The sequence below is a fragment of the Streptomyces sp. NPDC005492 genome (assembly GCF_040605995.1).
Taxonomy (GTDB): domain Bacteria; phylum Actinomycetota; class Actinomycetes; order Streptomycetales; family Streptomycetaceae; genus Streptomyces.
Genome location: NZ_JBEXDX010000025.1, coordinates 57,672 through 115,342 on the forward strand (window position 1 = coordinate 57,672; position 57,671 = coordinate 115,342).

Annotated in this window: 45 protein-coding genes, 1 other RNA gene and 1 pseudogene (2 of these 47 cut by a window edge); 33 read left to right on the forward strand and 14 right to left on the reverse strand. The window is 68.7% G+C overall.

Features of this window, described 5'->3' with window-relative positions:
* On the forward strand, nt 1–923 hold the 3' portion of the coding sequence (gene prfB, locus ABZT04_RS28850) for a peptide chain release factor 2 (RefSeq protein WP_356059901.1). The gene continues 184 nt to the left of window position 1, outside the view; 923 of the gene's 1,107 nt are visible here — the last part of the coding sequence; its start codon lies off the left edge, out of view; it ends in the stop codon at nt 921–923.
* Nucleotides 924–1,246: 323 nt separating this feature from the next.
* Nucleotides 1,247–1,840: a hypothetical protein gene (locus ABZT04_RS28855; protein ID WP_356059902.1), complete on the forward strand. Its 594-nt coding sequence runs from the start codon at nt 1,247–1,249 to the stop codon at nt 1,838–1,840.
* A gap of 95 nt (nt 1,841–1,935) precedes the next feature.
* On the opposite strand, the gene ABZT04_RS28860 is transcribed toward ABZT04_RS28855, so the two are convergent.
* Nucleotides 1,936–2,127, reverse strand: a complete 192-nt coding sequence (locus ABZT04_RS28860; RefSeq protein WP_043679302.1) for a hypothetical protein — start codon at nt 2,125–2,127, stop codon at nt 1,936–1,938.
* A gap of 260 nt (nt 2,128–2,387) precedes the next feature.
* Between ABZT04_RS28860 and ftsE the strand changes: the two genes are divergently transcribed.
* The gene (gene ftsE / locus ABZT04_RS28865; RefSeq protein ID WP_019065989.1) at nt 2,388–3,077 is read left to right on the forward strand and encodes a cell division ATP-binding protein FtsE; all 690 of its coding nucleotides are present in this window, start codon (nt 2,388–2,390) and stop codon (nt 3,075–3,077) included.
* 55 nt (nt 3,078–3,132) lie between these two features.
* The gene (ftsX, locus tag ABZT04_RS28870) at nt 3,133–4,050 is read left to right on the forward strand and encodes a permease-like cell division protein FtsX (RefSeq protein WP_355920329.1); all 918 of its coding nucleotides are present in this window, start codon (nt 3,133–3,135) and stop codon (nt 4,048–4,050) included.
* On the opposite strand, the pseudogene ABZT04_RS28875 reads toward ftsX, so the two are convergent.
* A pseudogene (locus ABZT04_RS28875) lies at nt 3,977–5,288 on the reverse strand (transposase). The gene ftsX and the pseudogene ABZT04_RS28875 sit on opposite strands and share 74 nt — an antisense overlap.
* Before the next feature lie 215 nt (nt 5,289–5,503).
* Between ABZT04_RS28875 and ABZT04_RS28880 the strand changes: the two are divergent.
* The 3 genes from ABZT04_RS28880 to ssrA all read left to right on the forward strand — a co-directional run bounded on the left by ABZT04_RS28880 (nt 5,504) and on the right by ssrA (nt 7,779).
* Nucleotides 5,504–6,685 carry a S41 family peptidase gene (locus ABZT04_RS28880; protein WP_356059903.1) on the forward strand — a complete coding sequence of 394 codons (1,182 nt, stop codon included), beginning with the start codon at nt 5,504–5,506 and terminating at the stop codon, nt 6,683–6,685.
* Between the two features lie 58 nt (nt 6,686–6,743).
* Complete coding sequence (gene smpB / locus ABZT04_RS28885; protein WP_355920440.1) at nt 6,744–7,274, forward strand: SsrA-binding protein SmpB; 531 nt, start codon at nt 6,744–6,746, stop codon at nt 7,272–7,274.
* Nucleotides 7,275–7,391: 117 nt separating this feature from the next.
* Nucleotides 7,392–7,779, forward strand: a transfer-messenger RNA (tmRNA) gene (gene ssrA / locus ABZT04_RS28890).
* A 57-nt stretch (nt 7,780–7,836) separates the two neighbouring features.
* Here ssrA and ABZT04_RS28895 read toward each other — a convergent pair.
* The 7 genes from ABZT04_RS28895 to ABZT04_RS28925 form a co-directional block, all read right to left on the reverse strand.
* Complete coding sequence (locus tag ABZT04_RS28895) at nt 7,837–10,743, reverse strand: glycoside hydrolase family 3 C-terminal domain-containing protein (protein ID WP_356059904.1); 2,907 nt, start codon at nt 10,741–10,743, stop codon at nt 7,837–7,839.
* A gap of 44 nt (nt 10,744–10,787) precedes the next feature.
* On the reverse strand, nt 10,788–11,798 hold the full coding sequence (locus ABZT04_RS28900; protein ID WP_356059905.1) for a LacI family DNA-binding transcriptional regulator: 1,011 nt from the start codon (nt 11,796–11,798) through the stop codon (nt 10,788–10,790).
* Complete coding sequence (gene yicI, locus ABZT04_RS28905; protein ID WP_356059906.1) at nt 11,798–14,038, reverse strand: alpha-xylosidase; 2,241 nt, start codon at nt 14,036–14,038, stop codon at nt 11,798–11,800. Before yicI ends, ABZT04_RS28900 begins: the two co-directional genes overlap by 1 nt.
* A gap of 16 nt (nt 14,039–14,054) precedes the next feature.
* On the reverse strand, nt 14,055–14,879 hold the full coding sequence (locus ABZT04_RS28910) for a carbohydrate ABC transporter permease (protein WP_356059907.1): 825 nt from the start codon (nt 14,877–14,879) through the stop codon (nt 14,055–14,057).
* Nucleotides 14,876–15,844 carry a sugar ABC transporter permease gene (locus ABZT04_RS28915; protein WP_356059908.1) on the reverse strand — a complete coding sequence of 323 codons (969 nt, stop codon included), beginning with the start codon at nt 15,842–15,844 and terminating at the stop codon, nt 14,876–14,878. Before ABZT04_RS28915 ends, ABZT04_RS28910 begins: the two co-directional genes overlap by 4 nt.
* Nucleotides 15,841–17,136 carry an extracellular solute-binding protein gene (locus ABZT04_RS28920; RefSeq protein ID WP_356059909.1) on the reverse strand — a complete coding sequence of 432 codons (1,296 nt, stop codon included), beginning with the start codon at nt 17,134–17,136 and terminating at the stop codon, nt 15,841–15,843. The genes ABZT04_RS28915 and ABZT04_RS28920 overlap by 4 nt, the downstream gene beginning before the upstream one ends.
* 243 nt (nt 17,137–17,379) lie before the next feature.
* A complete protein-coding gene (locus ABZT04_RS28925) occupies nt 17,380–17,757 on the reverse strand; it encodes a helix-turn-helix domain-containing protein (protein WP_356059910.1) in 378 nt (125 codons plus the stop codon).
* 130 nt (nt 17,758–17,887) lie between these two features.
* Here ABZT04_RS28925 and ABZT04_RS28930 point away from each other — a divergent pair, with 130 nt between their 5' ends.
* Nucleotides 17,888–18,733, forward strand: coding sequence for an NAD(P)H-binding protein (locus tag ABZT04_RS28930; protein ID WP_356059911.1), 846 nt, complete (start codon nt 17,888–17,890; stop codon nt 18,731–18,733).
* 90 nt (nt 18,734–18,823) lie between these two features.
* Here ABZT04_RS28930 and ABZT04_RS28935 read toward each other — a convergent pair whose 3' ends face one another.
* Complete coding sequence (locus tag ABZT04_RS28935; protein ID WP_356059912.1) at nt 18,824–20,005, reverse strand: MFS transporter; 1,182 nt, start codon at nt 20,003–20,005, stop codon at nt 18,824–18,826.
* Between the two features lie 83 nt (nt 20,006–20,088).
* On the opposite strand from ABZT04_RS28935, the gene ABZT04_RS28940 reads away from it, so the two are divergent.
* The 6 genes from ABZT04_RS28940 (at nt 20,089) to acs (ending at nt 28,388) form a co-directional block, all read left to right on the forward strand.
* Complete coding sequence (locus ABZT04_RS28940; RefSeq protein WP_356059913.1) at nt 20,089–21,060, forward strand: LysR family transcriptional regulator; 972 nt, start codon at nt 20,089–20,091, stop codon at nt 21,058–21,060.
* 301 nt (nt 21,061–21,361) lie between these two features.
* Nucleotides 21,362–22,162 carry a hypothetical protein gene (locus tag ABZT04_RS28945; RefSeq protein ID WP_356059914.1) on the forward strand — a complete coding sequence of 267 codons (801 nt, stop codon included), beginning with the start codon at nt 21,362–21,364 and terminating at the stop codon, nt 22,160–22,162.
* Nucleotides 22,163–22,266: 104 nt separating this feature from the next.
* A complete protein-coding gene (locus ABZT04_RS28950) occupies nt 22,267–24,387 on the forward strand; it encodes a bifunctional polysaccharide deacetylase/glycosyltransferase family 2 protein (RefSeq protein ID WP_356059957.1) in 2,121 nt (706 codons plus the stop codon).
* Nucleotides 24,384–25,598 carry an acyltransferase gene (locus tag ABZT04_RS28955; protein WP_356059915.1) on the forward strand — a complete coding sequence of 405 codons (1,215 nt, stop codon included), beginning with the start codon at nt 24,384–24,386 and terminating at the stop codon, nt 25,596–25,598. The genes ABZT04_RS28950 and ABZT04_RS28955 overlap by 4 nt, the downstream gene beginning before the upstream one ends.
* A gap of 166 nt (nt 25,599–25,764) precedes the next feature.
* The gene (locus ABZT04_RS28960; protein WP_356059916.1) at nt 25,765–26,415 is read left to right on the forward strand and encodes an acetate uptake transporter; all 651 of its coding nucleotides are present in this window, start codon (nt 25,765–25,767) and stop codon (nt 26,413–26,415) included.
* Nucleotides 26,412–28,388, forward strand: a complete 1,977-nt coding sequence (gene acs, locus ABZT04_RS28965; protein WP_356059917.1) for an acetate--CoA ligase — start codon at nt 26,412–26,414, stop codon at nt 28,386–28,388. The genes ABZT04_RS28960 and acs overlap by 4 nt, the downstream gene beginning before the upstream one ends.
* Before the next feature lie 61 nt (nt 28,389–28,449).
* Here the strand turns inward: acs and ABZT04_RS28970 are convergent, their stop codons facing one another.
* On the reverse strand, nt 28,450–29,610 hold the full coding sequence (locus ABZT04_RS28970; protein WP_356059918.1) for a uroporphyrinogen-III synthase: 1,161 nt from the start codon (nt 29,608–29,610) through the stop codon (nt 28,450–28,452).
* Nucleotides 29,611–29,735: 125 nt separating this feature from the next.
* The gene (locus ABZT04_RS28975; RefSeq protein ID WP_356059919.1) at nt 29,736–31,097 is read right to left on the reverse strand and encodes a nitrate/nitrite transporter; all 1,362 of its coding nucleotides are present in this window, start codon (nt 31,095–31,097) and stop codon (nt 29,736–29,738) included.
* Between the two features lie 289 nt (nt 31,098–31,386).
* On the opposite strand from ABZT04_RS28975, the gene ABZT04_RS28980 reads away from it, so the two are divergent.
* From ABZT04_RS28980 to ABZT04_RS29005, 6 genes are all read left to right on the forward strand, one after another.
* Nucleotides 31,387–31,980, forward strand: coding sequence for an ABATE domain-containing protein (locus tag ABZT04_RS28980; RefSeq protein WP_356059920.1), 594 nt, complete (start codon nt 31,387–31,389; stop codon nt 31,978–31,980).
* A 329-nt stretch (nt 31,981–32,309) separates the two neighbouring features.
* A complete protein-coding gene (locus tag ABZT04_RS28985) occupies nt 32,310–32,831 on the forward strand; it encodes a sigma-70 family RNA polymerase sigma factor (protein WP_019056398.1) in 522 nt (173 codons plus the stop codon).
* Between the two features lie 38 nt (nt 32,832–32,869).
* The gene (locus ABZT04_RS28990) at nt 32,870–33,625 is read left to right on the forward strand and encodes a zf-HC2 domain-containing protein (RefSeq protein ID WP_356059921.1); all 756 of its coding nucleotides are present in this window, start codon (nt 32,870–32,872) and stop codon (nt 33,623–33,625) included.
* A 154-nt stretch (nt 33,626–33,779) separates the two neighbouring features.
* The gene (locus tag ABZT04_RS28995) at nt 33,780–36,092 is read left to right on the forward strand and encodes a UvrD-helicase domain-containing protein (RefSeq protein WP_356059922.1); all 2,313 of its coding nucleotides are present in this window, start codon (nt 33,780–33,782) and stop codon (nt 36,090–36,092) included.
* Between the two features lie 306 nt (nt 36,093–36,398).
* Complete coding sequence (locus ABZT04_RS29000; RefSeq protein ID WP_356059923.1) at nt 36,399–37,826, forward strand: NAD-dependent malic enzyme; 1,428 nt, start codon at nt 36,399–36,401, stop codon at nt 37,824–37,826.
* A 416-nt stretch (nt 37,827–38,242) separates the two neighbouring features.
* On the forward strand, nt 38,243–38,524 hold the full coding sequence (locus tag ABZT04_RS29005; RefSeq protein ID WP_105974351.1) for an HU family DNA-binding protein: 282 nt from the start codon (nt 38,243–38,245) through the stop codon (nt 38,522–38,524).
* Nucleotides 38,525–38,619: 95 nt separating this feature from the next.
* Here ABZT04_RS29005 and murA read toward each other — a convergent pair whose 3' ends face one another.
* Nucleotides 38,620–39,966, reverse strand: coding sequence for a UDP-N-acetylglucosamine 1-carboxyvinyltransferase (gene murA, locus ABZT04_RS29010; RefSeq protein ID WP_356059924.1), 1,347 nt, complete (start codon nt 39,964–39,966; stop codon nt 38,620–38,622).
* 252 nt (nt 39,967–40,218) lie between these two features.
* Here murA and ABZT04_RS29015 point away from each other — a divergent pair, with 252 nt between their 5' ends.
* The 11 genes from ABZT04_RS29015 to ABZT04_RS29065 all read left to right on the forward strand — a co-directional run bounded on the left by ABZT04_RS29015 (nt 40,219) and on the right by ABZT04_RS29065 (nt 53,609).
* A complete protein-coding gene (locus tag ABZT04_RS29015; protein ID WP_356059925.1) occupies nt 40,219–40,791 on the forward strand; it encodes a YqgE/AlgH family protein in 573 nt (190 codons plus the stop codon).
* 29 nt (nt 40,792–40,820) lie between these two features.
* Nucleotides 40,821–41,108 (forward strand): DUF3039 domain-containing protein, encoded by a 288-nt coding sequence (locus tag ABZT04_RS29020; protein ID WP_078632165.1) that lies wholly within the window; start codon nt 40,821–40,823, stop codon nt 41,106–41,108.
* 196 nt (nt 41,109–41,304) lie between these two features.
* Complete coding sequence (locus ABZT04_RS29025) at nt 41,305–42,600, forward strand: extracellular solute-binding protein (protein ID WP_356059926.1); 1,296 nt, start codon at nt 41,305–41,307, stop codon at nt 42,598–42,600.
* A 4-nt stretch (nt 42,601–42,604) separates the two neighbouring features.
* Complete coding sequence (locus tag ABZT04_RS29030) at nt 42,605–43,486, forward strand: sugar ABC transporter permease (RefSeq protein ID WP_356059927.1); 882 nt, start codon at nt 42,605–42,607, stop codon at nt 43,484–43,486.
* Complete coding sequence (locus ABZT04_RS29035) at nt 43,483–44,328, forward strand: carbohydrate ABC transporter permease (protein ID WP_356059928.1); 846 nt, start codon at nt 43,483–43,485, stop codon at nt 44,326–44,328. The genes ABZT04_RS29030 and ABZT04_RS29035 overlap by 4 nt, the downstream gene beginning before the upstream one ends.
* A gap of 1 nt (nt 44,329) precedes the next feature.
* A complete protein-coding gene (locus ABZT04_RS29040; RefSeq protein ID WP_356059929.1) occupies nt 44,330–45,961 on the forward strand; it encodes a beta-N-acetylhexosaminidase in 1,632 nt (543 codons plus the stop codon).
* A 255-nt stretch (nt 45,962–46,216) separates the two neighbouring features.
* On the forward strand, nt 46,217–47,110 hold the full coding sequence (locus ABZT04_RS29045; protein WP_327403651.1) for an FAD binding domain-containing protein: 894 nt from the start codon (nt 46,217–46,219) through the stop codon (nt 47,108–47,110).
* Entirely contained in the window at nt 47,107–48,723 is a 1,617-nt protein-coding gene (locus ABZT04_RS29050; RefSeq protein ID WP_356059930.1) for a 2Fe-2S iron-sulfur cluster-binding protein, read from the forward strand. Before ABZT04_RS29045 ends, ABZT04_RS29050 begins: the two co-directional genes overlap by 4 nt.
* Nucleotides 48,720–51,035 (forward strand): molybdopterin cofactor-binding domain-containing protein, encoded by a 2,316-nt coding sequence (locus ABZT04_RS29055; protein ID WP_356059931.1) that lies wholly within the window; start codon nt 48,720–48,722, stop codon nt 51,033–51,035. Before ABZT04_RS29050 ends, ABZT04_RS29055 begins: the two co-directional genes overlap by 4 nt.
* Before the next feature lie 553 nt (nt 51,036–51,588).
* A complete protein-coding gene (locus ABZT04_RS29060; protein WP_356059932.1) occupies nt 51,589–52,755 on the forward strand; it encodes an SUKH-4 family immunity protein in 1,167 nt (388 codons plus the stop codon).
* 134 nt (nt 52,756–52,889) lie between these two features.
* On the forward strand, nt 52,890–53,609 hold the full coding sequence (locus ABZT04_RS29065; protein WP_356059933.1) for a DinB family protein: 720 nt from the start codon (nt 52,890–52,892) through the stop codon (nt 53,607–53,609).
* Between the two features lie 390 nt (nt 53,610–53,999).
* On the opposite strand, the gene ABZT04_RS29070 is transcribed toward ABZT04_RS29065, so the two are convergent.
* On the reverse strand, nt 54,000–55,160 hold the full coding sequence (locus tag ABZT04_RS29070) for a pentapeptide repeat-containing protein (protein WP_356059934.1): 1,161 nt from the start codon (nt 55,158–55,160) through the stop codon (nt 54,000–54,002).
* A gap of 484 nt (nt 55,161–55,644) precedes the next feature.
* Between ABZT04_RS29070 and ABZT04_RS29075 the strand changes: the two genes are divergently transcribed.
* Entirely contained in the window at nt 55,645–57,114 is a 1,470-nt protein-coding gene (locus ABZT04_RS29075; RefSeq protein WP_356059935.1) for a hypothetical protein, read from the forward strand.
* Between the two features lie 247 nt (nt 57,115–57,361).
* On the forward strand, nt 57,362–57,671 hold the 5' portion of the coding sequence (locus ABZT04_RS29080; RefSeq protein ID WP_356059958.1) for a GntR family transcriptional regulator. It continues 71 nt past the right edge of the window; 310 of the gene's 381 nt are visible here — the first part of the coding sequence; it begins with the start codon at nt 57,362–57,364; its stop codon lies off the right edge, out of view.

Sequence of the window (57,671 nt, forward strand, 5' to 3'; positions counted from 1 at the left end):
TCCAGGCCGAGATCCGCAAGACCGAGGCTCTGCGCGGCCGGATCGACGACCTTTCGGTCCTCTTCGAGATGGCCGAGGAGGAGGACGACCCGGACACCCGCGCCGAGGCCGAGAACGAACTCACGGCCGTCAAGAAGGCGCTGGACGAGATGGAGGTCCGCACCCTCCTCTCCGGCGAGTACGACTCCCGCGAGGCCGTCGTCACCATCCGCGCCGAGGCCGGCGGCGTCGACGCCTCCGACTTCGCCGAGAAGCTCCAGCGTATGTACCTGCGCTGGGCCGAGCGCCACGGCTACAAGACGGAGCTGTACGAGACGTCGTACGCCGAAGAGGCCGGCATCAAGTCGACCACCTTCGCCGTGCACGTGCCGTACGCCTACGGCACGCTCTCCGTCGAGCAGGGCACCCACCGGCTGGTGCGGATCTCGCCCTTCGACAACCAGGGCCGCCGCCAGACCTCCTTCGCCGGTGTCGAGATCCTGCCGGTCGTCGAGCAGACCGACCACATCGAGATCGACGAGTCCGAGCTGCGCGTCGACGTGTACCGCTCCTCGGGCCCCGGCGGCCAGGGCGTCAACACCACCGACTCCGCGGTCCGCCTCACCCACCTCCCCACCGGCATCGTCGTCTCCTGCCAGAACGAGCGCTCGCAGATCCAGAACAAGGCCAGCGCGATGAACGTGCTCCAGGCCAAGCTGCTTGAGCGCCGCCGCCAGGAGGAGCAGGCCGCGATGGACGCCCTCAAGGGCGACGGCGGCAACTCCTGGGGCAACCAGATGCGTTCGTACGTCCTGCACCCGTACCAGATGGTCAAGGACCTGCGCACGGAATACGAAGTGGGCAACCCCGAGGCCGTGTTCAACGGTGAGATCGACGGCTTCCTGGAGGCCGGAATTCGCTGGCGCAAGCAGCAGGAGAAGTAACTCCGCGCATTGCTTTGTCGACAAGGCAACTGCCGTCCACCGGACGGCAGTTGCCTTTTGTGTTCCCCGCGTACACCGTGATGTCTGGGTTTTACATCACACTCACAGGTTCCAACCCGCAGTAAAGAACGCTTACTTGGACATTGCGCTCGCAACGCCCTTGACGTTGCTTTGAAAAATGGGAAGGGTGAAGCGTGGCATGCGTGTCTCTGGGGCGCATGTGAACCGGGGGAGTTGAGCTTTCGCCAGCCGTTGCCCCTGTCGATCACGGCCCCTGACACCGACGCACCACTGACGACGAGCTACATGGGGGTAGCAACCTGATGACCAAGAAGACGCGGATCCGTGTCGCGCGCATAGCGGCCTGTGCCGTCATTGCCGCCGGCGCCTCGCTGACCGCCGCGGGTGCCGCTTCGGCCCTCGACATCACCGCGAACGTAGGCGGCGACAACGGGATCTCGGTGAACGTCAACACCGATGACACGACGCCTCCGGCCACGCCGACGTCGGAGCCGCCCACCTCGGGCATCCCGACCGTCCCGGACTCGCCGTCGGCCACGCCGACCTCCGAGCCGCCCACCCCGAGCGACCCGGCCGAGCCCACCGGCGACCCCACCGAGCCCACGGACGGGCCGACCACGGCCAGCCCCACGGACACCAGCACCACCGGGTCCGGCTCCACCGGCGGCAACAACAACGACCCCGACGGCGGCTCCTCCGCCCAGGAGGCGGGCACCTCCGCCCTCACCGACACCGGCTCCGACACGGCGGCCCAGGGCAGCGGTGACCAGCTCGCCGAGACCGGTGCCGGCCAGACCGCGTTCCTGCTGATCGGCGCCGCGACGATGATCGCCGGCGGCATCGGCTTCCGCGTGCTCCCGCGCCTCGCGGGCGGTCGCGGCGGAGCGGCTGCCTGACGGTAGCCGTACCCGTACGGAACGTACGCACCTCGTACGGCGAAGGGCCCGGAGCTGCTCGCTCCGGGCCCTTCGTGCGTGGTCCTGTCGGCCGCCTACGCGGTCTGGTGCGCCACCAGCGCCAGCGCCGCGATCAGTACCGCGAGCAGGGCGATCAGCGCCATGGGGTTGAGATTGCCCCAGGGGTTCTCCTGCTGCAGCCGCTCGCGGTTCGCGCGACAGACGGGGCAGCGGCCCTCGTTCACGGGCGCCGCGCAGTTCGCGCACACCAACCGGTCGTACGTCATGCGCTCGCCCTCCTTGCACCGGCTATCACAGACACAACGCCGCGGGACACGAGAACGTTCCCGAACGTTCCCCTCCACTGTGCCAGGTTCCGCGGGATTCGGCGCGGCTCGCCTTATCCTGCCCCGACCCTGTGCGTTCCAGCCCTTCAAATCCGCGACAAAACGTGCAAGCCTCGCACAACCCCGGAGGCCGACTGCGCGGGCACACCCGGGTCGCGTATGGTCACGCTCACCTACCCCCGGCTACCCGTGGTGCACCCGTGATCCGATTCGACAGTGTCTCCAAGGTCTACCCCAAGCAGACCCGCCCCGCTCTCAGGGACGTCTCCCTGGAAGTGGAGAAGGGCGAGTTCGTGTTCCTCGTGGGGTCCTCCGGCTCCGGAAAGTCCACCTTCCTGAGGCTGGTCCTCCGCGAGGAGCGGTGCAGTCAGGGCCAGGTGCACGTGCTGGGCAAGGACCTCGCCCGCATCTCCAACTGGAAGGTGCCGCAGATGCGCCGCCAGTTGGGGACCGTCTTCCAGGACTTCCGCCTGCTGCCCAACAAGACGGTCGCCGAGAACGTGGCCTTCGCGCAGGAGGTCATCGGCAAGTCCAAGGGCGAGATCCGCAAGTCCGTGCCCCAGGTGCTCGACCTCGTCGGGCTCGGCGGCAAGGAGGACCGCAGGCCCGGTGAACTCTCCGGCGGTGAGCAGCAGCGCGTGGCCATCGCGAGAGCCTTCGTGAACCGGCCCAAGCTCCTCATCGCGGACGAGCCCACCGGCAACCTCGACCCGCAGACCTCCGTCGGCATCATGAAGCTGCTCGACCGGATCAACCGGACGGGCACCACCGTGGTGATGGCGACGCACGACCAGAACATCGTGGACCAGATGCGCAAGCGCGTCATCGAGCTGGAGGGCGGCCGCCTCGTCCGTGACCAGGCGCGTGGCGTCTACGGCTACCAGCACTGACCGCCGTCCGACCGCCGTCTGATGTCCGTCCACGGAAAGGCCTGAAGAAGCCGCCATGCGCGCCCAGTTCGTACTGTCCGAGATCGGTGTCGGTCTCCGCCGCAACCTGACGATGACCTTCGCGGTCGTCGTCTCCGTAGCCCTGTCCCTGGCCCTCTTCGGCGGCTCGCTCCTGATGAGCGACCAGGTCACCACGATGAAGGGCTACTGGTACGACAAGGTCAACGTCTCGATCTTCCTCTGCAACAAGAGCGACGCCGAGTCCGACCCCAACTGCGCCAAGGGCGCGGTGACCGACGACCAGAAGACGCAGATCAAGTCCGACCTCGACAAGATGTCGGTCGTCCAGAAGGTCACGTACGAGTCGCAGGACGAGGCGTACAAGCACTACAAGGAGCAGTTCGGCGACTCCCCGCTGGCCAGCTCCCTCACGCCGGACCAGATGCAGGAGTCGTACCGCATCAAGCTCAAGGACCCGGAGAAGTACCAGGTCATCGCGACCGCCTTCGACGGCCGCGACGGCGTCCAGTCGGTGCAGGACCAGAAGGGCATCCTGGACAACCTCTTCGGGCTGCTGAACGGCATGAACTGGGCCGCCCGCGCGGTCATGGCGCTGATGCTGGTCGTCGCCCTGATGCTGATCGTCAACACCGTGCGCGTCTCGGCGTTCAGCCGCCGCCGTGAGACCGGCATCATGCGCCTGGTCGGCGCGTCCGGCTTCTACATCCAGGCGCCGTTCATCATGGAGGCCGCGGTCGCCGGACTGATCGGCGGCACCGTCGCCTGCGGATTCCTGGTCATCGCCCGGTACTTCATCATCGACCACGGCCTGGACCTGGCCCACAAGCTGAACCTGATCAACTTCATCGGCTGGGACGCCGTCCTCACCAAGCTCCCCCTCATCCTCGCGACGAGCCTCCTGATGCCGGCGCTTGCGGCGTTCTTCGCGCTGCGCAAGTACCTGAAGGTTTGACGGCTCCCTCTCCCCTGGCAAGGAGGGGATTCCTGGCTCGGGCTGCCTCCCGGAGCGGCGCTCCGGGAGGTCTTGTGCCCTCGGCACCAGCCGGGTCCAGACCTGCCCGGACGAGCATCACGCGGGCGGAGTTCTTGTCCCTCGGGGACACGAGTCCGCAAGCGGTGCACGTGTAGGTACGTTCGGACAGCGGGAGGGCGTGCTTGGTTCTCGCTCCGCACCGGCCGCAGTCCATGGTGGTGTGTGCTGGACGCACCAGACGTACGTCCCGCCCGTGTTTGTGGCCCATCTCGATCAGGGCCTGTTTCGTGGCCCCGATCGCGGCGTCCGCGGCCTTGCGTGCCATGGACGTCTTCGCGAGGAACTTCGGTCGGAAGTCCTCCACCGCGATCGCGTCATGGTCGCGCACGACCATCTTGGCCCACTTGCGTGCGGCGTCCTGTCGTTGCCTGGCGATCTTCCGGTAGGTCTTCGCCCGCCATCGTTTCGCCTCCCGGTAGCCCTTCGAGGCCGGCCGACCCTTCTTCGGCCTGCGGCGGGCCACCATCCGGTCGTATCGCGACAGTTCGGCCTGAGCTTTCCTGCCGTGCTCGGCGTGGGGAAGGTCGTGTGCGTCGCTGGTGGTGGTGGCCGTCTCCCGCACTCCCCAGTCCACGCCGAGTACCTGGCCCACCGCGGGCAGCGGCGAGATCTCGGCGGGGACGACGAAGGAGGCGTACCAGTCGCCGCAGCCGTCCTGGTGCACGCGTACCGACGAGGGCTCGGCGGGCAGTTCGCGTGACCACACCACGGTCGGCGAGGTGCCGCCCGCCAAGTGCAACCGCCCGTCCTTCAACCGAAAGCCGCGCCGTGTAGTTCAGACTCGGACGGCTCTCGTGCTTTTTCTTGTGGCCGGGCATTCCCGCCCGTCGCATCACCGGCAGGCGTTCCTTGATGTCCCTCAGAGCCTTCGCGCGTGCCGTGCCGAAGTCGCGGATCACTTGCTGCTGCGGGACGGACGCGCCCCGGGCCAGCCACGGTGTGACCGCCCGGGTCTCGGTCAACATCTTGTCCAGGAGTGCCGGACCGCACATCTCCCCATCCCGATAGGCCCTCTTGGAACGGGCCACGCACTCGTTCCACACCCACCGACAGCGCCCCCACTCGGCCAGTAGCGCCTCGCGGGCCGTGGACGAGACCCGCAACCGGTAGGTGAAGCGGGCATGCCCGATACGGGCAGCCACCTGCGTCCCGACCATGTCCTCACCCCCACTCGCCGCAGACCGTATGCACGACACTCGAACGCCTGGGGGCGTATCCCGCCTGCTTCACGCCGACGAGTGAGCGCTCGTACGTCTGATCACTTCCGCGCGATTTCACCGTGTCCCGCCCCGGGTGCCTCGGTGACGCATGCCACGACGGCCGTACGGGCAACCGCCCGTGCGGTCCTTCGTGTTGTCCTAGACTCACCGCCATGTCAGGTCGTGACCTGTTCTGTCAGCCCCGCCGCATCCGCCGCGGGGCCGCCCTGACATTGGTGTTCGCGAGTGTGCTGGTGGCCGGGGCGGCGACCGGGTCGTTCGACGAACCCGACCGGTCGGACCGGAAAACGGCGGCCGGTGCGGCCCGTTCGACGCCCGTCGCGCACGAGGACGTCGCGAAGGCCGCCGCCGAGGCGAAGGCCGACGGCAAGTCGCCCATGGAGGCCGCCGAGCGCGCCGTCAGCCGTAGTGGGGACCGCTGGGGTGCCGTGTACTCCCAAGGGGAGTACGAGGAGTTCGAGGAGGCCCTCGACGGTCAGTACACCGGCGTCGGTCTCTGGGCCCGCCGGGAGCGCGACGGCCGGATCGAGGTGACCAAGGTGCAGTCCGGGTCGCCCGCGGCCACCGCCGGCATCCTCAAGGGCGACCGGCTGCGCAGCGTCGACGGCGAGAGCGTGGACGGACAGCCCGTCACCGAGGTCGTCTCCTTACTGCGGGGCGATGCCCAGGACGCCGCTGCCGGCACCGCCGTCACCCTCGGCCTGGAGCGCGGCACGCACGCGTGGAGCGAGACCGTACGCCGCGCCCGCCTCTCCACCGACTCCGTGACGGTCACCAGACTGGCCGACGGGGTCACCGTCATCAGGATCGCCGCGTTCACCAAGGGCGTCGGCGACATCGTCCGCACCGCCGTCCGGCAGGCCCCCGCCGACTCCGCCTTCATCCTCGACCTGCGCGGCAACTCCGGCGGCCTGGTCACCGAGGCCGTGACCACCGCCTCCGCCTTCCTCGACGGCGGCCTCGTCGCCACCTACGACGTCGACGGCCGGCAGCGCGCCCTGCACGCGGCCACCGGCGGCGACACCACCAGACCCCTGGTCGCGCTCGTCGACGGCGGCACCATGAGCGCGGCCGAGATGCTCACCGGCGCCCTCCAGGACCGCGGCCGCGCGGTCGTCGTGGGCTCCAGGACCTTCGGCAAGGGCTCCGTCCAGATGCCGAGCCAACTGCCCGACGGCGCCGTCGCCGAACTCACCGTCGGCCATTACCGCACCCCCTCCGGCCACACCGTCGACGGCCGGGGCATCACCCCCGACCTCGATGTCACCGCACAGGGGCAGGCCGCCGTGCAGCGGGCCGAGACGGTACTCAGCGGTCTCGGGGACGCTTCGTAATCGCCTTTCCCTCGGACCCCCTCGTAGTGCGAAAATGGGCAGCACTATGAGCAAGGGAATGTACGTACCCAAGGAGTCCCAGCCCAAGCAGGGCGGCGGGGCCGCGAAGGCCAAGGACGGCAAGCGCAAGATCGTCGCGCAGAACAAGAAGGCCCGGCACGACTACGCGATCGTCGACACCTACGAGGCCGGGCTCGTCCTGACCGGCACCGAGGTCAAGTCGCTGCGCCAGGGGCGCGCCTCGCTGACGGACGGCTTCGTCCAGATCGACGGGGGTGAGGCGTGGCTGCACAACGCCCACATCCCCGAGTACAGCCAGGGCACCTGGACGAACCACACGGTCCGCCGCAAGCGCAAGCTGCTGCTGCACCGCGAGGAGATCGACAAGCTGGGGTCCAAGGCGGAGGAGACGGGTCACACGATCGTGCCCCTCGCCCTGTACTTCAAGGACGGCCGGGCCAAGGCCGAGATCGCCCTCGCCCGAGGCAAGAAGGAGTACGACAAGCGCCAGACCCTGCGCGAGAAGCAGGACCGGCGGGAGTCGGACCGCGCGATCGCTGCGGCGAAGCGGCGCCAGCGGGGCCAGTAGCCGCGAGGAATAAGGTGGCATCGGCGTGCGTTGTTCACGTACGATGGACACCGCACCTCACAGCAGGTGTGCGCCTCTTCTCTTGGAGATGTACGGAGAGGCTTGAAAAATAAACATGGGGATGATCGGTTTCGACAGCGGCTGTTGAAGCAGGTGAAGCGTGTCGAGGAAGCGGCAATGATCTCGTAAACCATATGTCGCAACCAATAATCGCCAATTCCAAGAGCGATTCCCAGTCCTTCGCCCTCGCTGCCTAATAACAGCGACTGAAGGACCCTAAAAGGGTGTCAGCCCGGGGGTGTTCCCGACCCGGATCCTGGCATAATCTAGGGAACTAAACCATCGAGCCCGGTCACGGGGTTCGATGGGAAATCAAACAGTGACTGGGCCCGTCGGCGACTTGTTCGCGTGATCGCCGGGGCCGAGAAAATCACAGCGAACTGCACACGGAGAAGCCCTGATTCTGCACCGGTGGACGCGGGTTCGATTCCCGCCATCTCCACTCATCCCATGTTTGTAAAGGCCCCGCCACTTTCGAGTGGCGGGGCCTTTGTCATGCGGTTCAGTGAATGCTGAACGTCGACAGTCGCAAGCCGTCGCTCAGCACCAGATACACGTCGCTACGGCCTTTCGCCGCGCCCGACAGGTCGGCGGTCACCGTCTCGTAGTCGTACGACGACGCCGTCCCGTCCGTGTGTGCCGTACCCACGAGTCTGCCCGTCGGGGAGCCCAGCCGGACCTCGATCGTGCCGGCGGCCGTCCCCGCCACCTGGGCCGTGAACTTCGTCGCCTTCGTGCCCAGTTGGCTGTCCGTGAACTTCAGCCACGCGCCGTCCGCCGCCGCGCCCACCGCCGTACCGCTGGCCTTGGACTCGTCGACGAGGTGGATGCCGGAGTAGTCGTCGAAGTTCTCCGCGCGGGTCGTTCGCGACAGGTCGCGGGGCGGGATGGTCTCTCCGTGGACCTGCCAGGTCGTACGGGCGCGGATGTCCGTGGAGGACGCCCCGGCCATCACGTCGTACGTACCGCTCTCCACCACCCATTTCGAGCGGGTGACGTCCCAGTGGGCGAGGTCCTTCCGCTGGATCTTCAGGTGGACCGTCTTTGTCTCCCCGGGTTTGAGCGAGACCCGTTGAAAGGCCTTGAGCTGTTTCAGGGGCTCCTTGTCGCGGGATGTGCGCTGGTGGGTGTAGAGCTGGACGACCTCGTCGCCCGCCCGTTTGCCCGTGTTCGTGACCGCGACCTCATAGCCGCCCGCCACGGGCTTCAGGGTGCCGTAGCGGAAGGTCGTGTACGAGAGGCCGTAGCCGAACGGGTAGAGCGGGGTGCCCCGGAAGTACTGGTAGGTGCGGTCGGACTTGATGATGTCGTAGTCGAGGATCGACGGGAGGTCGGCGTCCGAGCGGTACCAGGTCTGGGTGAGGCGGCCGGACGGGTTGACGTCGCCGTAGAGGACGTCGGCGAGGGCGTTGCCCGTCTCCTGGCCGGCGTGGGAGGTCCAGAGGACGGCCGGGACCTCCTTTTGCACAGCCCCCAGTGTGGTGGGGTAGCTGTTCTCGACCACGACCACCGTCTTCGGGTTGGCCTGGTGGACCGCTTTGACCAGGGCCTCCTGCGAGGGGGCCAGGGCCATGTCGGTGCGGTCGTGGGCCTCGCGGCCGTTGATCGACGGCATGGAGCCGATGACGACGACCGCCGTGTCCTTGCCCTTCACCGCCGCCACCGCGTCCGCCACCCCGCTGCGGACCACGTCCTTCGTGTAGTGCGCGGCCTTGTCCTTGGTGACCAGGCCGAGGGTGCCGTTCGCATCGGTCGGGCCGAGGTAGACCGGGCTGGACCACCAGGACTCGGACGTCTCGTAGCCCGCGTACTTCAGCAAGTACGTGCCGTCGTCCTGCTGTTCCAGCTTGAACTGCTGCTGGACGTACCAACCATTGGGCTGCGTCTGGTCGTTGACGAAGTTCGACCAGTTGTAGCCGACGTATCTGCCGTTGGCGGCCGAGCGCAGGGTGACGATGCCCGAGCCCCAGTCGAAGGTGTCGAACTGGGCGGTGGTGTCCGTGTTCGTGGTCTCCGTGAGGGGCGCGCCCGCGTCGCCGGTGCCGGCCGTGACGTACTTGCCGGTGGCCGTGTCGCGCAGCGCGATGCGGTCCACTCCCTCGCTGGTGGCCACGCCGGTGCCCAGTTTGGAGGTGATGCCCTGCGCGGGGGTCACGGCGTAGGGGAGGGTGCCCGAGTACCAGTCGGTGTAGAGGGTGTCGGCGAGGGGGCCGACCACGGCGACGTTCTTCGCCGAACTGCCCAGCGGGAGCGTGCCGTTGTTCTTCAGGAGTACGGCGCCCTCGGCCGCCGCCTTGCGTGCCAGCCGCTGGTGGGCCGGGCTGTTGATGACCGACGCGTCGATCGAGCCGAACTTCCCGCCGCCCGGGTCGAATTCGCCGAGCCGGACGCGGACGGAGAGGATGTCCGATACCGCCTTGTCGATGTCCGACACCTTCAACAAGCCCTGTTGCAACGCCGAGTTGACCGCCGTCGTCGTCGGGCCGGGGTCCGCGCTGTTGTCCGTGAAGCTGTCGACGCCCGCCTTGAGTGCCGCCGCGTCGCCCTCGGTGATCGTGGGGTAGTACTGCTGGGGTGTGACGAGGTTGCCGGGGGCGAAGGCGTCGGTGACGTTCAGCAGGCGTTGGTCGGTCCACTTCCGTACGACGTCGTCCAGGTCCGGATTCACCGTGGCGGGGCGGCCGTTGACCAGGTTGTACGAGGTCATCACGCCCGTGGCCGCGTCCGCCTCGATCGCAGGCTTGAAGGCTGCCTCGTCGTACTCCTTCTCGACCCGTGGGCGCAGGTCGGAGGAGGTGGTGGCGCGGTCGACCTCGTTGTTGTAGGCGAGGTAGTGCTTCAGCGTGGGGGCCGTCTTGAGGTGGTTCGGGTCGCCGCCGGTGAGGCCCTCGCCGTAGGCCGTGGACAGGACGCCGGTCAGTTCGGGGTCCTCGCTGTAGCCCTCCTCGTTGCGGCCCCAGCGCGGGTCACGGAGGAGGTTCACCACCGGTGCCCAGAGGTTCAACCCCCAGCCGTCCGGACGTTGTTGTTGGAAGCCCCGAGCTTCGTCGCCGACCGCCGAGCCGACCTGCCGCATCAGGGCCGGGTCCCAGGTCGAGGCGAGTCCGATGGCCTGTGGGAAGACGGTGGTCCTGCCGAGCCAGGCGACGCCGTGCAGGGCCTCGGTGCCGGTGCGGAAGGACTGGATGCCGAGGCGCGGGATCGCGGGCTCGTACTGGTGGAGGAGGGAGATCTTCTCGTCGAGGGTCAGTCGGCCCAGGAGGTCGTCGACGCGCTGACTCACGGGGAGAGTTGGGTCGCGGAAGGGGTACGGGGTCTCGGCCGTGGCCGGGACCGTCGCTCCCAGAGCGGCGATCAGGGCGAACGCCACGACCAGCGTGGTTCTGTGTCTTCTTCTCTTGCCTTTCATGTCACGGCTCCTTCGGTTAGGGCCTTGCGTCAACGGTGGTGGGATCAGGGCGCGTTGCGTGGTGCCGTGCTCGCGCGTTCCGTCAGCCGGGGGGCGAGCAGCGTCGCGGCGGGCACGGTCTTGCCGTCGAGTTGTTTCATCAGCAACTCGACGGCTCTGGAGCCGAGTTCGTCGGCGGGCAGCGCGACCGAGGTGACCGGGACCCGTACGGACTCGGCGAGTTCGTCGGGGCAGATCGCGGTGACCGACAGGTCGCCGGGGACGCGCAGGCCGAGCTGTTCGAAGGCGTCGATGAGAGGTTCCAGGAGCGGCTCGTTGTGGACGACGACTCCAGTCAACGCGGGCTGTTCGCGCAGCAGTTGCTCTGCCACGGCCGTCGCCGCGCCGGGTTCCGCCTCGCACGGGTGGACGGAGGAGGCGAGCCCGTTGCGGTCGGCGGCGGCCGTGAAGCCCTGGACGACCCGCTGGGCGAAGGCTGTTCCCCGGACGTACACCTCGGGCGGTGACCCGACGAGGGCGACGACGCGGTGCCCGAGCCCCGCGAGCCGTTCCACGCACAGTTCACCGGCCGCCTTGAAGTCGAGGTCGATGCAGGTCAGTCCCTCCGCCTCGGCCGGGAAGCCGATCATCACGGACGGTCGGTCCAGGGAGCGGAGCAACGGCAGCCGGGGATCGTTCAGTTGGACGTCCATCACGATCATCGCGTCCACCAGTGCCGTGTCCGCGACCCGCCGCAGGCCCTCCTCGCCCTCCTCCTGGGTGAGCAGCAGCACATCGTGGTCGTGGCGGCGGGCGGTGGTGACCACGGACACCGCGAACCGCATGACCACCGGGACATGGATGCCGGTCCGTAAGGGGATCACCAGCGCCAGTACGTTGGACCGGCTGCTGGCCAGGGCGCGGGCACCGGCGTGCGGCCGGTAGCCCAGCTCGCGGATGGAGGCCTCGACGCGCTGCCGGGTCTCCTCGGAGATCGGGCGCTTGCCGCTCAGCGCGTACGACACGGTGCTGGGGGAGACCCCGGCGTGCCGGGCCACATCGGTGATCTTCACCATCAGCCCAGCTCCAGGGTGAGGAACCCGCTGCCCGACTTCGACCGTTCCCCGGCGGCCAGCCCCCAGGTGAGGGAGGCGTCGCTGCAGGATGCCCGGAGCGTGTCCCCTTCCCGTACGACGGTGAAGGTCACGTCGCCGATCGGCACCGTCACCTGGGCGCCCCGCTCCAGGCCGTACGCGCGCAGGGTGACCCCGTCGGCGAAGTCGTAGTCGGGCCGGTCGGCCACCGCGCCGACCGGGATCACCGCGCCGGGGCGGACGAGCAGGGGCACGCTGTCGAAGCCGTGCTTCTCGCGGATCCAGCGCGGGCCGGTGACCGTGCGGCCGGTGAGGTAGTGGGTCCAGGTGCCCTCGGGGACGTAGTACGAGACGTCTCCGTCGTCGCTGAACACGGGCGCGACCAGCAGATCGCTCCCGAGCATGTACTGCCGTTCCAGATGCGCGCACCCGGGGTCGTCCGGGAATTCGAGGACCATCGCCCGCATCATCGGCACGCCTTCGGCGGAGGCGGTGCGCGCGGTTTCGTAGAGGTACGGCATGAGGCTCAGCTTGAGGCGGGTGAACTGCCGTAGCACGTCCACGGATTCCTCGTCGAAGAGCCACGGGACCCGATAGGACGAACTGCCGTGCAGTCGGCTGTGGGACGACAACAGGCCGAAGGCCAGCCAGCGTTTGAAGAGGGCGGGGGTCGGGGTTCCCTCGAAGCCACCGATGTCGTGGCTCCAGTAACCGAAGCCGGACAGGCCTAGGGAGAGCCCGCCGCGCAGCGACTCGGCCATCGACTCGTAGGTCGCCTCGCAGTCGCCGCCCCAGTGAACGGGGTACTTCTGGCTGCCAGTTGTCGCCGAGCGGGCGAAGACGACCGCCTCGCCCTCGCCCCGGTGTTTGCGCAGCACGTCGAAGACCGTGCGGTTGTAGAGGTAGGTGTAGTAGTTGTGCATCCGCTCGGGGTCGGAGCCGTCCGCGTAGGCGACGTCGACGGGGACCCGCTCGCCGAAGTCGGTCTTGAAGCAGTCGACGCCCTGTGCGAGCAGCGCCTCCAGCTTGGCGGCGTACCAGTCGCGGGCGGCCGGGCTGGTGAAGTCGACCAGGGCCATGCCGGGTTGCCACAGATCCCACTGCCAGACACTGCCGTCCGGCCGGCGCAGCAGATGGCCGAGTGCCTTGCCCTCGGCGAAGAGCGGTGAGCGCTGGGCGATGTACGGGTTGATCCAGACGCAGATGTGCAGGCCCCGGTCCTTCAGCCGGGCGAGCATGCCCTCCGGGTCGGGGAAGACCCGCGGGTCCCACTGGAAGTCGCACCAGTTGAACTCGCGCATCCAGAAGCAGTCGAAGTGGAAGACCGACAGCGGGAGTTCACGCTCCCGCATCCCCTCGATGAAGGACGTCACCGTCTCCTCGTCGTAGGAGGTGGTGAAGGACGTCGACAGCCACAGCCCGAACGACCAGGCGGGCGGGAGGGCCGGGCGGCCGGTGAGGGCGGAGTACTTGCGGAGGATGTCCTTGGGGGTCGGGCCGTAGATGACGTAGTACGTCAACTGCTGGCTCTCCACGCTGAATTGGACGCGTGATACCGCCTCCGAGCCGACCTCGAAGGAGACCCGCCCGGGGTGGTCGACGAAGACGCCGTAGCCCGCGTCGGTCAGATAGAACGGGACGTTCTTGTAGGCCTGTTCGGTGGCGGTGCCGCCGTCGGCGTTCCACATGTCGACGACCTGGCCGTTCTTGACGAGCGGGCCGAAGCGTTCGCCCAGTCCGTAGACGGAGGTGCCCACTTGGAGCCCCAACTGCTCGCGCAGATAGTGGGCGCCGGTCGCGTCCCGCATGATGCCCATGCCCTTGGGGCCGCTGCCGGTGAGGACCCGGCCATGGGCGAGGAAGTCGACGTGCCAGGGGCCGGTGCGGGCGACCTGGACCGACAGGGCGCCGGAGGTGAGGGTGGCGTGTTCGTCGTCGTAGGACGTGTGAACCGCGAACTCCTCTTTCGGGACCTCGAATTGGGGGCCGCGCGGCTGTTCGCCCTCGAAGTGGGTGAAGGTGACGCCGATGACGTCGGGCATCGGGGCGTGGGCGCTGATCGTCACGACCGGTCCCTTCAGCAGGTCGCCGCGGTGGCGGATGGGCACGGTCGGCGCGTGGATCTCCAACGCGCCGTCCGGGGCGGTGACATCGAGGACTTCGACCGGGTGGGCGGCGGTGACGCCCTCGCGCAGCAGCCAGTAGCCGTCGGTGAACTTCACGTGGGGGGTCCCCTTACTACTTGACGGCACCCACGGCGATGCCGCGCGTGAGGGTCCGCTGGAAGACGAGGAAGAAGACGATGGCGGGCAACACACCCAGCAGGGCGGCCGCGTTGGTCATCGTGGCGTCCATCAGGCGCTGGCCCTGGAGGACGCCGAGGGCCACCGACACGGTCTGGTTGTCGTTGGAGATCAGCATGACCAGGGGGAGCAGGAACTCGTTCCAGGTCCAGATGAAGAAGAAGACCAGCAGGACGCCGATGGTGGGGCGGCTGACCGGGACCACGATCCGCCACAGCACCTGCCACTTGTTCGCGCCGTCGATCCGGGCCGCCTCGATGATCTCGCGGGGGAACTGGCCGAGCACGGACGAGAGGAGATACGTGCCGAACGCCGCCTGGATCACCGTGAAGACGATGATGACGCTCAACCTCGTGTCGTACAGGCCGACTTGCTTGCTCAGGTAGTAGATCGGGTAGACCAGCGCCTCCTGCGGCAGCATGTTGGCCAGGACGAAGAAGGCCAGGACCCAGGTGCGGCCCCGGATACGGCCGATGCCGATCGCGTACGCGTTGAGAACCGATAGGGCGGCGGCGAGGACGGCCACCGAGCCGCTGATCAGCACCGAGTTGAAGAGTTTCTGGCCGTAGTCGACCCGCTGCCAGAAGTCCTTGAGGCCGTCCAGGTAGAGGCCTTGGGGGAGGCTGAGCGGGCCGTGTTCGGAGTACTCGGCCGGTGACTTCACGGCGTTGACCAGGACGATCAGGAACGGGATCACCATGAACAGCGCGGCGAGGCACAGGGCGATCAGTACCGGGTAGCGGCGCAGAGCGGTCGTCATGCGCGGGCCCCTTCCTCGATGTCCTCCGCGCGGGTCTGGAGTCTCAGGAAGGCCAGGGACAGCACCAGGATGATCACGGTCAGCACCGTGGAGATCGCGGCGCCGTAGCCGACCTGGGTCTTCTCGAAGAAGGTGGAGAAGGAGAAGTAGGAGGGGACGTCGGTCGCGCCGCCCGGTCCGCCCTTCGTCAGCACGTACACCGCGCCGAACACCTTGAGCGCGGCGATCGTGCACCAGGTGAGGACGACGTAGATCTCGGGGCGTATCTGCGGCAGCGTGATGTGCCAGAAGCGGCGCCACCAGCCGGCGCCGTCCAGCTCGGCGGCCTCGTAGAGCTGCGGGTCGACGCGTTGCAGGCCGGCCATGAACACCACGAGTGGGAAGCCGAGTTGGACCCAGACCATGACGCCCATGACGCTGTACAGCGCGATGTCGGGGTCGCCCAGCCAGTCCTGCTGCCAGGAGCCCAACCCGACCGCTTTCAGCAGGGCGTTGAGGGAGCCGTTGTCCGGGGCGAGGATCCAGCTCCAGACGATGCCGGCGACCGCGATGGGGAGGACCTGCGGGAGGTAGAAGCAGGCGCGGAGGATCGCGGCGATACGGCTGCCGAAGTGCTTGCCGATGTAGTCGAACAGGGCGGCGGCCAGGACGAGTCCGACGATCGTCGGTATCGCCGCCATCGCCACGACCATGAACAGGCTGTGCCGGAAGGACGCCCAGAACTCCGCATCGTCCAGCAGATCACGGTAGTTGGCGAGCCCGGACCACTTGGGGTCGCCGACGCCCTGCCAGTCGGTGAAGCTCACGGCCGTGTTCATCAGGAAGGGGACGACGATCACGGCCAGCGCGGCGAGGGCGCCGGGCAGCAGGAAGAGGGCGTAGGAGTTGCGGGGGCGAGGGTGGCGCGGGCCGGGTGGCTGGTGCTTGCCCGCGGCCCGCGCGCCCTTCTCGACGGTGACCGTCATGTCGACGGAACACCCTTGTCGTACGCCTTCTGCAGGTTGCTGAGATAGGCGTCCGGTTTCTCGCTGTTCGTGATCAGCTTCTGGGTCTCGGAGACGAGGACGTCGTAGAAGCCGGGGACCGGCCAGTCCGGGTAGAAGGCGAGGCCGTCACGGCCGGAGACCGTGTTGAAGTTGGCGATGAGTTCCTTGGACTTGGGGTCGGTGATCGCGGAGGTGTCGGCCGCGACCGGGATGCCGCCCTTGTTGCCCATCAGGTTCTGGATCTTCTTCGACAGGGTGATGTCGATGAAGTCGTAGGCGAGTTCCTTGTTCTTGGCGCCCTTGGGGACGACCCAGATGTTGCCGCCGGAGCCGAGGGTGAGGTTCGAGCCGGGCCACAGCGTCGTGTCCCAGTCGAACTTGGCCTCCGTCTGGAAGCGGCCGTACCACCAACTGCCGGAGAACAGGATCGGCGCCTTGCCCTGGATCCAGGAGACACCGGCGTCCTCGGCCTTGGTGGAGCTGGAGGTCTTCGCGATGTAGCCCTTCTTCACCCAGTCGGCGAAGGTGGTCGCCGCGTAGGTCCAGGCCGGGTCGTGGAAGTCCGTCTTGCCCTTGTACAGCTCGTACTTGTCGACCCAGGCGCGGTCGGCCTTAGACAACGCGAGTTGGTAGAGGTACTGCTGGGCCGGGTACTCCGCGCCCGCGTTCGCCAGCGGGGTGACGCCCTTCGCCGCGAACTGGTCCATGGCGGCGGTGAGTTCGTCGAACGTCTTCGGCTCTGCGATCTTGTACTTCTTGAAGAGGTCCTTGTTGTAGTAGACCATCGTGTACTCGCCGTAGTCGGTGACGCCGTACCACTTGCCGGAGCCCATCACGCCGTTGGCGTCGTACATGTCGGTGGTGCCGACGCTCCCGGGGATCTTCTTGTCCCAGCCTCGCTTGGTCGCCTCGGCGGTGAGATCGGTGAGCAGGCCCTGTTTGGAGAGCAGGCCCGCTGTCGCGTTGCCCTTGTTGTACTCCATGACGTCCGGCGCGTCCGAGGAGTTGAGGACCATCGGGGCCGTCTTCTGGATCTGCTCGAAGCCCTTCTCCTCGAACTTCACCTTCACGCCCGGGTGTTGGGCCTCGAACTCCTTGATCGCCTCGTTCCAGGCCACTCCCATCGCGCTGTCGGGGCCCTCGTAGTGCCAGAGCTTGAGCGTCTTGCCGTCGGAGGAGCCGCCGCCGTCCGAGCCACCGCAGGCGGACAGGAGCAGGGATCCGCTCAGGATCAGCGCGGCGGCCGCCGCTCGCCTTCGTGCCGTCAACATCCAGTGCCTCCAGGGGAGTCGGATGGGATGTCGAACCGATTCGACGGGCTCCGTCGAAGCGCTTCGACGGAGGAAGGTATGCAGGGGCTGTGAGGGCGTCAATGGGTTTGGCGGAGATTGGGGCAAGCGGTTCGACGGAGGGTGCGGGGGCGCGGCCCGTGGCATCCGCTGATCCTCTTCCAGGGCTGCATGCGTGAACTCGACGACAGCGCGGCGGAGTTGACCGCCGCGCTGTCGCGTACCTCAGCGGGTGGCGGTCGTGGTCTCGACCGTGTCGAACGTCTGCCGCGCCTTCTCCACGGCGGGCAGATGGTCGCGCGCCCACACGGCGAGCGAGGCGAAGAGCGGGGCCAGGCTCCTGCCCAGGTCGCTGATCTCGTACTCCACCCGGGGCGGCACCTCCGGGTAGTACGTGCGCACCACCAGGCCGTCCCGCTCCAACTGGCGCAGCCGTTGCGTGAGCACCTTGGGCGTGATGTTGCCGATGTTGCGTTGCAGCTCGACGAAGCGCTGGACGCCGTACTCGTTCAGCGTCCACAGGATCGGTGTCGTCCAGCGGCTGAAGACGATGTCCACGACCGGGGCGATCGGACAGGCCTGCTCCGCACGGCTCTCCAGCACAGCAGTCACCTTTCGGGAAGTCACTTTCCTCTAGGTACTTACTATATCTGTGCTGGTAGCTTCCGGGAATCCGTCGGCGCCCGCGTAGGGCCGTCCGCCGACATAACTTCCTTTGAATCAGGAGCAGTTCATGATTGTTGTCACCGGAGCGACCGGCAACATCGGCCGTCCGTTGGTCGCCGCCCTCGTCGAGGCGGGGGAGGAGGTCGTGGCGGTCTCGCGCAACGCGGAGCCCGCCGGTCTTCCCGACGGTGTCCGCGTGGCCCGGGCCGACCTCGGGGACTTCGCCGGCCTCAAGCCGGTCCTCGAAGGAGCCGACGCCTTCTTCATCCTGCTGGCCGGTGAGCTCAACGGTCCCGGTGAGGCGGCGACGAACCTCCTGGACATCGCCAAGGCCGCCGGCGTCAAGCGCGTCGTCCTCGTCTCCTCGCAGCTCGCCGGCACGCGCTCGGACACCGTCTCGCACCACCGGCTGCGTGAGTTCGAGGCCGCCGTCCGCGGCTCGGGCCTCGACCACACGATCCTGCGCCCGGCCGGTTTCGCCTCCAACGCCTACGCGTGGGCCGAGTCGGTGCGCACGAACCGTACGGTCTTCTCGCCCTTCGGCGACGTGGCGCTGCCCGTCGTCGACCCGGCGGACATCGCCGAGGTCGCGGCGGTCGCGTTGCGCGAGGACGGTCACGCCGGGCAGACGTACGTGCTGACCGGCCCCGAGGCTGTCGGACCGAGGCGCCAGACCGAGATGCTCTCCGAGGTGCTGGGCGAGGACGTGACCTTCGTGGAACTGTCCCGCGAGGACGCGCACGCCGTCATGGCGCGGTTCATGCCGGAAGAGGTCGTCGGCGGCACGCTCGACGTCCTGGGTACCCCGCTCCCGGTCGAGCAGCGGGTCAGCCCGGACGTGGAGAAGGTCCTCGGACGCCCGGCCCGCCCCTTCGGCGAGTGGGTCGCCTGCAACCTGCCCGCCTTCAAGTAGAGCTGCTTCGGGGTCCGGCATGAGGCAGGGTGCGGATACGTGGAGCGCAGGACCTCGGCCGGGCGGCCGGACCCCGGACATCCATCCTGATCAACGCCCCGTGCCCGGGCCTCGCATGGCCAGAGCCGTCGCGGCCGCCGCGAGCGGTACCGTGAAGCCCGTCGTCGGGGACATGTGGTCCGCCGTCCAGCCGCCCGCCGCCGAACCGCACGCGATCCCCAGCAGCAGGCCCGTCACCGCCAGGCTCATGCCCTCGTTCAACCGGCCCTCGGGTGTGCGGTGTTGGAGCAGGGTCATCGCGGTGACCATCGTCGGGGCCGTCGCCATGCCGGCCAGCAGCAGGGCCGCCGCCAGCGCGGGCAGCGAACCGAGCGTGGTGGCCGCCAGCAGCGGCAGAGCCATCAGGGCCGTCATCGCCAACAGGCACCACCGCAGGCGGTGTTCGGGTGCGGTCGCCGGTCTCAGCCTGCCGTAGAGCAGACCCGCCGCGCACGAACCGGCCGCCTGGAGCGCCAACACCGCACCGCCCGCCGCCCGGTGGCCCGCCGCGTTCGCGTACGCGAGCGTGACGACCTCCAGTGAGCCGAACACCGCGCCGGTCGCCACGAATCCGGCGAGGAGGGGCGGGATGCCGGGCACGCGCAGAGGTGGCCCACTCTTCGGAGCCGGGCTCGGCGGCGGTTCCGTCGACCGCTGGGCCGCGAAGACCAGGATCCCGGTCAGCAGCAGCACCGCCCCGGCCAGCGTGCCCGCCTCCGGGAAGAACGTTCCGCACAGGAAGCCCGCCAGCGCCGGGCCCAGCATGAAGCACAGCTCGTCGGCCGCCTGCTCGAAGGAGTTCGCGGTATGCAGCGCCTCGGTGTCGCCGTCGAGCAGATGGGCCCAGCGGGCCCGGGACATACCGCCGGTGTTGGGGGTCGACGCGGTGGCCGCGTACGCGGCGAACAGGGTCCAGTCGGGGGCGCCGTAGCGCACGCAGAGGAGCAGGGCCAGCGAGCCCAGGACGGCAACCACCGTCGCCGGTACGGCTGTTCGGGCCTGACCGTGACGGTCGGTCAGGCGCGCCAGCCACGGGCCGGTGAGCGCGGTCGCCGCGAGGCCGGTCGCGGTGACCGCGCCGGCGAGGGCGTACGACCCCCGCGAACCGGCGATCATCACGACCGCGCTCACGCTGAACATGCCCGCGGGGAGCCGGGCGAGAAGGTTCCCGGCGGTGAAGGCGCGGGTGCCGGGGAGGGCGAAGAGGCGACGATAGCCGGTGAGTTGGGGCATGCCCCCACCGTCACCCGGGGACGATCAAGGGGTCCAACACCTGCTCAGCGCCGATTCACGCACCCTCGTTGTAAGTTCACCGGATGTCCGCACCTCTCCAGCTCCACCTTGACCCTCGTCTCCTGCGCGCTTTCGTCCTCGTCGCCGAAGAGCTCCACTTCACCCGCGCCGCCGCCCGCCTGTATGTCGCCCAGCAGGCGCTCAGCCGTGATGTGCGGCGCCTGGAGCGGGAGTTGGGGGCCGAGTTGTTCGTGCGGACCACCCGGCAGGTGACGCTGACGCCGGACGGTGAGCGGCTGGTGCCGTACGCCCGGCGGGTGCTCGCCGCGCAGGACGAGCTGCTCGCCGCGTTCCGGCAGGCCCGGCCCCTCCTCGTGGACCTCAACTCGCCGGGCCTGCGCACCGGACGCCGGGTACTGCACCGGGCGCGCGAACTCGCCCCGGAACAGGAGCTGATGGCCCGCTACGAGAGTGGACTGACCTGGGCCGCGGGGGAGTTGCTTGCGGGACGGCTCGACGTGTCGTTCGGTCGGTTCGCCGGACTCGATCCGGTGCTGCGGGCCGGGCTCGACCACCACCTCGTGCGCTACGAACCGATGGCGGTCGTGCTGCCCGAGGACCACCGGCTGGCGTCGCTCGCGGAGGTGCCGGTGGACGCGCTGGCGGGGGAGTCCGTGTACGCGGGGGCGGGGAATCCGCGTACTCCGGAGTGGACGGATCTCGCGCGTCGGCTGTTCGCGGGGCGGGGCATCGAGGTCGCGGCGCCCGCACCCATGGCCGTAGGCGAAGAGGAGTTCGAGCGGGTCATGGCGAAGACGCGGAACCCGATCCTCGCCGTGGTGGATTTTCCGGCCATGCCTCGGACGGTGTTGCGGCCCCTGGTGGATCCGGTGCCGTTGTCCCCCGTGTCGCTCGTGTGGCGAAAGGGGCTGGTGCACACCGGATTCGATGCGCTTCGACGGGCTGCGGTGGAGATCGCCACCGCCGAGGGATGGCTCCACAGGCCTGTCGATGGATGGATTCCAGCCATCGACGTGGACATGCTAAAGGAGTAAAAATGGCGCATCCCACCACATGTGAGTACCCGCTGCGCTACCTTCAGGGCCTGAGCGCAGTGTGGTAAGGGGGCGCGTGGACCGGGTGGGGGCCCGGTTCGACGGCGTGTGCTCAGGGTCGTCCGCGCGCCCGGAACAGTCCTGTGGGGGGATGTGCGTGCGCATGGAAAAGTGGCGGGAAGACGCCCAACCGGAATGGCCCCAAGCCGCATCCGCGACCAGAGAAGTACCGGTCGTAGGCGGAGAGGCGCAGGCGTTCTCGGAACCCGGAGCGAACGTCGCGACCGGTGGATCGGAGATCTTGGAGGGCGGTCGTCACGACCGCATACGAACAGAACCGTCCGGTCCGTCCGGCGCCCTGGCTGACCCCTGGGGCGCGCCCGCGGGGACGGACCCCGACGAGGTGACCGTCCAACTCGACGGTGCTGCCGAGGAGTTGGACGATCCGGGGAAGAAGGGTGACGGCTCCGACGGGCCCGTCTTCGTCGACGAGTCCGGCCGCCGGAGCCGTAGGTACCGCCGGATCGGCATGGCCGTCGGCATCGCCTGCGCGGTCTACGCCGTCGTCATCGTGATCACACTGCTGTCCGGCAGTTCCGACGCGCCCTGGCTCCTGGTGCCGGGCCAGCGGCACGAACCGCCCGCGGGCAAGGTCGACACCTCGCCGCTGCCGGCCGAGTCGGGGCGGCCGTCCGGTGCCGCTGACAGCGTGGCGCCGGGGAACATCCCGACGGCGAGCGACGGTACGACGCCGTCTCCCGGCGCGAGCGCGAGCGCGCACGGAGCGTCCAAGGGCCCCGGGAAGGCGAGCGCGTCCGCGTCCGCCAAGCCGTCCGCGAGCAAGAGCGTCGCGGCGCCGACCGGGGGAAGCGCGAGCAATCCGGTCGTACAGCCTTCGCAGCCGCAGGTCACGCCGTCGTCCGACCCGACGCCGACGAGCAGCACAAGCGCGCCGGCCGCGCCGACGCCGAGTCCGAGCGTGACCGCCGGCACCGGCACGGTGGCCGATGCGCCGAGCAGCCCGTCGCCGGTGGCGCAGGGTCCGGCCGCGTCCTCCGAACCGGCGCCGGCACCGTCCACGACCCCGGAGCACATCGTCTGATGGCATCGCACACCCGCCGCCCCAAGGCCACGCACCCGGCCCCGGGCGGCCGTCACGGCGCCTCGTCCGGCGCCCCCGCGGGGGCCCGGCGGCGCCGGCTCTCCATGCGGTTCCTGCTGCCGATGCTGCTCCTCGTCGCCATGCTGGCGATGCTGATGCTGCGCGGCTATGTGCACAGCGAGATCCTCGCCGACCACCGCATCCGCCCCGAGGCCGCTACGGACAAGGTGCCGGAGAAGATCCTCGACGGCGGCCCGGTCATCGACACCCGCGGCGGCCGTGCCACCAGCCTGGACGTGCCGGACCACCGCATCGTCCTGACCTTCGACGACGGCCCCGACCCGACCTGGACGCCCAAGGTCCTGGACGTGCTCAAGAAGCACCACGCGCACGCCGTCTTCTTCGTCACCGGCACCATGACCTCGCGCTACCCGGACCTGGTCAGACGCATCGTGGCGGAGGGCAACGAGGTCGGCCTGCACACCTTCAGCCACCCCGACCTCTCCTTCCAGTCCAAGAAGCGCATCGACTGGGAGCTGTCGCAGAACCAGTTGGCGATCAGCGGCGCGGCCGGCATCCGGACCTCGCTGTTCCGGCCGCCGTACTCGTCCTCCGCCGACGCGATGGACAACCTGTCGTGGCCGGTGACCCAGTACATCGGCACCCGCGGCTACATCACCGTCGTCAACGACACGGACAGCGAGGACTGGCAGAAGCCCGGCGTCGCGAAGATCATCAGCAACGCCACCCCGCACGGCGGCAAGGGCGCGATCGTCCTGATGCACGACTCCGGCGGCGACCGCCACCAGACCGTGCAGGCGCTCGACAGGTTCCTGCCTCGGATGCAGGCCAAGGGCTACGCCTTCGACAACCTCACCCAGGCGCTCGGCGCGCGCGGCGCGCTCACCCCGGTCACCGGCGTCGACCTGTGGAAGGGCAAGGCGTGGATCTTCCTGGTCCAGGCCTCGGACAGCATCACCGACGTGCTGGTGGTCGGCCTGGCGATCACCGGTTCCCTGGTCATCGCCCGCTTCCTGCTGATGCTCCTGCTCTCCGCGATCCACGCCCGCCGGGTGCGCCGCAGGGACTTCGCCTGGGGGCCACCGGTCACCGAACCGGTCACGGTCCTCGTGCCGGCGTACAACGAGGCCAAGTGCATTGAGAACACGGTCCGTTCACTGATGGCCAGCGAGCATCCCATCGAGGTGATCGTCGTCGACGACGGCTCGGCGGACGGTACGGCGAGGATCGTCGAGGCGATGGCCCTGCCCGGCGTCCGGGTCGTCCGCCAGCTCAACGCGGGAAAGCCGGCCGCCCTCAACAGGGGCCTGGCGAACGCCAGTTATGACCTCATCGTCATGATGGACGGCGACACGGTCTTCGAACCGGCCACCGTCCGCGAGCTGGTCCAGCCCTTCGGCGACCCGCGCGTCGGCGCCGTCGCGGGCAACGCCAAGGTGGGCAACCGAGATTCACTGATCGGCGCCTGGCAGCACATCGAGTACGTGATGGGCTTCAACCTCGACCGCAGGATGTACGACGTCCTGCGCTGCATGCCGACGATCCCGGGCGCCGTGGGGGCCTTCCGGAGAAGCGCGCTGGAGCGGGTCGGCGGCATGAGCGACGACACCCTCGCCGAGGACACCGACATCACGATGGCGATGCACCGCGACGGCTGGCGCGTCGTCTACGCCGAGAAGGCCCGCGCCTGGACCGAGGCACCGGAGACGGTCCAGCAGCTCTGGTCCCAGCGCTACCGCTGGTCCTACGGCACCATGCAGGCGATCTGGAAACACCGGGGCGCCCTGCTGGAGAGCGGACCGTCCGGCCGCTTCGGCCGGATCGGCCTCCCGCTGGTGGCCCTGTTCATGGTCGTCGCCCCGATCCTCGCCCCGCTGATCGACGTCTTCCTCCTCTACGGCCTGGTGTTCGGCCCCACCGGGAAGACGTTCCTCGCCTGGCTGGGCGTCCTCGCGATCCAGGCGTTCTGCGCGGCCTACGCCTTCCGTCTGGACCGCGAACGCATGACCCACCTCGTCTCGCTGCCCCTCCAGCAGATCCTCTACCGCCAGCTCATGTACGTCGTCCTGCTCCAGTCCTGGATCACCGCCCTCACCGGCGGCCGCCTGCGCTGGCAGAAACTGCGGCGCACCGGAGTCGTGGAGGCACCCGGCGGCCCGGTACCGACCCAGCGCAGCGGCAGTGATCGGAGGCCTGTGGCATGACGACACACGAATACCCGACCGGGACGGAAGCCCCGGCCACCGCTCCCGCTCCCGCACCGAAATCCTCGGGCTCGGGCCGGGACCGCTATCTCGACCTCCTCCGCTCGATCGCCCTCGTCCGGGTCGTCGTCTACCACCTCTTCGGCTGGGCCTGGCTGTCGGTGCTGTTCCCGTCGATGGGCGTGATGTTCGCGCTGGCGGGTTCGCTGATGGCCCGCTCGCTGAACCGTCCCGCGCTGGGTGTGATCAGGGGCCGGCTGCGCCGACTCCTGCCGCCCCTCTGGGCGTTCGGCGCGGTGGTGCTGGTGATGATGTTCGCGAGCGGCTGGCATCCCCTCAAGGACCCTGACCTGGGCGGCACTTGGTGGGGCGCGGCGAAACTGTTCGACTACGTCGTGCCGTTCGGCGCACCGCCGTATCCCGAGCATCTGGGGTCGGAGTCGGGCCTGTTGGAGAGCACCTGGGCGGACCAGGCGGCGGGCCCGCTCTGGTACCTGCGGGCGTACCTGTGGTTCGTGATCGCGTCCCCGCTCCTGCTGTGGGCGTTCCGCAGGGTCCCGTGGGCGACCCTGCTCGCCCCCTTGGCGCTGACGGCGGTCGTGGGCACAGGTCTGGTGAAGATCCCCGGCGAGACGGGCAACGCGGTCTCGGACTTCGCGGTGTACGGCGGCTGTTGGGTCCTGGGCTTCGCCCACCAGGAGGGCGTGCTGAAGAAGGTCCCGCGCTATCTCGCGGTCTCCGGCGCGACCCTGATCATGGGCTTCGGCCTCTGGTGGGCGTCGGGTCATCTGGGCCCGGACGGCTGGGACTTGAACGACATCCCGCTCGCCCAGGCGACCTGGTCCTTCGGGATCGTGGTGATCCTGCTCCAATACGCGCCGTCCTGGCAGGAGTTGCCGGGCAGACTGGCGAAGTGGGACCGGCTGGTGACGCTCTCCAACAACCGCGCGGTCACGATCTACCTCTGGCACAACCTCCTGATCATGGCCTCGGTCCCGATCATCGACCAGTTGTACAACCTCCCCTTCCTGGAGAGCGACGCGGCGACCTCGCTTCTCGACAAGGCGGACACGTTCCTGATGTTCGTCATCATCTGGCCCCTCATCGCGCTGGCGATCCTCGCCTTCGGCTGGATCGAGGACATCGCGGCGAAGCGGAAGCCGCGGCTGTGGCCGGACGGGGCGAGGCAGCGGCGGCGGAGCAGGGCCTGAGGTCCCGCGGATGGCTGAATACGGCCGCTCGGCGATGCCGGGCGGCCGTTCGTCGCGCGGGCGGGACCGTTCACGGATGCCGTCCGTGCGCAGGGCGTCGCCGGGTGTAGATGGTGCCTACAATGGATCTGCATCCATGTGATCCACATCACAGGAGGAGGCGCAGATGAGCACTCCAACCACCACCCCCGACACCATCGCGGACCCCGGCCCGCTCGGCCTCGCCGCCTTCGCCGCGACGACCTTCGTCCTCAGCACCTTCAACGCCGACCTCATCACCGACAAGACCCTGGTCGCCGTGGTCCTGCCGCTCGCCCTCTTCTACGGCGGACTGGCCCAACTCCTCGCGGGCATGTGGGAGTTCCGCAAGGGCAACACCTTCGGCGCCACCGCGTTCGCCTCCTACGGCGCCTTCTGGCTGTCGTACGCCGCCTACGCGAAGTTCGTCGCGGGCGACCTGCCGCCGGCCACCGCGCATCAGGCGACCGGACTGTTCCTGCTGGTCTGGGCGATCTTCACGGTCTACATGACCGTCGCCGCGCTCCGCACCACCGGAGCGATCCTCTCCGTGTTCGTCACCCTGTCGGCGACGTTCATCGTCCTGTGCATCGGTGACTTCGCACAGTCCCCGGACACCACCAAGGCCGGCGGCTGGATCGGCCTGGTCACCGCGGTGTGCGCCTGGTACGCGTCGTTCGCCGGGGTCACCAACTCCACCTACCACCGCGCCGTCGTGCCGGTCTTCCCGAACGTCGGCGAACGCCTGCGTCCGCACCGCGCCCACCACGGAGGCCCGATCGCCGGGGCCCACGCATGACCGACACCGGAGGCGAGACACTCTCCAACCTGCTGCGGGAGGAGCGGCGGTTCCCGCCGCCACCCGAGCTGGCCGCCACGGCGAACGCCACCGCGGCGGACTACGAACGGGCCGACGCCGACCGCCTCGCCTTCTGGACCGCGGCGGCCGACAAGCTGGACTGGGCACAGCCCTGGGACGAGACGCTGGACTGGAGCCGCGCCCCGTTCGCCCGCTGGTACACGGGAGGCCGCCTCAACGCGGCGTACAACTGTCTGGACCGGCATGTGGCCGCCGGTCACGGTGACCGGGTCGCCTTCCACTGGGAGGGCGAACCCGGCGACACCCGCACGATCACCTACGCCGACCTCACGGCCGAGGTCTGCCGGGCGGCCAACGCCCTGCTCTCCCTCGGTGTGCGGGCCGGCGACCGGGTGGCGATCTACATGCCGATGATCCCGGAGACCGTGGTGGCGATGCTGGCCTGCGCCCGCATCGGCGCCCCGCACACCGTGGTCTTCGGCGGCTTCTCCGCCGAGGCGCTGCGCGGCCGGATCCTCGACTGCGACGCGCATGTGGTGATCACCGCGGACGGCGGCTACCGCAAGGGCGCCGCCGCCGCGCTGAAACCCGCCGTGGACGAGGCGGTGCGCGAGTGCCCCGACGTCCGCACCGTGCTCGTGGTCCGCCGCACCGGCCAGGACGTCGACTGGACCGACGGCCGGGACGTGTGGTGGCACGACCTGGTCGACGGACAGCCGGCCGAGCACGAACCGGAGGCCTTCGACAGCGAACACCCGCTGTACATCATGTACACCTCCGGCACCACGGCCCGCCCGAAGGGCATCCTGCACACCACCGGCGGCTACCTCACCCAGGTGGCCTGGACCCACTGGGCGGTCTTCGACGTCAAACCGGAGCGGGACGTCTACTGGACGGCGGCGGACATCGGCTGGGTCACCGGCCACTCGTACATCGTCTACGGCCCCCTCGCCAACGGCGTGACGTCCGTCCTGTACGAGGGCACCCCGGACACCCCGCACCAGGGCCGCTGGTGGGAGATCGTCGAGAAGTACGGCGTGACGATCCTCTACTGCGCCCCGACCGCGATCCGCACCTTCATGAAGTGGGGCGGCGAGATCCCGTCCAACTTCGACTTGTCATCCCTCCGCCTCCTCGGCTCGGTCGGCGAACCGATCAACCCCGAGGCGTGGATCTGGTACCGCAAGCACATCGGCTCCGACCACTGTCCGGTCGTCGACACCTGGTGGCAGACGGAGACGGGCGCCCAGCTCATCAGCCCGCTGCCGGGCGTGAGCATCTGCAAGCCCGGCTCGGCACTGCGCCCGCTGCCCGGCATCGCGGCGGACGTCGTCGACGACACGGGCAAGCCGGTACCGAACGGCTCCGGCGGCTACCTCGTGCTCACCGAGCCGTGGCCCGCGATGCTGCGCACCATCTGGGGCGACGAGCAGCGGTACGTCGACACGTACTGGTCCCGCTTCCCCGGGGTGTACTTCGCCGGGGACGGCGCCAAGAAGGACGAGGACGGAGACATCTGGCTGCTCGGCCGGGTCGACGACGTCATGAACGTCTCCGGCCACCGCATCTCCACCACGGAGGTCGAGTCGGCCCTCGTCTCCCACCCCCTGGTCGCCGAAGCGGCCGTCGTCGGCGCCACCGACCCGACGACCGGCCAGGGCGTCGTCGCCTTCGTCATCCTGCGCGGCGACGCCGGACAGCCCCAACCGGACGAGATCTCCACGGAGTTGCGTACCCACGTCGCCAAGGAGATCGGCCCGATCGCCCGCCCCCGCCAGATCATGGTCGTGGCCGAACTCCCCAAGACCCGCTCCGGCAAGATCATGCGCCGCCTGCTGCGGGACGTGGCCGAACACCGCACCCTCGGCGATGTGACGACGCTGACGGACTCGTCGGTGATGGACGAGATCAGGGAGCGGTTGCCCGCGGCGGCGGGGGAGGAGGAGGCGTAGACACCGGCGTGCGTCGGTCCCTGCCGGAGCGAGTTCCGGCGGGGACCGCACCGGCATCGGCTCACTCGTCGGAGTACTTCGCGTCCGCCGCCGGGTCCAGCGCCAGCCGGTACCCCCGTTTCACCACTGTCTGGATCAGCTTCGGCGCTCCAAGTGCCGTGCGCAGGCGGGCCATTGCCGTCTCTACGGCGTGCTCGTCGCGGCCGGCGCCGGGAAGCGCGCGCAGGAGTTCCGCGCGGGCGACGACCCAGCCGGGGCGGCGGGACAGGGCGCGGAGCAGGGACATGCCGGCCGGCGGGACGGGACGTAGCGTGCCGTCGACGAGGACCGCGTGGCCGCGGATCTCCACCCGGTGGCCGGCGATGGGCAGGGTGCGGGCGCGGGCGGGGAGTTCCTGGCAGAGGAGCTGGACCAGCGGGCCGAGGCGGAAGCGCTCGGGCTGGACCGTGGTGATGCCGTGGTTCTGGAGCGGGAGCGCGGTGACCGGGCCGACGCAGGCCGGGAGGATGTCGTGCTCCAGGGCGGCGAGGAGTTCGGGGAGCAGGCCGCGGGTCTCGGCGCGGGAGAGCAGCGAGGCGGCGGCCGGCGCGCTGGTGAAGGTCAGCGCGTCCAGGCCGCGCGAGACGGCGGCGTCCAGGAGCCGGTCCAGCGGGGCGATGTCCTCCGGCGGCATCCACCGGTAGACGGGGACCCCGACGACCTCCGCTCCGCCCGCCCGCAGCGACTCCACGAACCCGGGCAGCGGTTCGCCGTGCAGTTGGATGGCGACCCGGCGGCCCTCGACGCCCTCTTCCAGGAGCCGGTCGAGCACCTCGGCCATGGACTCGGACGACGGCGACCACTCCTCGGTGAGCCCCGCGGCCCGTACCGCCCCTTTCACCTTGGGTCCGCGGGCGAGGATTTCGACCCCGCGCAGCCGGTCGAGGAGTGCCTCCCCGAGCCCCCACCCGTCGGCGGCCTCGACCCAGCCCCGGAAGCCGATCGCGGTGGTGGCCACCACGACGTCGGGCGCCTGGTCGATCAACTCCTTGGTGGCGGCGAGCAGTTCACTGTCGTCGGCGAGGGGCACGATGCGCAGCGCGGGCGCGTGCACGACCGCCGCGCCGCGCCGCTGGAGCAGTGCCCCCAGCTCGTCGGCGCGACGCGCGGCGGTGACACCCACGGTGAAGCCGGAGAGCGGCCCGTGCTGCCCGCTGTCCGGTGTCTGCTGTTGCTCGTACATGGCTCTCGTCCCGAACGTCGTCGTACATGCAGTGGTGCGGCCCCTACATGTGGTCCCTACATGCCGAACGAGCCTGTCAACGGTGCGTGACAGGCTCGGTTCGACTTTATGTCGACGGTGTTACGTCACACCTCGGCATAGCTGAGCTGCGGCTTCGCCTCGGATGCGGAGGCTTTGGCCTGCGCCTGGGCGGTCGGGCGGCGAAGGTATACGGCCCAGGTGACCCCGAAGCAGAGGGCGTAGTAGGCGAGGAAGGCGACGAACGCGCCGGTGCCGGAGCCGTAGGAGAGGAAGGACTGCCGGAAGGCGAGGTTGATGCCGACGCCGCCGAGGGCGCCGACCGCGCCGATGAGGCCCATGGAGGCACCGGAGAGCCGGCGCCCGTGCTTGACCGCCTCGTCGCCCTCCAGCCCCTTGGCGAGGGCCTTGGTGTGGAAGATGCCGGGGATCATCTTGAACGTGGAGCCGTTGCCGATCCCGGTGAGCGCGAACAGGACGACGAACGCGACGACGAACAGCGGCAGCGACTTCTGCATGCTGGCGAGGACCAACACGGCGGTCGCGGCGGCCATGGCGACGTAGTTGAAGAGGGTGATCTTCGCGCCGCCGTACTTGTCGGCGAGCCAGCCGCCCACGGGGCGGATCAGCGAGCCGAGCAGCGGGCCGATGAAGGTGAGATACGTGGCCTGCAGCGGCGTACGTCCGAACTGGTTGGTGAGCACCTGCCCGAAGGCGAAGCTGTAGCCGATGAACGAGCCGAACGTGCCGACGTAGAGGACCGACATGATCCAGGTGTGGGCGTCCTTCGCGGCGTCCTTGGCGGCACCTGTGTCGTTCTTGACGTTCGCGATGTTGTCCATGAACAGCGCGGCGAGGGTGGCCGCGACGACGATCAGCGGGATGTAGATCCCGAGCAGCACGCGCGGACCGCCGCTCGCGCCGATGACCGCGAGGGCCACGAGCTGGATCGCGGCGACGCCGATGTTGCCGCCGCCCGCGTTCAGCCCGAGGGCCCAGCCCTTCTTCCGCAGCGGGAAGAAGGCGTTGATGTTGGTCATGGAGGAGGCGAAGTTGCCGCCGCCGATACCGGCCAGCAGGCCGATCCACAGGAAGGTGTCGAAGGACGTCCCCGGCTTCATCACGGCGAAGGCGGCGACGGTGGGGATGAGGAGCAGGCTCGCGGAGATGATCGTCCAGTTGCGTCCGCCGAAGATCGCGACCGCGAAGGTGTACGGCACCCGGACGACCGCGCCGACGAGCGTGACCATCGACGTCAGCAGGAACTTGTCGGCCGGGGTCAGCCCGTACTCCGGGCCCATGAAGAGCACCAGCACGGACCACAGGGTCCAGATCGAGAAGCCGATGTGTTCGGAGAGGACGGAGAAGAGGAGGTTGCGCTTGGCGACCTTCTCGCCGGTCTCCCGCCAGAAGGTCTCGTCCTCCGGATCCCAGTGCTCGATCCACTTGCTAGGGGCCGGGGCTGTCATGACGCCTCCACGGTGGTCCGGGGCTCGGGGGTGCCGTTATGGGCAAACGAGCGGTGATGAGTCCCGAAGGTAGGGAGGGCGCGTTTCCACGCTGTGGCTGTGAGTGACTGCAAGGGAACGTTGCTCTCACGAACGGAGGGGGGCGGCGGTGAGGTCCGCGCACCCGGCACGAGGGGTTCCGGCCGCGTGAGCGGGCAGGCACTGTAGAGGGAACGGATCCCACGCCCCCTCCACTCGGCAACGCACCGACCCCTGACGACCGGGGTAACCCCTAGGCGGTGACAGGAACATGGCACTGGGTACGACCATGGCCCCGTACGAGCTGCGCTTCGACGCCGGGCGGATCTGCCTGGATCTCCTCGCGACCACGCATCCCGAGGAACGGCTCGACGCGCCGGAGCCCTTGTGTGCGTGGATCGTCCGCTCCGGCCTCGTCCCGGCGGCCACCCCGCTCACGCACGTCGATGCCGCCTGGCTGGTCGGCTTCCGTGAACTGCGGGGGCAGATAAGCCAGTTGGTCCGAAGCAAGTCGTCCAACGATCTCCGGGCCCACGATCTCGCGCTCGCCCGCGTCAACGATCTGGCCCGCCCGGCGCCCCCGGCTCCCCGTGCCGTACGGGCCGAAGACGGCGCGCTGGTACGGCGGTTGGACGGTCCGCCGGGGTGCGAGGCGCTGCTCGCGGTGATCGCGCGGGACGCCGTGGAGCTGCTCACCGATCCGGTCGCGCGGGCCTCGCTGCGCGAGTGCGCGGGGGACAACTGCCCGATCGTGTACCTGGACACCTCACGAGGGCGCAGGAGGCGCTGGTGCTCCAGTGAGGTCTGCGGGAACCGCGAGAGAGTGGCCCGGCACCGTCGGCGCGCGGCCCTCGCCCGAGCCTGAGAATCCCTTATGCGGCATCTGTGGGGTGAGGGGTCGTCAATTGTCGAAGTGATTTCGACAACAGTGCGTTTCACTCCACGGCCGCCCGGGCAGCCCGCGTGATCTTGATGCTGTGGTGGAAATGTAAAGATCGTACGGTGGGAATGTGCACCCATGTCCCGCTCGTCACGTCACTAAGGAGAAAACTGTCGCCTCACGTTGAACATCCGGCACCCCGCCCGCGTACCTCTCGATGAGCGACTGACTGGGGGAACCCCCGGACACCGGAGGTGGGCGTGCGCAAGGATTCCGTCGTGGCCAATGAACACGCACCGAGGGCCCGACATCGCATGTCCCAGTCCTCGGAACCTGATGAGGAGCTGATGCGTGCCCTGTACCGAGAGCACGCCGGACCCTTGCTCGCCTATGTGCTGCGGCTCGTCGCCGGCGACCGGCAACGTGCCGAGGACGTGGTGCAGGAGACGCTCATCCGGGCCTGGAAGAACGCCGGCCAGCTCAACCGGGCGACCGGATCGGTACGACCCTGGCTGGTGACGGTCGCACGGCGCATCGTCATCGACGGTCACCGCAGCCGGCAGGCCCGGCCGCAGGAGGTGGACCCGTCGCCGCTGGAGGTCATCCCCGCGGAGGACGAGATCGACAAGGCGTTGTGGCTGATGACACTGTCGGACGCGCTGGACGACCTGACCCCGGCCCACCGGGAGGTGCTCGTCGAGACGTACTTCAAGGGGCGTACCGTCAATGAGGCGGCCGAGACGCTTGGCATCCCCAGTGGCACGGTGCGCTCAAGGGTGTTCTACGCCCTTCGATCGATGAAGCTTGCTCTGGAGGAGCGGGGGGTGACGGCATGAGCATTTACGGGGGATACGGAACGGGTAGTCCTGGTTCCATGCAGGGATCTCAGGGCTCGAACGAACACGAGACCGTCGGCGCCTACGCCCTCGGGATTCTCGACGACGCCGAAGCAACCGCTTTCGAGGCCCATCTCGCCACCTGTGAATGGTGCGCCCAGCAGCTCGACGAGCTGGCCGGGATGGAACCGATGCTGGCGGCGCTCGCGGACCTGCCGGGCTCCGGCACCCCCGCGATCGGCGAGTCCCTGTCCGCGAAGCCCAGTCCACGACTGGTGGAGCGGCTGGTCGACGATGTCGGCGACCGCCGGGCCCAGAAGCGCCGGCGCAGCTTCTACATGATCGCCGCCGCTGCCGCACTGATCATCGCGGGACCGCTGGCCGTCATCGCGGCCAACGGTGGCAACAGCTCGGGTGACACGCCGGCCGTGGCCACCGCCAAGACCACCTTCGACACTTTGTCCGACAAGGTCTCGGCGACGGACAAGAGCACCAAGGTCACCGCGACCGTGGCGATGTCCAAGAAGGACTGGGGCACCCTCGGGGTCGTGGAGCTCAAGAACGTCAAGGGCCCCCTGAAGTGCTCCCTGATCGCGGTCGGCAAGAACGGCGAGCGCGAGACGATGAGCTCCTGGTCGGTCCCGGCCTGGGGTTACGGCATCGCCAACGCCACGAAGGCCGAGGCCAAGGCCCCGCTCTACGCCCAGGGCGGAGCGGCGCTGACGCCCAACGAGATCGACCACTTCGAAGTCATGACCTTCGACGGCAAACGGCTCGTGGAAGTGGACGCGTAGCAACTGGTCGACATTGGCTCCGTGGGGTCCGGTACGCGGCAGGTCGCGTACCGGACCCCACGTCTTTGTCATGATCCACCGGGCAGGCCCCTCGCTACAGAGGCTTTCTTTCGCGTACGGTTGACGGCTGCCCAGCACGTCAGAAGGGGGCCCGGTGGCCGCACAGGCTCAACAGGAAACCGCGCTCGACACGGTGACCGACAAATCCGCCCAGGATTCGCTACGGGACCGGGAGATCAGCGTCGAACAGGCACACCTGGACCGGGTGTACCGGCGGCTTGAGGAGAAGATCCACGAGGCCGAGTTCCTCATGAACGACGCGGCCAAGCGCGGCCAGGTCGGCACCCCCGGCGCGCTCGCCGAACGGGACGCGCAGGTGTTCCGCGCCGGTGTCCACCTCAACCGGCTCAACAACGAGTTCGAGGACTTCCTCTTCGGCAGGATCGACCTCCTGCTCGGCAAGGACGGCAAGAAGGGGCCCGACGGCGCCTACACCGCCGTGGAACCGGCCGAAGGCGCCGTGCGGGAGGACCGCACCGCCGACATCGCCGAGACCCTGCACATCGGCCGCATCGGAGTCCTCGACTCCGAGTACGCGCCGCTGGTCATCGACTGGAGGGCGCCCGCGGCGGCCCCCTTCTACCGCTCGACCCCGGTCGACCCCGGCCGGGTCGTACGGCGCCGGGTCATCCGCTCCAAGGGCCGCCGGGTCCTCGGTGTCGAGGACGACCTGATGCGTCCCGAGCTGACTGCCCAGCTCGACGGCGACCGACTGGCCGTCATCGGCGACGGCGCTCTGATGGCCGCGCTCGGCCAGGCCCGCAGCCACACCATGCGCGACATCGTGGCGTCCATCCAGGCCGAGCAGGACCTGGTGATCCGCGCCCCCGCCGCCTCGGTGACCTACGTCGAGGGCGGCCCGGGGACAGGGAAGACGGCCGTCGCCCTGCACCGCGCCGCCTACCTCCTCTACCAGGACCGGCGCCGGTACGCGGGCGGCATCCTCATCGTCTCGCCCACCCCGCTGCTGGTGGCGTACACCGAGGGCGTCCTGCCGTCCCTCGGCGAGGAGGGCCAGGTCGCCATCCGGGCCATCGGCTCGCTCGTCGACGGCGTCGAGGCCACCCTGTACGACTCCCCGGCCGTGGCCCGCGCCAAGGGCTCGTACCGCATGCTCCGGGTGTTGCGGAAGGCCGCGCGCGGAGCCCTGGAGCTGAACGATTCGCCGACCCGGCTGCGGGTCGTCGCATTCGGCCGCCGGCTCGAACTGGAGGCCGCCGAGCTGGAGCGCGTCCGGCAGAACGCGCTCAGCGGCACCGCCCCCGTCAACCTGCTGCGTCCGCGAGCCCGCAAGCTCCTCCTGGACGCCCTGTGGGAGCGCTCCGGCGCGGGCAGCCGGCACACCGACCCCGAACTCGCCGCCGAACTGCGCTCGTCCTTCGACGAGGACATCGCGAGCGAGGACGACTTCATCGCGTTCCTCGACGCCTGGTGGCCCGAACTCACCCCGCGCGCCGTCCTGGAGGCGATGTCCGACGAGCGGAAGCTCGGCCGCTGGGCCCGGCGCATCCTCAACCCCGGCGAGGTCCGCCGGGTCGCCCGCGCCCTGAAGCGGGACGGTCTCTCGGTCCACGACGTGGCGATCCTCGACGAACTCCAGGCGATCCTCGGCACCCCGGCCCGCCCCCGCAAGCGGCGCGACCTGGACCCGCTGGACCACCTCACCGGCCTCGACGAGCTGATGCCCGTACGCGAGGAGACGCAGCGCGAACGCGCCGAGCGGCTCGCCCAGGAGCGCACCGAGTACGCGCACGTCATCGTGGACGAGGCCCAGGACCTCACCCCCATGCAGTGGCGCATGGTCGGCCGCCGCGGCCGGCACGCCACCTGGACGGTCGTAGGAGATCCGGCCCAGTCCTCCTGGTCCGACCCCGACGAGGCCGCCGAGGCCCGCGACGAGGCCCTCGGCTCCCGCCCCCGCCGCCGCTTCACCCTCACGGTCAACTACCGCAACCCGGCCGAGATCGCGGAGCTGGCGGCGAAGGTCCTGGCCCTGGCGATGCCCGGCTCCGAGTCCCCGTCGGCGGTCCGCTCGACCGGAGTGAAACCTCACTTCGCTGTCGTACGGAACTCGCTGTCGGAGTCGGTCCGCGCGGAGGCGGCCCGGCTGCTCGACCAGGTCGACGGCACCGTCGGCGTGGTCGTCGCCATGAACCGCCGTGAGGAGGCCCGCCGTTGGCTCACCGGCCTCGGCGAACGGGTCGTCGCCCTCGGCAGCCTGGAGGCCAAGGGCCTGGAGTACGACGCGACGATCGTCGTCTCCCCGGCCGAGATCGCCGACGAGTCGCCCGCCGGACTGCGGGTGCTCTACGTCGCCCTCACCCGCGCGACCCAGCAGCTCACGGTCGTCTCCGCCGAGCGCGACGAGCCGGACGCGAACGGGGTGCCGGACCTTCTGCGGGACTGATGCTGTGAACCTGCGGGATGGGAATGGTCTTACGGGATCCGTTTGTTAGCCTGGATGTGACACCGGCCCGATCCAAGCCCCCGGGCCCAACCTTCGTCGCTACGAGCGACCACTTGCCGCGAGGCGAGCATGGCGGGTCGGTGTCACTGACCGAGGAAGAGGTCCCCGTCACGGGAAAAGTGACGGGGACCTCTTTTTTTCGCGAACAAAACGTTCGCAATCAGGGGCGGCTAACGTCTACCCGACAGTAGGTGCGAACATCGGAGCGCGTACTCAGCTCAACGGTGAAAGCAGAGGAAGTCGGCCATGGCTACGGCGCCCAGCGTCTCCTACTCGATCACGGTCCGTCTGGAGGTGCCCGCCAGCGGAACGGCGGTGTCCCAGATCACCACGGCCGTGGAGTCCCACGGAGGCTCGGTGACCGGCCTCGACGTGACCGCCTCCGGCCACGAGAAGCTCCGGATCGACGTCACCATCGCGGCGTCCTCCACCGCCCACGCCGACGAGATCGTCCAGCAGCTGCGCGGCATCGAGGGCGTCACCCTCGGCAAGGTCTCCGACCGTACGTTCCTCATGCACCTCGGCGGCAAGATCGAGATGCAGTCCAAGCACCCGATCCGCAACCGTGACGACCTCTCCATGATCTACACCCCGGGTGTCGCCCGGGTGTGCATGGCGATCGCGGAGAACCCCGAGGACGCGCGCCGCCTCACCATCAAGCGCAACTCCGTCGCGGTCGTCACCGACGGCTCGGCCGTGCTCGGCCTCGGCAACATCGGCCCCAAGGCCGCGCTGCCGGTCATGGAGGGCAAGGCGGCCCTGTTCAAGCGGTTCGCCGGCATCGACGCCTGGCCGCTGTGCCTGGACACCCAGGACACCGACGCGATCGTCGAGATCGTGAAGGCCATCGCCCCCGGCTTCGCGGGCATCAACCTGGAGGACATCTCCGCGCCCCGCTGCTTCGAGATCGAGGCCCGGCTGCGCGAGGCCCTCGACATCCCCGTCTTCCACGACGACCAGCACGGCACCGCGATCGTGGTGCTGGCCGCGTTGACGAACGCGCTGCGGGTGGCCGGCAAGGACATCGGTGACATCCGGGTCGTCATGTCCGGCGCGGGCGCGGCCGGTACGGCCATCCTCAAGCTGCTGCTCGCCGCCGGCGTCAAGAACGCGGTCGTCGCCGACATCCACGGTGTCGTGCACGCCGACCGCGAGGATCTGGTGGACGCCAAGTCCGACTCGCCGCTGCGCTGGATCGCCGACAACACCAACCCCGAGGGGCTGACGGGCACGCTGAAGGAGGCCGTGCGCGGCGCCGACGTCTTCATCGGCGTCTCCGCCCCGAACGTCCTCGACGGCGACGACGTGGCCGCGATGGCCGAGGGCGCGATCGTGTTCGCGCTCGCGAACCCCGACCCCGAGGTCGACCCGGCGATCGCCCGTCAGACGGCGGCTGTTGTGGCCACCGGCCGCTCGGACTTCCCGAACCAGATCAACAACGTGCTGGTCTTCCCAGGTGTCTTCCGCGGTCTGCTGGACGCGCAGTCCCGCACCGTCAACACCGAGATGATGCTGGCCGCGGCGACCGCACTCGCGAATGTGGTGACCGAGGACGAGCTGAACGCGAACTACATCATCCCAAGCGTCTTCAACGACAAGGTCGCCGGTGCGGTCGCGGGCGCGGTGCGCGACGCGGCGAAGGCGGCGGGAGTCACGGCGCCCACCGCGTCGTAGGCCGTCGTCAGGCCGTCGATCGGAAGGTGTGCGGCGGCTGTGAGGATCGCCACGGCCGCCTGTACATCGGCGCGTCGCGGAACCCGGGGCCTTCGGCGGCCGTTTATCGTGGCGGCCAGGCTTCGGGCTGTCCAGGCCCGGTCCTCGCTGCCGGGAGCCGACGGAGCGTCACCACACCGAGGGTGTGGCGCTCTTCGTGTGACTCCCAAGGGTGTTCTCGCGACTCCTACGGGTGCCGGATTGGCTTTCCCGCCGCAGGTAGGGGCAGGATGCGTCTTCGGGCGCGAGGGTCTGGACGACGGACCCGGGTCCGGGGACTCACCCAGGACCCTGGCAGCATCGGCTTCACCGTGCCCGATATGCGGCTCCGCCGCGTGGCACGCCTCAAACGGCAAGAAGAACACGGGAGTAACAACATGAACCGCAGTGAGCTGGTGGCCGCGCTGGCCGACCGTGCCGAGGTGACCCGCAAGGACGCCGACGCCGTTCTGGCCGCGTTCGCCGAGACCGTCGGCGAGATCGTCGCCAAGGGCGACGAGAAGGTCACCATCCCCGGCTTCCTGACCTTCGAGCGCACCCACCGTGCCGCTCGCACCGCGCGCAACCCGCAGACCGGCGACCCGATCAACATCCCCGCCGGCTACAGCGTCAAGGTGTCCGCGGGCTCGAAGCTCAAGGAAGCCGCCAAGGGCAAGTAAGCCTTCGCGTACGCGACGGGATTGCGTACGAGGCTCAGTAACGCGAATGGGGCGACCACCCGGTCAGGGTGGCCGCCCCATCGTCGTACGCGTGTCTAACCGAGCGCCTTGCCCGGGAGTTCGACCTTCGCGCCCAGCTCGACGAGCTTCTCCATGAAGTTCTCGTAGCCGCGGTTGATGAGGTCGATGCCGTGGACGCGGGACGTGCCCTGGGCCGCCAGGGCCGCGATGAGGTACGAGAAGCCGCCGCGGAGGTCGGGGATGACCAGGTCGGCGCCCTGGAGGCGGGTCGGGCCCGAGACGACCGCCGAGTGGAGGAAGTTGCGCTGGCCGAAGCGGCAGTGCGAACCGCCGAGGCACTCGCGGTAGAGCTGGATGTGCGCGCCCATCTGGTTGAGCGCGGAGGTGAAGCCGAGCCGGGACTCGTAGACCGTCTCGTGGACGATGGAGAGGCCGGTCGCCTGCGTCAGGGCGACGACCAGCGGCTGCTGCCAGTCCGTCTGGAAGCCCGGGTGGACGTCCGTTTCGAGCGCGATGGACTTCAACTGGCCGCCGGGGTGCCAGAAGCGGATGCCCTCGTCGTCGATCGCGAAGGCACCGCCCACCTTCCGGTAGGTGTTGAGGAACGTCATCATCGAGCGCTGCTGCGCGCCCCGGACGTAGATGTTGCCCTCCGTCGCCAGCGCCGCCGACGCCCAGGACGCGGCCTCCAGGCGGTCCGGGAGGGCCGCGTGGGTGTAGCCGCTGAGCGAGTCCACACCGGTGATGCGGATCGTCCGGTCGGTGTCCATGGCGATGATCGCGCCCATCTTCTGCAGTACGCAGATGAGGTCCTCGATCTCCGGTTCCACGGCCGCGTTGGCGAGTTCGGTGACGCCCTCCGCCAACACCGCGGTCAGCAGCACCTGCTCGGTCGCGCCGACGGACGGGTACGGCAGCTTGATCTTCGTGCCGCGCAGCCGCTGCGGAGCCTCCAGGTACTGCCCGTCCGCCCGCTTCTCGATCTTCGCGCCGAACTGCCGCAGCACCTCGAAGTGGAAGTCGATCGGCCGGCCGCCGATGTCACAGCCGCCGAGCCCGGGAATGAACGCGTGCCCGAGCCGGTGCAGCAGCGGACCGCAGAACAGGATCGGGATGCGCGACGAGCCCGCGTGGGCATCGATGTCGGCGACGTTGGCGCTCTCGACGTGCGACGGGTCCATGACCAGCTCGCCCGGCTCCTCACCCGGACGGACCGTCACCCCGTGCAGTTGCAGCAGTCCGCGTACGACCCGAACGTCACGGATGTCCGGTACGTTGCGCAGTCGACTTGGCTCGCTGCCCAGCAGGGCGGCGACCATGGCCTTGGGTACGAGGTTCTTCGCACCGCGGACACGGATCTCGCCCTCCAGCGGGGTTCCGCCGTGGACAAGCAGTACGTCGTCTGAGCCGTTGACGGTCATGAATCTCGCGTTCCGTGGAGTTGGGCAGGGGCCGAAGACGTAAGCGTAATGGCCGTCCACCCCCCTTCAGAAAGCCCAAGGACCACCCAGCTACGTCATAGCTGTGTCACAACACGAACCGTTCCCAATCGGGCACATGGGGTCACGGGGCGTGACGTGCGCCCTCAACGCCCCCTTCCGCCCTGAGCTGCATTCACTCCCGAACCCGCATTGCCTCCCCCTTCCACGGGAAGATGCGGGATCATGTCAGGCATGACCGAGGTGTCCTCGCTCACAGGGCGGTTGCTCGTGGCAACACCCGCCCTGGCGGACCCGAACTTCGACCGCGCGGTGGTGCTCCTTCTCGACCACGACGAGGAGGGCTCCCTCGGTGTCGTCCTCAACAGACCGACTCCCGTGGACGTCGGCGACATCCTGGAGGGCTGGGCGGATCTCACCGGCGAACCGGGAGTCGTCTTCCAGGGCGGCCCGGTCTCGCTGGACTCGGCCCTCGGTGTCGCCGTCATCCCGGGCGGCGCGGCCGGCGAGCGCGCCCCGCTCGGCTGGCGGCGCGTGCACGGCGCGATCGGACTCGTCGACCTGGAGGCCCCGCCGGAGCTGCTGGCCTCGGCGCTCGGCTCGCTGCGGATCTTCGCCGGCTACGCGGGTTGGGGCCCCGGACAACTGGAGGCCGAACTGGGCGAGGGTGCCTGGTACGTCGTCGAGTCGGAGCCCGGTGACGTCTCCTCGCCGTCCCCGGAGAGACTCTGGCGCGAGGTGCTGCGCCGCCAGCGCAGCGAGCTGGCGATGGTGGCGACCTATCCGGACGACCCTTCGCTGAACTGATGGCGGTGGGCTTCAGTACCCTTGGCCGTATGAGCACTCTTGAGCCCGAGCGCGGGACTGGTACGGGGACCCTCGTAGAGCCGACGCCCCAGGTGTCGCACGGCGACGGGGACCATGAGCGCTTCGCCCATTACGTCCAGAAGGACAAGATCATGGCGAGCGCCCTCGACGGCACTCCTGTGGTGGCGTTGTGCGGGAAGGTCTGGGTGCCGGGCCGCGACCCGAAGAAGTACCCGGTGTGTCCCATGTGCAAGGAGATCTACGAGTCCATGGGCGCCGGCGGGGACGGCGACAAGGGCAAGGGCGGCGACAAGTAGCCGGTCGGTCCGTCTGACTGTGTGAGGCCCTCGGGGCGCGCTTCGGCGCGCCCCGAGGGCCTTTTGCGTGTCACGAAGTGGTTGAGACCTCTTGTGGGCGCGTTCATCTACTCCTTAATCTCCGTGGTGTTGTGCAGAGCGAAACGCCCATTGCATATGTTGCAACGCACGTCCCGGATTCTCGGAGGAACGCTCCATGAAGCTCGCCCCCAGATTCGCCGTACTCCTGGCGGCCGCCGCTGTCGTCGCCGGCTGCGCCCCCCAGACCTCCGACAACTCGTCCTCCGACAAGGACGACCAGAGCGGCACCCTGCGGGTGTGGCTCTTCCAGGAGGTCGGCAACGACCCGAAGGCGAAGGTCGTCGACTCCGTGGTCACCGCCTTCGAGAAGGCCCACAAGGGCACCAAGGTGGACGTGGAGTACATCCCGATCGACACCCGCGCCCAGCGCGTCAAGGCCGCCTTCAACGACCCCAAGTCCGCGCCCGATGTCATGGAGTACGGCAACACCGACACGGCCGGCTACGTCCACGACGGCGGACTCCTCGACGTCACCAAGGAGTTCGGCGCCTGGAGCGAGGCCAAGGACACCGACCCCACCGCGAAGCAGTCGGTCACCGTCGACGGCAAGGTCTACGGCTCCCCGTTCTACGTCGGCGTCCGCGCCCTCTACTACCGCACCGACGTCTTCAAGAGTCTCGGCCTCCAACCTCCCAAGAGCATGGCCGAGTTGGCGGCCACCGCCCGCAAGATCCACAAGGCGAGGTCCGACCTCTACGGCCTCGTCGTGGGCGGCGCCTACACCTACGGCGCGATGCCCTTCGTCTGGGCCAACGGCGGCGAACTCGCCACCGCCAAGGGCGGTTCGTACACCTCCGGGATCGACAGTGCCGCCGCCCAGAAGGGCATCAAGGCCTACACCTCGCTGTTCACCGGCGACAACTGTCCCGCCGCCAAGTGCGCGGTGATGGGCGGCAACGACACGATCACCGCGTTCGCCGCGGGCAAGGCGGGTATGGCGATCGGCGGCGACTTCAGCCACAGCGCGGTCGAGGCCGGCAAGGTGAAGGGAAAGTACGCGGTCGTACCGCTGCCGGGTGTCGCCTCCGGTTCGGTCGCCCCCGCGTTCGCCGGCGGCAACAACATCGGTGTCCTGAAGAGCACTTCGCACCGCACGCTCGCCGTGGACCTGATGGAACAGCTCACCTCGAAGACCACACAGGCCTCGATGTTCGACGCGATGGGCTTCCTGCCGACGTTCACCGACGTCCGCGACGCCGCCGCGGCGAAGGTGCCGTTCGAGAAGCCCTTCGTGCAGACGCTGGCCGCCGGCACCAAGTTCGTTCCCGCGTCGCCCGGTTGGTCGGAGATCGACTCCTCGCTGGTGCTGCCGACGATGCTCCAGGAGGTCATCAGCGGCAAGAAGAGCGTGGCGGCGGCTTCGAAGGACGCGGCGCGGAAGATGAACGACGCGTTCAGCTCCGCGGGTTGAGCTGGTGCGCACACGAACGGCCTGGACCCCCTGGCTCTATCTCGCCCCCGCCCTCGTCGTCCTCGGCGGTCTGCTCGTCTACCCGATCTACCAACTCGGCCTGATCTCTTTCTTCCAGTACACCCAGGCCCAGGTCAGCGGCGGCGAGCCGACCACCTTCGAGGGCTTCGGCAACTACACGGAGCTGTTCTCCGACAGCCAGTTCTGGCAGGTGCTCCTGTCGACCGTGCTGTTCGCGGCGGCCTGCGTGGTCGCGACGCTCGCCGTCGGCTGCGCGCTCGCCGTGCTGCTCACCCGCGTCCGTGCCGTGCCCCGACTCGCCCTGATGCTGGCCGCGTTGGGGGCATGGGCGACACCGGCGGTGACCGGCTCGACGGTCTGGCTGCTCCTGTTCGACCCGGACTTCGGCCCGGTGAACCGGATCCTGGGCCTCGGCGACCACTCCTGGACGTACGGACGCCTCAGCGCGTTCCTCCTCGTCCTGCTCGAAGTGGTGTGGTGCTCCTTCCCGTTCGTGATGGTGACGGTCTACGCCGGCATCCGCGCCGTACCCTCCGAGGTCCTGGAGGCCGCAGCCCTGGACGGCGCCTCCCAGTGGCGCATCTGGCGCTCCGTCCTGGCGCCGATGCTCCGGCCGATCCTGACCGTCGTCACCATCCAGTCCGTCATCTGGGACTTCAAGGTCTTCACCCAGATCTACGTCATGACGGGCGGCGGCGGCATCGCGGGCCAGAACCTCGTCCTGAACGTGTACGCCTACCAACAGGCGTTCGCGTCCTCGAAGTACAGCCTCGGCTCCGCGATCGGCGTCGTCATGCTCCTGATGCTGCTCGCCGTCACGCTGGTCTATCTGCGCCTGCTGCGCAGGCAGGGGGAGGAGTTGTGAGTCTGCTCCGCCGTTCTGTACGACGGCCCTGGCGGCTCGCGGCCGAGGCCTCGGCGCTGCTGATCGCGGTCGTCGTCGCCTTCCCGCTCTACTGGATGGTGCTCAGCGCCTTCAAACCGGCCGGCGAGATCGAGTCGAGCGAGCCGCGGCCATGGACGCTCGCGCCTTCCCTGGACTCGTTCCGGCGGGTGTTCGGGCAGCAGGAATTCGGCCGTTACTTCCTCAACAGCCTTGTCGTGGCGGGCACGGTGGTTCTCGTCTCGGCACTGGTCGCCTTTCTCGCCGCGACGGCCGTGACGCGATTCCGGTTCCGCTTCCGGACCACCCTCCTGATCATGTTCCTGGTGGCCCAGATGGTGCCCGTGGAAGCGCTGACGATCCCCCTCTTCTTCACCATGCGGGGCCTCGGTCTGCTGAACACCCTGGGGTCGTTGATCCTGCCCCAGATCGCGTTCTCGCTGCCGTTCGCGATCTGGATGCTGCGGGGGTTCGTGAAAGCCGTACCGGACGCGCTGGAGGAGGCCGCGTACATCGACGGGGCGAGCCGGACGCGATTCCTGTGGCAGATCCTTTTCCCGCTCGTCTTCCCGGGTCTGGTCGCCACGAGCGTGTTCTCCTTCATCTCGGCCTGGAACGACTTCCTCTTCGCCAAGTCCTTCATCATCAGCGACACGTCCCAGTCGACCCTGCCGATGGCCCTCCTCGTCTTCTACAAACCCGACGACCCGGACTGGGGCGGCGTCATGGCGGCCTCCACGGTGATGACGATTCCGGTGCTGGTGTTCTTCGTACTCGTACAGCGACGTCTGGTCTCGGGGCTGGGCGGAGCGGTAAAGGACTGACGTGACTTCAGAGACGGAACTGATTCCGGCGCCGATCGCGGTCGAGGGCCCCACCCGCTGCGGTTTCCTCTTCGCGGCGGACACGGCCCTGTGGGGTGAGCCCGGCACCGAGGGCACACAGCGCTGGCTCCGGTCCACGCTCGGCGGGGCCCTCGGGCTGCCGCTGCCGCCGGGTGAGGAGGGCGCCCGCAACACGGTCGCGCTGCGCCTGGACGGAACCCTGGCCCCGGAGGCGTACAGCCTGCAAGTGGTCACCACATGGGGTGTCGTGATCACGGGCGGCAGCCCGGCCGGCGTGTTCTGGGGCGCGCAGACGCTACGTCAACTCGTGGGCCCCGCCGCCTTCCGCCGCGCCCCCGTCCACCCGGACGCCACCTACGGTGTGCCGCACCAGACCATCGACGACGCGCCCCGTTTCCCCTGGCGCGGCCTCATGCTGGATGTCGCCCGGCACTTCATGCCCAAGGACGGCGTCCTGCGCTACCTGGACCTCATGGCGGCGCACAAACTCAACGTCTTCCACTTCCACTTGACGGACGACCAGGGCTGGCGCGTAGAGATCGAGCGCTACCCGAAGCTGACCGAGATCGGCTCCTGGCGGGCCCGCACGAAATTCGGCCACCGTGCCTCACCCCTATGGGACGACAAGCCCCACGGCGGCTTCTACACGCGGGACGACATCCGCGAGATCGTCGCCTACGCCGCCGAGCGGCATATCACCGTCGTCCCCGAAATCGACGTACCGGGACACTCGCAGGCCGCCATCGCCGCGTATCCGGAACTGGGCAACACCGACGTCATCGACACGACCCGCCTCTCCGTCTGGGACACCTGGGGAATCAACCCCAACGTACTGGCCCCCACTGACAACACCCTGCGCTTCTACGAGGGGGTCTTCGAGGAACTCCTGGAGCTGTTCCCCTCGGAGTTCATTCACGTCGGCGGCGACGAATGCCCCAAGGACCAGTGGAAGCAGTCGGCCGCCGCACAGGCACGCATCGCGGAACTCGGGCTCGCGGACGAGGACGCGTTGCAGTCGTGGTTCATCGGACACTTCGACAAGTGGCTCTCCGCGCGCGGGAGAAGGCTCGTCGGCTGGGACGAGATCCTGGAGGGCGGTCTCGCGGACGGGGCCGTGGTGTCGTCCTGGCGCGGCTACGAGGGCGGGATCACCGCCGCCCGCGCGGGCCACGACGTCGTCATGTGCCCTGAACAGCACGTGTACTTGGACTGGCGGCAGGCCCCCGGCGAGGACGAGCCGGTGCCGATCGCCCATGTGCGCACCCTGGAGGACGTCTACCGCTTCGAGCCGGTTCCCTCGCAGCTCACCGAGGTCGAGGCCCGTCATGTGCTGGGCACTCAGGCCAACGTGTGGACCGAGGTGATGGAGGACCACGCGCGCGTGGACTACCAGACCTTCCCCCGGCTCGCGGCCTTCGCCGAGGTCGCCTGGAGCGCGCTTCCGGCCCCGGCGGAACGGGACTTCGCCGACTTCGAGCGCCGGATGACCGCCCACTACCCGCGACTCGACGCCCTGGGCGTCGCCTACCGCCCGCCCACCGGACCACTGCCGTGGCAGCGGCGCCCCGGAGTGCTCGGGCGGCCCAAGGACGGCCCGCCCCCGAACACGTGAAGCACTGTGGAGGACGCGTAGAACACGTAATGGAAAAAGACCCCAAGGGTCACCGATGAGTGGCAATTCGCGCGTACCGGTGATGCCGTACGAAAACGGACCATCTCCCTGATGAGACGGGCGAATGCCTCCTAGCGGACCCCCGCGTTCGGGTCTTGCGAAGATGTGCCAGAGTTGCCACGTCCGCCCTGTCAGCACGTACCGTACGGCAGCAACAGGTGGGACCAGGTGGGGCAGCGGGAAGGGGCAGCCGGTTTGACCACGCACGCACCGCAGGCGGGGCAGTCCGTCACGCTGCCCACAACGCTGGACGAGGCCGTGGCGGCGCTCACGGACCTGCCCACGGCCGTCCCCGTGGCCGGCGGCACCGACCTCATGGCGGCCGTCAACTCGGGGCAGCTCAGGCCCAGCGCGCTGGTCGGTCTCGGCCGGATCAGCGAGATCCGCGGCTGGCAGTACCAGGACGGCCACGCGCTGCTCGGCGCGGGGCTCACGCACGCCCGCATGGGCCGCCCCGACTTCGCCGCCCTCATCCCGGCGCTCGCCGCCTCCGCCCGAGCCGCGGGGCCGCCGCAGATCCGCAACGCGGGCACCCTGGGCGGCAACATCGCCTCGGCCGCGCCCACCGGGGACGCGCTGCCCGTACTGGCCGCCCTGGAGGCGACGCTGATCATCGCGGGCCAGGACGGCGCCCGCCGGGAGATCCCGGTGTCGCACCTCCTGGCCGGCGTGGAGATGCTGCGCGGCGGCGAACTCATCGGCTTCGTACGCGTGCCCCTGCTGCACGCCCCCCAGGTCTTCCTGAAGGCGACCGGCCGGACCGGCCCGGGACGCTCGGTCGCGTCCGTCGCGGTCGTCCTCGACCCCGCCCGGCGCGGGGTCAGGTGCGCCGTCGGCGCCATAGCGCCGATGCCACTGAGACCACTGGACGCCGAGCAGTGGGTGGCCCGGCTGATCGACTGGGACAACAGCCGCACGATCGTCCCCGAGGCCCTGAGCGCCTTCGGGGAGTACGTCGCCGCGGCCTGCATCCCCGACCCGGTCCCGGCCGAGGACGGGTCCGTGGAACAACTGCCGCCCGCCGTACTGCACCTGCGGCGCACCGTCGCCGCACTGGCCCGACGAGCACTCGGGAGGGCGCTGTCGTGACCGACGACCAGCACGGAGAGGGCACCCCCCAGGGAGGCGGACGCTGGGACCCGCTGCCCCAAGGGGACTACGACGACGGTGCCACGGCCTTCGTGAAACTCCCCGAAGGGGGCATCGACGCCCTCCTGGCCGCCCCGGGCCACGGTTATGTGCCGCCGCCCATAGAGGCCACCCCTGCCCAGGACGCCGACGGCGACCCGTCGGCCACCGGCTCCTGGGCGCGACCCGCCGAGGGCGTCCAGTGGCCCGACCCGAACGCCGGGGGGCAGCAGGGGACGGCCGGGGACGACCGGTTCTCGTACCACCCCGGGTCCACCGGCCAGTGGACCTTCCAGGACACCAACGCCCAGGACGCGGGCGCCGCTCCCGGCGGCGATGTGACCGGGGAGTGGTCGATCCCCGTGGCCGGCGGTGATCTGCCGGACGAATCGGGCGAGTTCACCACGTCGTCCCTGGTCGAGCAGTGGGGCGGCACCCCGCCGGCCACCCTGCCCGGCGGCGCCCCCGCGCCCTGGGCGACGGACGGCGCGGGCCAGAACTGGGCACAGCAGGCCACGTCCGGCGCGGACGTGGCCGAGCACACCGACGGCCGGGGCGTGGAACTCCCGCCGGACACGCACGCGACCGGCGAGGTCTCGGCGCAGGCGGCCACCCGACCGCCCCCCGAGACGATCCAACAGCCGTACGCGGAACCCCAGGGCGACCCGTACCCGTACGGCGACACCTACGCGCACGCAGGCCGTCACGACGACGGCTCCGCCGAACTCGCCGCGACCGACGCGCAGTCGGCGCAGGGGAGCGATGGAGCGGGCGACGACACCGAAGGGCCCGCGGAGGCCGCTGAGGGGCCCGCTGAGCCGTCCGCGGCGGTCGAGGCGGACGAGGGTGCCGAAGCCGCCCCGGAGGCCGCTGAGGCACCCGTGACGGCCGCCGACACCGACGCCCCGGACGAGGCCGCCGAACCGGCCCCGAAGATCTCCGGCGAGGAACACCCGCTCGCCTCCTACGTGTTGCGCGTCAACGGCGCCGACCGGCCCGTCACCGATGCCTGGATCGGCGAGTCGCTGCTGTACGTGCTGCGCGAGCGGCTCGGGCTCGCGGGTGCCAAGGACGGCTGCTCGCAGGGCGAGTGCGGGGCCTGCAACGTCCAGGTCGACGGACGGCTCGTCGCCTCCTGCCTGGTGCCCGCCGTCACCGCGGCCGGCAGCGAGGTCCGTACGGTCGAGGGCCTGGCCGTCGAGGGACAGCCCTCCGACGTGCAGCGGGCCCTCGCCAAGTGCGGGGCCGTGCAGTGCGGTTTCTGCGTGCCCGGCATGGCGATGACCGTGCACGACCTCCTGGAGGGCAACCCGGCACCCACCGAACTGGAGGCGCGCCAGGCCCTGTGCGGCAACCTGTGCCGCTGCTCCGGCTACCGGGGCGTCCTGGACGCCGTACAGGAAGTCGTCGCCGAGCGGGAGGCGCACGCCGCTGCCGCCGAACCTGAGTCGGACGGCGACGAGCCGCGTATTCCCCATCAGGCGGGCCCCGGAGCCGGTGGTGTCCACCACTCGGCGTTCGAGTCACCGCGCACGCAGGACCAGGTGTACGGCCAGGACGGAGGCCAGGCGTGAGCAACGAAACCGTCGCCGCGACCACGGACGCCGCGCCCGCCCCGGAGCATCCGGGACACGGCCTGGGCGCCTCGCTCCCGGCCGCCGACGCCCGCGCCAAGACCGAGGGCACCTTCCCGTACGCCGCCGACCTGTGGGCCGAGGGCCTCCTGTGGGCGGCCGTCCTGCGCTCACCGCACCCGCACGCGCGCATCGTGTCCGTCGACACGTCCCACGCGCGCGACATGCCCGGCGTACGGGCCGTCATCACCCACGAGGACGTGCCGGGCAGCGATCGGTACGGCCGGGGCACGGCCGACCGTCCGGTGTTCGCCTCCGACGTGGTGCGCCACCACGGGGAGCCCATTGCCGCCGTCGCCGCCGACCACCCGGACACCGCGCGGATGGCCGCCGCGGCCATCATGGTCGAGTACGAGGTACTCGACCCGGTGACCGACCCCGAGCAGGCCTTCGAGGCCGAACCGCTGCACCCCGACGGCAACCTGATCCGGCACATCCCGCTGCGCCACGGCGATCCGGACGCGGTCGGCGACATCGTCGTAGAGGGCCTGTACCGCATCGGCCGCCAGGACCCCGCCCCCATCGGCGCCGAGGCCGGTCTCGCCGTGCCCCGCCCCGACGGCGGTGTCGAGCTGTACCTCGCCTCCACGGACCCGCACTCCGACCGCGACACGGCCGCCGCCTGCTACGGCCTGGAACCCGACCGCGTGAAGGTCGTCGTCACCGGCGTCCCCGGGGCCACCGCCGACCGCGAGGACCAGGGCTTCCAACTCCCGCTCGGACTGCTCGCGTTGAAGACCGGCTGCCCGGTCAAACTCACGGCCACGCGCGAGGAGTCCTTCCTCGGCCACACCCACCGCCACCCCACGCTGCTGCGCTACCGCCACCACGCCGACGAGGACGGCCGTCTGGTCAAGGTCGAGGCCCAGGTACTGCTCGACGCGGGCGCCTACGCCGACACCTCCTCGGAGGCCCTGGCCGCCGCCGTCTCCTTCGCCTGCGGCCCCTATGTCGTCCCGAACGCCTTCATCGAGGGCTGGGCCGTCCGCACCAACAACCCGCCCTCCGGGCATGTGCGCGGCGAGGGCGCCATGCAGGTCTGCGCCGCCTACGAGGCACAGATGGACAAGCTCGCCAAGAAGCTCGCCGTCGACCCGGCCGAACTGCGCCTGCGCAACGCCCTGGCCACCGGCGACGTCCTGCCGACCGGCCAGACGGTCACCTGCCCGGCACCGGTCGCCGAACTCCTCCAGGCCGTACGGGACTTCCCGCTGCCCGCCCTCCCCAAGGACACCCCCGAGGACGAGTGGCTGCTGCCCGGCGGCCCGGAGGGCGCGGGCGAACCGGGCGCGGTGCGCCGGGGCGTCGGCTACGGCGTCGGCATGGTGCACATGCTCGGCGCGGAGGGCGCCGACGAGGTCTCCACGGCCACCGTGAAGGTCCACGACGGCATCGCGACCGTCCTGTGCGCGGCCGTCGAGACCGGCCAGGGCTTCACCACCCTCGCCCGGCAGATCGTCCAGGAGACCCTCGGCATCGACGAGGTGCACGTCGCCCCCGTGGACACCGATCAGCCCCCCGCGGGCCCCGGCTGCCGGGGCCGGCACACCTGGGTCTCGGGCGGCGCGGTCGAACGGGCCGCGAAAATGGTCCGCACCCAGCTTCTCCAGCCCCTGGCGCACAAGTTCGGCATGTCGACCGAACTCCTCCAGATCACAGACGGAAAAATCACCTCCTACGACGGAGTCCTGTCCACGACCGTCACCGAGGCCATGGACGGCAAGGAACTGTGGGCCACCGCCCAGTGCCGCCCTCACCCGACCGAGCCCCTGGACGAGGCGGGCCAGGGCGACGCCTTCGTAGGGCTCGCGTTCTGCGCGATCCGCGCGGTGGTCGACGTCGACATCGAACTCGGCTCCGTACGGGTCGTCGAACTGGCCTTGGCCCAGGACGTCGGCCGCATCCTGAACCCGACGCAGTTGGTCGCCCGCATCGAGGGCGGCGTCACCCAGGGCGTAGGCATCGCACTGACGGAAAACCTGCGCACCGCGCGCGGGTTGATCCGCCACCCCGACCTCACCGGCTACGCCCTGCCCACCGCCCTGGACACCCCCGACATCCGCATCGTGAAACTCGTCGAGGAGCGCGACGTGGTCGCCCCCTTCGGGGCGAAGCCGGTCAGCGCGGTCCCCGTGGTCACCTCCCCGGCGGCCATCGCCTCCGCGGTACGCGCGGCGACGGGCCGCCCGGTGAACCGACTCCCGATCAGACGACAGGCCGCGGTGGTGACGAACGGGCAGTACGGGCAGTAGGCGGGCGGGGGCCTCGGGGTGCTTGAGGGGGTTGCCCTCATCACCGGGGTGATGGCTGCGGGGAAGTCGACGGTGGCGCATGTCCCCGGGGGGTGTGTTCCGGTGGATGATCGTCTCCGGGTACGAGGAGGCGTCCCCGGCGCGGGCGGTGCGGGGGAGTCCCAACTCCGCTTGCACCACCGGCTGTCGGCGGCGGACGCGTACACGTCGGCTGATCCACGACGATCGTCCAGGACGTGGTGCCGGGCGCGGAGTTGACGGCGTACGTCGACCTGATCCGCGCCCACCCAATTCCGCGCTGACCGTGGGGGAGACGGTGGACGCGATCGTCGAGGGGCGGGAACGTTCGCGGGTGGTCTGAGCGTCTGGTGAGTGGGGACGTTTAAGGACGTTTCCGCGCCCGTGAGGTGTTTTAGCAGGTCAGGGTCATTGTCAGTGGTGCCGCGTAGTGTTCTGGGCAGTGGGGACGACACGACCGGATCGCTGAGGCCGCGGGTCGCACGGGACACATCACGGGGAAGAGCACGGGGGAAGATTCATGCACGGGGGAGCCATGAGCACGATGGACGCCAGGTCCACGGCGATCACGATCACGTTGAGCGAGGACGACCTCGATCCGTACGTCACGCACGCCTCGACCCGCCGGTGGCTGACCGGCCCCGGACTGCCGGGCGACAGCGGCCTGTTGACCTTCGAGGAGCTGCGCAGGGAGGGCCTGCGGACGGTCGCGGACCGGCTGGGCGACCCTGACCCGCTCGCGGCGGAGCTCCGGGACCAGTTGGTGATAGGCGCGCTCAGGGGACCCGGCGGCGGAGAGGCGGAGTCGATCCTGCTCGACGGCGAGACGGGCGAGATCGCGACGACGTACTTCCTCCACGACCGCCCGGACCTGATGGAGGCCGGCCCGCTGGCCCCGTCGGTCGAGACGCTCACCCGCTTCACCACGACGACGGACGAACTGACGGGCCTGCGCGGCCAGTTCGCCTCCTACGAGGGCCGTCACGGGACCAAGACGGCGGCGGAGGCATCACGCCAGCTGCTCGCGGTGTTCGAGTCGGAGACGGACGGCGAGGTGCCCCCGTTCTGGAAGGCGGCGGCACTGATCCGCCCGCTGGCCCTCGTCGCCGGCCCCGGCACCACGTCGGGACTGACCCTCGACATCCCGGCCCGCCTGCTGGACCAGGAGTTCGGCCAGGGCACGGTCGCCCGCTTCGAGGACGTCGACTTCCCGGCCACCCTCACCCACGAACCGACCCGCCGCTTCCTGCGCGAGACGGGCCTGCCCGAGGACGCCTTCCTCGTCCAACTGGACACGGACGTCCCGCTCCCCACCCTCACCGAGTTCTACGAGGACGAGCCCGCCGAGCAACTCCCGCCCAGGGCCGACCACTTGATCCGACTCGGCTACCTGATGGAGGACAACAGCCTGGTGGTGGACGGCACGACGGGCGCGATCCTGACCTGGAGCGAGCCCGAGGCCACACTGTCCCCGCTGAACACGGACGTCTCGACCCTCGCCTTCACCCTCTGGCTGCTGCACCGGGAGAGGTCCCTCGACGCGGACCTGGCGGGCGAGCTGACGGCGGAGGCCTACGAGCAGTTGGCCACGACGATGCTCCAGACCTTGTCGGCGGTGGACCCGACAGGGACGGGAGCGCGGACCGCCGACTGGCACTACTGGACGGAGGCGTTCCAGGACGAGGCGGGCGGAGTGCTCTGAGCGGAGTGTTCTGAGCGGTGTCTCCTGTCACGAACAACCCCTTACTGCGGAATTCGTTCGCACCGGTATGAGGCGAGCGCTACCGTCCGCCTGACCGCGGCGACGCACGAGCCGCGACGGCGAGGGGAACCGGCATGGCGACCGAGCGCACAAGGACCGACCGACTGCACATACTCCTCGACCAGTTCGACAAGGCCCGGGAGATGGCCCAGGTCCGGCTGACGGGACTCGGTGACGAGGAGTACCTCTGGGAGCCGGCGCCCGACTGCTGGTCTCTGCGGCGCCGGAGCGAGGCGGTGACACCGAGGGCGTTCGGCCCGGGCGAGTGGGTGCTGGACCTGGGAGCACCGGACATCCCGGCGAGCGAGTACGCCGAGGTCGCCCGCCAGTCCGCCGAGGGCATGACCGTGGCCAAGATCGCCGAGGACTGGAGCGTGAGCGTCGAACGGGTCGAGCAGATCCTCGCCCACACCGGCGAACCGGAACCCGACACAACCCCGATCACGACCATCGCCTGGCGCCTGGGCCACCTGCACTTCGAGTTCGCGGGCGCGTGGGAGTGGACCTTCGGCGAGCGCCGCCAGGACCCGAAGCAGATGGTCGACTTCACACCCTCGGCGACCCAGGCCCTCGACCGCTTCTGGCCGGCGATCGACCGCTGGCGCGAGGCAATCGCCACGGTCACCGAAGCCCAGCTGGACACGGTCGGCTTCTCCCAATACCCCTACGGCTCCGACCCCGACGACCCGTACATCGCCGTACTGGCAGGCTCCAACCTCGGATTCATCCACCACATGGCGGAGATCGCACTGCTACGAGACCTGTGGCAAACCCGCCTCATGGCCAACGGGTAGCGCCGCCCTTCCGTTCTGCCTGGTCAGGCAGTTGGAGGCCGTGGCGGGAATCGAACCCGCGTAACTCGCTTTGCAGGTTTGTTGGTGCTAGTCAGGGCATGATCTGGACTCGTTCACCCGCGTTCATTCCCGTACGGACGCTAGGCCGCTTGAGGCGGAGTGAACGGCTCGGGACAGCTGCGTACGGCGATGAATGAGACGGAAACTGAGACGGCCGCCTCTGTCTCGCTTTGCTCAAGCGTGGTCGGTCAGAGCCTGAGCGACGACCTCTGCTCGGGAGACTACGAGCCGGGTGGGCACGGAGTGGCAGTACGTGGACGTTACCGGCGTGCGGCCGAGGGCAGCTCGACATGGTTCGCAACCGCCGGGACTAGCTACAGTGCTGCGCTCCTAGACACCTGCGGGCCTGGTCATATTGCCCCACGCCACATGGGTCCCGGTGAAAGTTGCGCCGTCGAAGATAGGTGCGCTGCTGCTGAACGTTGCTCCACCGAAGTAGACCCTGCCGGCGGTAAACGTTGCGCCTCTGAAGCTGACCTCGTCGCTGTTGAACGTTGCGCCGCTGAAAGAGACCTCGCCGCCGCTGAACGTTGCGCCGAGAAAGCTGACCCTGTCGCTGTTGAAAATCGCGCTACCGAAAGCGACTTCGCTGCCGCTGAACGTTCCGCCTCTGAAGCTGATCCTGCCGCTGCTGAACGTTGCGCCGACGAAACTGACTCTGCCGCTGCTGAACGTTGCGCCGACGAAGTTGACCCCGCCACTGAACGTTGCGCCACCGAAGAAGACTTCGGCGGCGGTAAACGTTGCGCCTCTGAAGCTGAGCCCGCTGCTGAACGTTGCGCCACCGAAAGCTACCTCGCCGCCGCTAAACGTTGCGCCCGTGAAGTCAACGGTGCTGCAGAACGTGCTGCCTGAAAGGTCACCGCCGTCAAATGTCGCGCCGGTGAAGTCGAAGTCACACGCACACCAGGAGGTGGGTGTGTCCGGGACGCGCAGGTGGTCGCGTATAACACGGATGATTGTGTGCCGTACTTGGCGTTCGCCTGCCTTATGCCCTGGTGCCGATGGGTCAGGCTCATAGGGCATGCGGAGGTAGGCACACAGGACATCGATGCAGACCTGTCGTTGTTCTTCCCAGTCATCGGCGAGGCGGGCGAGGGCGTAGACGCCAGCGAGGCGGACGGCAGCTTGGTCGTGGCCGAGCTGTTCGGCGGCCGTGGTGTAGCGGTCAGCAAGCTGGCTTGCGTCCGCGCGGTGTGCATCGCCCTCGGAGAGGAGTTGTTTGCGGTAGGCGTAGACGCCGGCGAGGACGGCACCGGTCAGGGTCAGAACGGTGACGGTCGTCTTGATGACGTCGTTGACGTTGACTGGCTTACGAGGGTTCTGGGTTTTGGCCGCGTGGGCGAGCAGGCCATACACGTAGTGGTAGAGGCCGAAGCTGAGGGCGCCGACGACCAGGAGGGCGAGCGGTGCCACGATCCAGACGGACCAGAGCTTAGGGGTGTACCTGCCGCGTGGAGCATTGCGCGGCCGCCGGCGTATCAGTGCCACGTCAGAAGCATGCGGCTGGGTGGCAGCCTGCGACAGTACTTTGACCAGATACCCCAGATGGGACAAGGCTGGGTCGGCAACAGCCGGACGCTCTGTCCGAGTTGTGTCCTCCGTGGCCGCTCATGCTTTGCAAGTTCGTCCGGGCTGGTCAGGACATCATCCGGACGCGTTCGCGGGCGTTCAATCCCGGACGAACTCTGTGGTTGCTGGATGGAGTGAACGGCGCTGTACAGCCTCATACGGCTATGAACGAGACGGAATGAGACGGGCGCGGGGAGCTCAAGCACAGTGGCTGGACGACCTCACCTCCTGGCACACAGCATCGAGAGTCGGTTCCGGGGTGCCAGCCCGCACCCTCTGCTCTTCGTCTCCGTCCAACCGCCGCCTATGCCGGACAACGTCGGCGGGCTGAGCGATGCCGCTCTTGGGTAGCTGGCACGTGCGCTAACGTTCCCGCAGCTGACGTCAGGGGGAGGTTCAGTTCGTGGCTCATCAGGATCGATCGCAAGGTAGTCCGGACGATGAAGAGGGCGAGCGGTTTGACCTGCGGCAAGAACTAACAAAAGTGAGGAGTGCCATTCGTCGTGAAGTCATTGAATGGTGGGCTTACAACCATGCCGAGGGTGTAGAGCCTGAGACTTCCCGCGAGGTTCTCGGTTTATGGCTGGAAGAGCAAAGCGAGAAGATTAGGGAGCTACCAGAAAAGAGAGTCAAGAGCCTGGCCGAAAAAGCTGAAATGCACGGACGGCAAGTCTGGTTACTGGATGGAATCGAACCCGAAGATATTCCTATAGTTGAAGATGCGGTTCGCTCTGCCCACTGGACAGATAATGCCCGGGCTAGCTGGTCGACTGTCTTTGAGGATTTCATGGATGAGCACCCGTCCATCTTTGGGGCATTGTCATTCTTGGTGCTTATTGTTTCTATGTGGGTAATAATGCTGTTGGTCGTGAGGAAGGATGACTTCTCGAAGTTTCCGGACCGAGGGGCGATCGTTATTGGGATTCTGGCTATCACCCTCTTCGTTATTCATGGTCGGATTCTTGTGATACTAGGTTTCGTGAATCTGAGACTGCCCAACGTGTGGCGGTGGATTGCGGCGGGATCTGCTCTTTACTTTGTGGTGCAAGACGGCTGGAGAAGCCACATTGTCGATTTGGTTTCGAAACACAAGAATTATGTCCCGGGGTTTTTTCGTAGCGCCATTGGGAGCGTCGATATCTGCGTTCTCTATGCACTCAAGGGGTTCGCGACGTTAACTCTAGTTGGAATATTCTTGTCTTTCCTTGATGATGTCAGGTATAAGGTGGGCCCAAAAGAGCCTGGCGATGCGGTGACCTCCGCGCGTATCCTCTTGGACCTTATGGAATTGGCCAAACTTTCCCAGGAAGCTCTCAGGCGTGAAAGCTTCAATGAGGGATTGAGGACGTATTTAACGAGTTCGGTCAGAGTTGAAATTATTAGGCATCTTGAAAAGGTCGCACAGACGGCAGAGGGGCGCTGGAAGAGGAGTCTGCGGGTGGGTGATGAAATTCCGGATGGGGCGATATCTGAAATCTGTGATGGGATAGCGGCAGCTGCTAGGAAATGGAAGGTGGTTGCGGCGACAGGGGGTGAGAAGTTGGCGGATATGAACCAGGCATTCGTGGCCGCGCTTATCGATGCGGCGAAGGGGAACTGGGAGCTGCTCGCGGTGGAAACTTCCGAAAAGGAATTGCTGCGACGTAAGCTATTTAGAATATCTCGCCATTTACTGGCTCTTGCGGTCATGGCTGGAACTTCCTACATAGTGCTGTTCGATCCATTCTCATGGTTTCGTGCGTCCGTCAGTCCAACCGTATCGTCGTTCGTACTTATGTTTGCTGCAATTGCCAGTGTGTCGATTGATCCAACTATTATGGAGCGACTAGGCAATGCCTCCAGAATCACAGGAGCTTTCGGAGGTAAGAAATGAATCCCCCGCGCTCTCGCGGTTGTGTGGTTGAACGTTCAGTACTAAAGGGTTCGGGTTCATTCAGTCGCAGCGACGCAGGCGTTACCCGGCGAGACCTCAACGTATGAGCTGGTAAGTGCAACACTTAGGGCATTGCAATGTGATGAGCACGGGCGAAGGAGAGAGAGTGTCGCAGGCGGCGAGTCCGCGCGGGACCTTCCAACAGATCGCGGCCGCGTTGAAGGCTCAGATTGACGATGACCAGGAGATGGCAGAACTACCCCCGGTCGCAGACCTCATAGACACGTATGCCGTCTCCCGTGGAGTGGTCCTCCGGGCGTTCCAGGCGCTGCGGAGGAGCGGTGACGCGGAGCCGGTACCTGGTGGGCGCTGGCGCGTAATCAGGCCAGGCGACGGGGCGGACCGTCGACCGCTTGAGGAGCGGATCGCGGCCGTCATCACGGATGATCGCCTGGAAGTCGGGGCACCGTTCCCTAGTGCGTCTACTCTCGCCACCAGGTTCGGAGCCTCACGCCCTACTGTGACAAAGGCGCTCGACAAGCTGGAGGTCGCCGGCG

Excerpts from the sequence above, each read along its gene's own strand:
- ABZT04_RS28855 (WP_356059902.1), top strand. The coding sequence starts at position 1,247 with ATGACCAAGAAGACGCGGATCCGTGTCGCGCGCATAGCGGCCTGTGCC.
- ABZT04_RS28860 (WP_043679302.1), bottom strand. The coding sequence starts at position 2,127 with ATGACGTACGACCGGTTGGTGTGCGCGAACTGCGCGGCGCCCGTGAAC.
- ftsX (WP_355920329.1), top strand. The coding sequence starts at position 3,133 with ATGCGCGCCCAGTTCGTACTGTCCGAGATCGGTGTCGGTCTCCGCCGC.
- ABZT04_RS28880 (WP_356059903.1), top strand. The coding sequence starts at position 5,504 with ATGTCAGGTCGTGACCTGTTCTGTCAGCCCCGCCGCATCCGCCGCGGG.
- smpB (WP_355920440.1), top strand. The coding sequence starts at position 6,744 with ATGTACGTACCCAAGGAGTCCCAGCCCAAGCAGGGCGGCGGGGCCGCG.
- ABZT04_RS28895 (WP_356059904.1), bottom strand. The coding sequence starts at position 10,743 with ATGAAAGGCAAGAGAAGAAGACACAGAACCACGCTGGTCGTGGCGTTC.
- ABZT04_RS28900 (WP_356059905.1), bottom strand. The coding sequence starts at position 11,798 with ATGGTGAAGATCACCGATGTGGCCCGGCACGCCGGGGTCTCCCCCAGC.
- ABZT04_RS28910 (WP_356059907.1), bottom strand. The coding sequence starts at position 14,879 with ATGACGACCGCTCTGCGCCGCTACCCGGTACTGATCGCCCTGTGCCTC.
- ABZT04_RS28915 (WP_356059908.1), bottom strand. The coding sequence starts at position 15,844 with ATGACGGTCACCGTCGAGAAGGGCGCGCGGGCCGCGGGCAAGCACCAG.
- ABZT04_RS28920 (WP_356059909.1), bottom strand. The coding sequence starts at position 17,136 with ATGTTGACGGCACGAAGGCGAGCGGCGGCCGCCGCGCTGATCCTGAGC.
- ABZT04_RS28930 (WP_356059911.1), top strand. The coding sequence starts at position 17,888 with ATGATTGTTGTCACCGGAGCGACCGGCAACATCGGCCGTCCGTTGGTC.
- ABZT04_RS28935 (WP_356059912.1), bottom strand. The coding sequence starts at position 20,005 with ATGCCCCAACTCACCGGCTATCGTCGCCTCTTCGCCCTCCCCGGCACC.
- ABZT04_RS28940 (WP_356059913.1), top strand. The coding sequence starts at position 20,089 with ATGTCCGCACCTCTCCAGCTCCACCTTGACCCTCGTCTCCTGCGCGCT.
- ABZT04_RS28950 (WP_356059957.1), top strand. The coding sequence starts at position 22,267 with ATGCGGTTCCTGCTGCCGATGCTGCTCCTCGTCGCCATGCTGGCGATG.
- ABZT04_RS28955 (WP_356059915.1), top strand. The coding sequence starts at position 24,384 with ATGACGACACACGAATACCCGACCGGGACGGAAGCCCCGGCCACCGCT.
- ABZT04_RS28960 (WP_356059916.1), top strand. The coding sequence starts at position 25,765 with ATGAGCACTCCAACCACCACCCCCGACACCATCGCGGACCCCGGCCCG.
- acs (WP_356059917.1), top strand. The coding sequence starts at position 26,412 with ATGACCGACACCGGAGGCGAGACACTCTCCAACCTGCTGCGGGAGGAG.
- ABZT04_RS28970 (WP_356059918.1), bottom strand. The coding sequence starts at position 29,610 with ATGTACGAGCAACAGCAGACACCGGACAGCGGGCAGCACGGGCCGCTC.
- ABZT04_RS28975 (WP_356059919.1), bottom strand. The coding sequence starts at position 31,097 with ATGACAGCCCCGGCCCCTAGCAAGTGGATCGAGCACTGGGATCCGGAG.
- ABZT04_RS28980 (WP_356059920.1), top strand. The coding sequence starts at position 31,387 with ATGGCACTGGGTACGACCATGGCCCCGTACGAGCTGCGCTTCGACGCC.
- ABZT04_RS28985 (WP_019056398.1), top strand. The coding sequence starts at position 32,310 with ATGTCCCAGTCCTCGGAACCTGATGAGGAGCTGATGCGTGCCCTGTAC.
- ABZT04_RS28990 (WP_356059921.1), top strand. The coding sequence starts at position 32,870 with ATGCAGGGATCTCAGGGCTCGAACGAACACGAGACCGTCGGCGCCTAC.
- ABZT04_RS29000 (WP_356059923.1), top strand. The coding sequence starts at position 36,399 with ATGGCTACGGCGCCCAGCGTCTCCTACTCGATCACGGTCCGTCTGGAG.
- ABZT04_RS29005 (WP_105974351.1), top strand. The coding sequence starts at position 38,243 with ATGAACCGCAGTGAGCTGGTGGCCGCGCTGGCCGACCGTGCCGAGGTG.
- murA (WP_356059924.1), bottom strand. The coding sequence starts at position 39,966 with ATGACCGTCAACGGCTCAGACGACGTACTGCTTGTCCACGGCGGAACC.
- ABZT04_RS29015 (WP_356059925.1), top strand. The coding sequence starts at position 40,219 with ATGACCGAGGTGTCCTCGCTCACAGGGCGGTTGCTCGTGGCAACACCC.
- ABZT04_RS29020 (WP_078632165.1), top strand. The coding sequence starts at position 40,821 with ATGAGCACTCTTGAGCCCGAGCGCGGGACTGGTACGGGGACCCTCGTA.
- ABZT04_RS29025 (WP_356059926.1), top strand. The coding sequence starts at position 41,305 with ATGAAGCTCGCCCCCAGATTCGCCGTACTCCTGGCGGCCGCCGCTGTC.
- ABZT04_RS29060 (WP_356059932.1), top strand. The coding sequence starts at position 51,589 with ATGAGCACGATGGACGCCAGGTCCACGGCGATCACGATCACGTTGAGC.
- ABZT04_RS29065 (WP_356059933.1), top strand. The coding sequence starts at position 52,890 with ATGGCGACCGAGCGCACAAGGACCGACCGACTGCACATACTCCTCGAC.